At 64.1% G+C, this 57671-nt stretch carries 51 protein-coding genes and 1 pseudogene (2 of these 52 only partly in view); 29 read left to right on the forward strand and 23 right to left on the reverse strand.

What is annotated here, in order from left to right; genetic code table 11:
* From IG197_RS20350 to IG197_RS20360, 3 genes are all read left to right on the forward strand, one after another.
* A protein-coding gene (locus tag IG197_RS20350) for an acetate--CoA ligase family protein (protein ID WP_192314596.1) crosses the window boundary here: on the forward strand, window positions 1–1621 show its 3' portion. It extends 509 nt beyond the left edge of the window; 1621 of the gene's 2130 nt are visible here — the last part of the coding sequence; its start codon lies beyond the left edge, outside the window; its stop codon occupies window positions 1619–1621.
* Window positions 1622–1634: 13 nt separating this feature from the next.
* Window positions 1635–2417 (forward strand): carnitinyl-CoA dehydratase, encoded by a 783-nt coding sequence (locus IG197_RS20355; protein WP_067958005.1) that lies wholly within the window; start codon window positions 1635–1637, stop codon window positions 2415–2417.
* A gap of 76 nt (window positions 2418–2493) precedes the next feature.
* On the forward strand, window positions 2494–3435 hold the full coding sequence (locus IG197_RS20360) for an alpha/beta hydrolase (protein WP_192314598.1): 942 nt from the start codon (window positions 2494–2496) through the stop codon (window positions 3433–3435).
* A 147-nt stretch (window positions 3436–3582) separates the two neighbouring features.
* Here IG197_RS20360 and IG197_RS20365 read toward each other — a convergent pair whose 3' ends face one another.
* The 9 genes from IG197_RS20365 to puuE form a co-directional block, all read right to left on the reverse strand.
* Window positions 3583–5241, reverse strand: coding sequence for an ABC transporter ATP-binding protein (locus IG197_RS20365; protein WP_192314599.1), 1659 nt, complete (start codon window positions 5239–5241; stop codon window positions 3583–3585).
* Complete coding sequence (locus tag IG197_RS20370) at window positions 5234–6064, reverse strand: ABC transporter permease (RefSeq protein ID WP_067958014.1); 831 nt, start codon at window positions 6062–6064, stop codon at window positions 5234–5236. The genes IG197_RS20365 and IG197_RS20370 overlap by 8 nt, the downstream gene beginning before the upstream one ends.
* A 10-nt stretch (window positions 6065–6074) precedes the next feature.
* Window positions 6075–7034, reverse strand: coding sequence for an ABC transporter permease (locus IG197_RS20375; protein ID WP_067958016.1), 960 nt, complete (start codon window positions 7032–7034; stop codon window positions 6075–6077).
* A 15-nt stretch (window positions 7035–7049) separates the two neighbouring features.
* On the reverse strand, window positions 7050–8633 hold the full coding sequence (locus IG197_RS20380) for an ABC transporter substrate-binding protein (protein ID WP_192314601.1): 1584 nt from the start codon (window positions 8631–8633) through the stop codon (window positions 7050–7052).
* Between the two features lie 142 nt (window positions 8634–8775).
* On the reverse strand, window positions 8776–10776 hold the full coding sequence (locus tag IG197_RS20385; RefSeq protein WP_192314603.1) for a CocE/NonD family hydrolase: 2001 nt from the start codon (window positions 10774–10776) through the stop codon (window positions 8776–8778).
* Between the two features lie 191 nt (window positions 10777–10967).
* Complete coding sequence (locus IG197_RS20390; RefSeq protein WP_192314605.1) at window positions 10968–11561, reverse strand: nucleoside deaminase; 594 nt, start codon at window positions 11559–11561, stop codon at window positions 10968–10970.
* 3 nt (window positions 11562–11564) lie between these two features.
* On the reverse strand, window positions 11565–12065 hold the full coding sequence (locus tag IG197_RS20395) for an ureidoglycolate lyase (protein ID WP_192319882.1): 501 nt from the start codon (window positions 12063–12065) through the stop codon (window positions 11565–11567).
* Between the two features lie 23 nt (window positions 12066–12088).
* The gene (locus tag IG197_RS20400) at window positions 12089–12934 is read right to left on the reverse strand and encodes a bifunctional allantoicase/(S)-ureidoglycine aminohydrolase (protein WP_192314607.1); all 846 of its coding nucleotides are present in this window, start codon (window positions 12932–12934) and stop codon (window positions 12089–12091) included.
* A 17-nt stretch (window positions 12935–12951) separates the two neighbouring features.
* Complete coding sequence (puuE, locus tag IG197_RS20405) at window positions 12952–14385, reverse strand: allantoinase PuuE (RefSeq protein ID WP_192314609.1); 1434 nt, start codon at window positions 14383–14385, stop codon at window positions 12952–12954.
* A gap of 180 nt (window positions 14386–14565) precedes the next feature.
* On the opposite strand from puuE, the gene uraH reads away from it, so the two are divergent.
* Genes uraH through xdhC form a run of 4 tightly spaced genes read left to right on the forward strand, consistent with a single transcriptional unit; the run spans window position 14566 to window position 19665 of the window.
* Window positions 14566–14931, forward strand: coding sequence for a hydroxyisourate hydrolase (gene uraH / locus IG197_RS20410; RefSeq protein WP_067958031.1), 366 nt, complete (start codon window positions 14566–14568; stop codon window positions 14929–14931).
* A gap of 3 nt (window positions 14932–14934) precedes the next feature.
* Complete coding sequence (xdhA, locus tag IG197_RS20415; RefSeq protein ID WP_067958035.1) at window positions 14935–16416, forward strand: xanthine dehydrogenase small subunit; 1482 nt, start codon at window positions 14935–14937, stop codon at window positions 16414–16416.
* Between the two features lies 1 nt (window position 16417).
* Entirely contained in the window at window positions 16418–18778 is a 2361-nt protein-coding gene (gene xdhB / locus IG197_RS20420; RefSeq protein WP_154386414.1) for a xanthine dehydrogenase molybdopterin binding subunit, read from the forward strand.
* Window positions 18775–19665 carry a xanthine dehydrogenase accessory protein XdhC gene (gene xdhC, locus IG197_RS20425; protein WP_067958042.1) on the forward strand — a complete coding sequence of 297 codons (891 nt, stop codon included), beginning with the start codon at window positions 18775–18777 and terminating at the stop codon, window positions 19663–19665. The genes xdhB and xdhC overlap by 4 nt, the downstream gene beginning before the upstream one ends.
* A 27-nt stretch (window positions 19666–19692) precedes the next feature.
* Here xdhC and dps read toward each other — a convergent pair whose 3' ends face one another.
* On the reverse strand, window positions 19693–20181 hold the full coding sequence (gene dps, locus IG197_RS20430) for a DNA starvation/stationary phase protection protein Dps (protein ID WP_067958045.1): 489 nt from the start codon (window positions 20179–20181) through the stop codon (window positions 19693–19695).
* Between the two features lie 107 nt (window positions 20182–20288).
* Window positions 20289–20804 carry a helix-turn-helix domain-containing protein gene (locus IG197_RS20435; RefSeq protein WP_192314614.1) on the reverse strand — a complete coding sequence of 172 codons (516 nt, stop codon included), beginning with the start codon at window positions 20802–20804 and terminating at the stop codon, window positions 20289–20291.
* Window positions 20805–20915: 111 nt separating this feature from the next.
* On the opposite strand from IG197_RS20435, the gene IG197_RS20440 reads away from it, so the two are divergent.
* Entirely contained in the window at window positions 20916–22256 is a 1341-nt protein-coding gene (locus IG197_RS20440; RefSeq protein WP_246765203.1) for a serine hydrolase, read from the forward strand.
* Window positions 22257–22283: 27 nt separating this feature from the next.
* On the opposite strand, the gene IG197_RS20445 is transcribed toward IG197_RS20440, so the two are convergent.
* Window positions 22284–23204, reverse strand: coding sequence for a LysR family transcriptional regulator (locus tag IG197_RS20445; RefSeq protein ID WP_067958054.1), 921 nt, complete (start codon window positions 23202–23204; stop codon window positions 22284–22286).
* A gap of 147 nt (window positions 23205–23351) precedes the next feature.
* Here IG197_RS20445 and IG197_RS20450 point away from each other — a divergent pair, with 147 nt between their 5' ends.
* From IG197_RS20450 to IG197_RS20465, 4 genes are all read left to right on the forward strand, one after another.
* Window positions 23352–24572, forward strand: coding sequence for a urate hydroxylase PuuD (locus IG197_RS20450; RefSeq protein ID WP_192314617.1), 1221 nt, complete (start codon window positions 23352–23354; stop codon window positions 24570–24572).
* A 110-nt stretch (window positions 24573–24682) separates the two neighbouring features.
* A complete protein-coding gene (gene guaD / locus IG197_RS20455) occupies window positions 24683–25999 on the forward strand; it encodes a guanine deaminase (protein WP_182575211.1) in 1317 nt (438 codons plus the stop codon).
* 57 nt (window positions 26000–26056) lie between these two features.
* Window positions 26057–26563, forward strand: a complete 507-nt coding sequence (locus tag IG197_RS20460; RefSeq protein WP_192314620.1) for a heme-degrading domain-containing protein — start codon at window positions 26057–26059, stop codon at window positions 26561–26563.
* Between the two features lie 18 nt (window positions 26564–26581).
* Window positions 26582–27847 (forward strand): glycerate kinase, encoded by a 1266-nt coding sequence (locus IG197_RS20465; RefSeq protein ID WP_192314623.1) that lies wholly within the window; start codon window positions 26582–26584, stop codon window positions 27845–27847.
* A gap of 44 nt (window positions 27848–27891) precedes the next feature.
* Here IG197_RS20465 and IG197_RS20470 read toward each other — a convergent pair whose 3' ends face one another.
* The 4 genes from IG197_RS20470 to IG197_RS20485 all read right to left on the reverse strand — a co-directional run bounded on the left by IG197_RS20470 (window position 27892) and on the right by IG197_RS20485 (window position 33495).
* On the reverse strand, window positions 27892–29343 hold the full coding sequence (locus tag IG197_RS20470) for a UdgX family uracil-DNA binding protein (protein WP_192314626.1): 1452 nt from the start codon (window positions 29341–29343) through the stop codon (window positions 27892–27894).
* Window positions 29340–30578, reverse strand: a complete 1239-nt coding sequence (locus IG197_RS20475) for a putative DNA modification/repair radical SAM protein (RefSeq protein WP_192314629.1) — start codon at window positions 30576–30578, stop codon at window positions 29340–29342. The genes IG197_RS20470 and IG197_RS20475 overlap by 4 nt, the downstream gene beginning before the upstream one ends.
* Window positions 30579–30690: 112 nt before the next feature.
* Window positions 30691–32079 carry a glutamine synthetase family protein gene (locus IG197_RS20480; RefSeq protein WP_192314631.1) on the reverse strand — a complete coding sequence of 463 codons (1389 nt, stop codon included), beginning with the start codon at window positions 32077–32079 and terminating at the stop codon, window positions 30691–30693.
* Window positions 32080–32109: 30 nt separating this feature from the next.
* Entirely contained in the window at window positions 32110–33495 is a 1386-nt protein-coding gene (locus IG197_RS20485; protein ID WP_371746471.1) for an aspartate aminotransferase family protein, read from the reverse strand.
* A gap of 151 nt (window positions 33496–33646) precedes the next feature.
* Here IG197_RS20485 and IG197_RS20490 point away from each other — a divergent pair, with 151 nt between their 5' ends.
* Window positions 33647–34099: a hypothetical protein gene (locus IG197_RS20490; protein WP_131922232.1), complete on the forward strand. Its 453-nt coding sequence runs from the start codon at window positions 33647–33649 to the stop codon at window positions 34097–34099.
* 49 nt (window positions 34100–34148) lie between these two features.
* Here the strand turns inward: IG197_RS20490 and IG197_RS20495 are convergent, their stop codons facing one another.
* On the reverse strand, window positions 34149–34580 hold the full coding sequence (locus IG197_RS20495) for a MarR family winged helix-turn-helix transcriptional regulator (protein ID WP_115733676.1): 432 nt from the start codon (window positions 34578–34580) through the stop codon (window positions 34149–34151).
* Window positions 34581–34654: 74 nt separating this feature from the next.
* Here IG197_RS20495 and IG197_RS20500 point away from each other — a divergent pair, with 74 nt between their 5' ends.
* The gene (locus IG197_RS20500; protein WP_192314633.1) at window positions 34655–35107 is read left to right on the forward strand and encodes a hypothetical protein; all 453 of its coding nucleotides are present in this window, start codon (window positions 34655–34657) and stop codon (window positions 35105–35107) included.
* A 60-nt stretch (window positions 35108–35167) separates the two neighbouring features.
* Here IG197_RS20500 and IG197_RS20505 read toward each other — a convergent pair whose 3' ends face one another.
* Together IG197_RS20505 and IG197_RS20510 are read right to left on the reverse strand one after the other, a co-directional pair.
* On the reverse strand, window positions 35168–36142 hold the full coding sequence (locus IG197_RS20505; RefSeq protein ID WP_192314635.1) for a WD40 repeat domain-containing protein: 975 nt from the start codon (window positions 36140–36142) through the stop codon (window positions 35168–35170).
* 158 nt (window positions 36143–36300) lie between these two features.
* Window positions 36301–37383, reverse strand: a complete 1083-nt coding sequence (locus IG197_RS20510) for a GTP-binding protein (protein WP_067958095.1) — start codon at window positions 37381–37383, stop codon at window positions 36301–36303.
* A 245-nt stretch (window positions 37384–37628) separates the two neighbouring features.
* Here IG197_RS20510 and IG197_RS20515 point away from each other — a divergent pair, with 245 nt between their 5' ends.
* The 7 genes and pseudogenes from IG197_RS20515 (at window position 37629) to IG197_RS20545 (ending at window position 43357) form a co-directional block, all read left to right on the forward strand.
* Window positions 37629–38300: an intradiol ring-cleavage dioxygenase gene (locus tag IG197_RS20515; RefSeq protein WP_246765204.1), complete on the forward strand. Its 672-nt coding sequence runs from the start codon at window positions 37629–37631 to the stop codon at window positions 38298–38300.
* A 198-nt stretch (window positions 38301–38498) separates the two neighbouring features.
* Window positions 38499–39011, forward strand: a complete 513-nt coding sequence (locus tag IG197_RS20520; RefSeq protein WP_067966171.1) for a MarR family winged helix-turn-helix transcriptional regulator — start codon at window positions 38499–38501, stop codon at window positions 39009–39011.
* Window positions 39012–39142: 131 nt separating this feature from the next.
* Window positions 39143–40081 carry a DMT family transporter gene (locus tag IG197_RS20525; RefSeq protein WP_192314637.1) on the forward strand — a complete coding sequence of 313 codons (939 nt, stop codon included), beginning with the start codon at window positions 39143–39145 and terminating at the stop codon, window positions 40079–40081.
* Window positions 40082–40145: 64 nt separating this feature from the next.
* Complete coding sequence (locus IG197_RS20530; RefSeq protein ID WP_067958100.1) at window positions 40146–41180, forward strand: LacI family DNA-binding transcriptional regulator; 1035 nt, start codon at window positions 40146–40148, stop codon at window positions 41178–41180.
* Window positions 41177–42160 (forward strand): 2-hydroxyacid dehydrogenase, encoded by a 984-nt coding sequence (locus tag IG197_RS20535; protein WP_192314639.1) that lies wholly within the window; start codon window positions 41177–41179, stop codon window positions 42158–42160. Before IG197_RS20530 ends, IG197_RS20535 begins: the two co-directional genes overlap by 4 nt.
* Window positions 42161–42210: 50 nt before the next feature.
* A pseudogene (locus IG197_RS20540) lies at window positions 42211–42494 on the forward strand (transcriptional regulator); the annotation flags it as partial.
* A 200-nt stretch (window positions 42495–42694) separates the two neighbouring features.
* Entirely contained in the window at window positions 42695–43357 is a 663-nt protein-coding gene (locus IG197_RS20545; RefSeq protein ID WP_192314641.1) for an outer membrane protein, read from the forward strand.
* A 31-nt stretch (window positions 43358–43388) separates the two neighbouring features.
* Here IG197_RS20545 and IG197_RS20550 read toward each other — a convergent pair whose 3' ends face one another.
* Window positions 43389–44162, reverse strand: a complete 774-nt coding sequence (locus IG197_RS20550) for a gamma-glutamyl-gamma-aminobutyrate hydrolase family protein (protein WP_192314642.1) — start codon at window positions 44160–44162, stop codon at window positions 43389–43391.
* A gap of 298 nt (window positions 44163–44460) precedes the next feature.
* Here IG197_RS20550 and IG197_RS20555 point away from each other — a divergent pair, with 298 nt between their 5' ends.
* From IG197_RS20555 to IG197_RS36075, 4 genes are all read left to right on the forward strand, one after another.
* Entirely contained in the window at window positions 44461–45570 is a 1110-nt protein-coding gene (locus IG197_RS20555; RefSeq protein ID WP_067958106.1) for a TRAP transporter substrate-binding protein, read from the forward strand.
* Between the two features lie 182 nt (window positions 45571–45752).
* Entirely contained in the window at window positions 45753–46862 is a 1110-nt protein-coding gene (locus IG197_RS20560) for a TRAP transporter substrate-binding protein (RefSeq protein WP_192314645.1), read from the forward strand.
* A gap of 244 nt (window positions 46863–47106) precedes the next feature.
* Window positions 47107–47505, forward strand: a complete 399-nt coding sequence (locus tag IG197_RS36070) for a hypothetical protein (protein WP_210346877.1) — start codon at window positions 47107–47109, stop codon at window positions 47503–47505.
* 161 nt (window positions 47506–47666) lie between these two features.
* Window positions 47667–48212: a hypothetical protein gene (locus tag IG197_RS36075; RefSeq protein ID WP_210346878.1), complete on the forward strand. Its 546-nt coding sequence runs from the start codon at window positions 47667–47669 to the stop codon at window positions 48210–48212.
* Window positions 48213–48365: 153 nt separating this feature from the next.
* Here IG197_RS36075 and IG197_RS20570 read toward each other — a convergent pair whose 3' ends face one another.
* The 3 genes from IG197_RS20570 to IG197_RS20580 all read right to left on the reverse strand — a co-directional run bounded on the left by IG197_RS20570 (window position 48366) and on the right by IG197_RS20580 (window position 51822).
* The gene (locus IG197_RS20570; protein ID WP_192314648.1) at window positions 48366–50132 is read right to left on the reverse strand and encodes a TRAP transporter large permease subunit; all 1767 of its coding nucleotides are present in this window, start codon (window positions 50130–50132) and stop codon (window positions 48366–48368) included.
* Window positions 50129–50713, reverse strand: coding sequence for a TRAP transporter small permease subunit (locus IG197_RS20575; RefSeq protein WP_067958116.1), 585 nt, complete (start codon window positions 50711–50713; stop codon window positions 50129–50131). Before IG197_RS20575 ends, IG197_RS20570 begins: the two co-directional genes overlap by 4 nt.
* 200 nt (window positions 50714–50913) lie before the next feature.
* Window positions 50914–51822, reverse strand: a complete 909-nt coding sequence (locus IG197_RS20580; RefSeq protein ID WP_067958118.1) for a branched-chain amino acid ABC transporter permease — start codon at window positions 51820–51822, stop codon at window positions 50914–50916.
* A gap of 93 nt (window positions 51823–51915) precedes the next feature.
* Between IG197_RS20580 and IG197_RS20585 the strand changes: the two genes are divergently transcribed.
* The 4 genes from IG197_RS20585 to IG197_RS20600 form a co-directional block, all read left to right on the forward strand.
* Window positions 51916–52512 carry a CGNR zinc finger domain-containing protein gene (locus IG197_RS20585; protein WP_192314651.1) on the forward strand — a complete coding sequence of 199 codons (597 nt, stop codon included), beginning with the start codon at window positions 51916–51918 and terminating at the stop codon, window positions 52510–52512.
* Window positions 52513–52522: 10 nt separating this feature from the next.
* Window positions 52523–53038 carry a hypothetical protein gene (locus IG197_RS20590; RefSeq protein WP_246765205.1) on the forward strand — a complete coding sequence of 172 codons (516 nt, stop codon included), beginning with the start codon at window positions 52523–52525 and terminating at the stop codon, window positions 53036–53038.
* Between the two features lie 206 nt (window positions 53039–53244).
* A complete protein-coding gene (locus IG197_RS20595) occupies window positions 53245–56721 on the forward strand; it encodes an indolepyruvate ferredoxin oxidoreductase family protein (RefSeq protein ID WP_192314654.1) in 3477 nt (1158 codons plus the stop codon).
* 139 nt (window positions 56722–56860) lie between these two features.
* Window positions 56861–57671: the start of a bifunctional diguanylate cyclase/phosphodiesterase gene (locus IG197_RS20600; RefSeq protein ID WP_067958125.1), read on the forward strand. 1499 nt of this gene lie beyond the right edge of the window; 811 of the gene's 2310 nt are visible here — the first part of the coding sequence; the start codon lies at window positions 56861–56863; its stop codon lies beyond the right edge, outside the window.

A 57671-nucleotide genomic window follows, 5' to 3' on the forward strand; every position in this document is an offset into this window, starting at 1 on the left:
CGGCGTTGCCATCATCACGCAATCGTCCAACATCGCCTGCAACCTGACCATGCAGAAGCGCGGCCTGCCGGTTGCCTTCCTGATGACGGCCGGCAACCAGGCGCAAACCGGTCTCTCCGAGATGGCGCTGGGCCTGATCGAGGATGAGCGTGTGTCGTGCCTCGGCCTGCACATCGAAGGCTTCGACACGGTCGACGGTTTCGAGCGGCTGGCGGCGCGGGCGCGCGAACTGAACAAGCCGATCGTCGCCATGAAGGTCGGCCGCTCCGAGCAGGCGCGCAAGGCGACGATCTCGCACACGGCTTCGCTCGCCGGCTCCGACGCTGCGTCGGATGCCTTCCTCAAACGGCTGGGCATCGCCCGTGTCGAGACCATCCCGTCACTGCTCGAAACGCTGAAGCTGCTGCATGCCTTGGGACCACTGCCCGGCTTCACGCTGTCGTCGATGAGTTGTTCGGGTGGCGAGGCCTCGGTCATGGCCGACAGTGCCGAGGGCCGGCGGGTGCGTTTCCCGGCGCTTAAGCCTGACCACTATGCGCGGATAAGATCGACGCTCGGCGCTTTTGTGGCGGTCGCCAATCCGCTCGACTACCACACCTTCATCTGGAACGACGAACCGGCGATGACGGCCACCTTCACGGCGATGGCGTCAGGCGGCTTCGACCTCAACATGCTGGTGCTGGATTTCCCGCGCAACGACCGTTGCTCGGATGCCGACTGGTGGCCGACGGTGCGCGCCTTCGAGGCGGCGCTGAAAGCCAATGGCGCGTCTGGCGCGGTGGTGGCGTCGATGTCGGAGAACCTGACCGAGGAGCACGCCGCCGACCTCTTTGCGCGCGGCATCGTGCCGTTGCAGGGCATAGCGGAGGCGATGGACGCGGCAGAGGCTGCCGCGTTTGTCGGCGAGGCGTGGCGTAGGCCGGTTGCTGCGGCAGTAGGGCGTGGTGCTGATGCATCCCGCTCCGGCAAAAGGCTAGAAAGGGGCGACGCCAAGGCGATATTTGACGAAGCCGCCGCCAAGTTCCTGCTGCGCGACGCCGGCCTCGCCGTGCCGAGCGGCCGTCGCGCGGCAAGTGTTGCGGAGGCCATCGCGGCTGCGGAGTCGCTGGGCTATCCGGTTGCGCTCAAGGCGCTCGGCGTGACCCACAAGAGCGAACTCGGTGCCGTCAGGCTCAACCTGCGGACCGGCGAGGAGGTCGGCGCGGCGGCTGCAGCCCTTTTGCTGCTCGGCTCCGGCCTCTATGTCGAAAAGATGGTCTTGGGCGGTGTGGCCGAGCTGATCGTCGGTGTCACCAGCGATCCGCTGTTCGGGCCCGTCATGACCATCGGCAGCGGCGGTGTACTGGTCGAGCTGATGAAAGACAGTGCCACGCTGCTTTTGCCCGCCTCGCGCGGCGAGGTTGCAGCGGCGCTCACGGGGCTGAAGATGTACCCGTTGCTCCAAGGCTATCGCGGCCGCGCCAGGGCTGATGTCGGTGCCGCAATCGATGCGATCATGGCCATATCAGGCTTCGTGTCCCATCATGGCGATGCAATCGAGGAACTCGATATCAATCCGCTGATCGTCTGTGTTGAGGGGCAGGGCGCCTGGATTGCGGATGCGCTGCTGGTGACGGCCTAGAGGGAGAGAAAAAATGTCCGATGTCGTGAAAACCCGTCGCGAGGGTGCGATCCTCGAAGTCACGCTCGACCGGCCCAAGGCCAATGCCATCGATCTCGCGACGTCACGGCTGCTGGGCGAGACCTTCAAGACCTTTCGCGACGATGACGGCCTGCGCGTCGCCATCGTCAGGACGGCGGGGGAAAAATTCTTCTCGGCCGGGTGGGACCTGAAGGCCGCCGCCAGTGGCGATGCGGTCGACGGCGACTACGGCGTCGGCGGCTTCGGCGGGCTGCAGGAACTGCGTGACCTCAACAAGCCGGTGATTGCCTGCGTCAACGGCATGGCGGTGGGCGGCGGCTTCGAACTGGCGCTGTCCTGCGACCTGATCTACGCGTCCGAGCATTCGAGCTTCGCACTGCCCGAGATCCGTGCGGGCACGCTTGCCGACGCCGCGACCATAAAGCTGCCCAAGCGCATTCCCTACCACGTGGCGATGGACCTTCTGCTCACCGGCCGCTGGATGGACGTCGCTGAGGCGCATCGCTGGGGCCTGGTCAACGAGGTGCTACCGGCCGACAGGCTCGAGGATCGTGTCTGGGAGATCGCCCGCCTGCTCGCCGGCGGTCCGCCGCTGGTCTTCGCCGCCATCAAGGAGGTGGCGCGCGCGGCCGAGGGCACTTGCTTCCAGGAAACGATGAACCGCATCACCAAGCGGCAATTCCGAACGGTCGACGAACTCTACGCCTCGGAGGACAATCTCGAAGGCTTCAAGGCGTTTGCAGAGAAGCGCGATCCGGTGTGGAAGGGGAAGTAGGGAAGCCCAACGTCATGGTCGAGTCCCGTCATGCCCCCACGAGGCGCGCGCAGGAGTGCTACCGGAGCCTGCGCCAATGACCGATTACAGCAAACTCATCGATGCCGAGACCTGGGCCTTCATCGAGCGCACCAACGCCTGTTATCCGCCTGACACCATCGACTACACCATTGTCCAGCAGCGTGAGATCTACGATCGCATGTGCCGGGAATTCTTCGCCGGCTATCCCGAGGGCGTGTCGGCCGAGACGACGGCAATCACGGCGCCAGCTCACGACGTGCCTATCCGCATCTACCGCCTGGCCGGCAAGGCGCCGGAAGCGGTGGTGCTCTATTTCCATGGCGGCGGCTTCATCCTCGGTGGGCTCGACAGCCATGACGATGTCTGTGCCGAGCTGTGTGGCCGCACCGGCTACGAGGTCGTGTCGGTCGACTACCGGCTGGCGCCCGAGCACCGGCATCCGGCTGCTTTCGATGACGCCATGGCAGCCTTCGAATGGGCTACGGCCAAATACAGCCAGCCAATCGTGCTCGCCGGCGACAGCGCCGGCGGCAACATTGCCGCCGCCGTCAGCCACGCGACGCGCGGCCACAAGCGTCGTCCGGTCGGGCAAGTGTTGGTCTACCCGGGCCTTGGCGGCGATCGCGCACGCGGTTCCTACGTCGTTCACGCCGAGGCGCCGATGCTGACCATGCGCGACCTCGAATTCTATAAGGACATCCGCACCGGTGGCGAGGACCGCACCGGCGACATCACCCTGTCGCCGCTGGCCGACGCCGACTTCGCCAATTTGCCGCCGACAGTCGTCGTCACGGCCGAATGCGACCCGCTGTCGTCTGATGGTGAGGCCTATGGCGAACGCATTGTTGCCGCTGGCGGCAAGGCCTTCTGGCACGAGGAGCCGGGGTTGGTGCACGGCTATCTGCGCGCTCGCCACACCGTCGGCCGCGCCCGGGCAAGTTTCACGCGCATCGTCGATGCTGTGGCGGCGCTGGGGCGCGGTGAGTGGGTATGGTGATTGGCTTCCTTCTCCCCGTTCACGGGGAGAAGGTGCCGGCAGGCGGATGAGGGGCGGCGCCACTTCCTGAAACGTAGAGCTGCCCTTCACCCAACCGCTGCGCGGCCACCCTCTCCCCGTGAATGGGGAGAGGGAAGGGCTTCCGCTTCAATTCCCAGCGCTTGCCATCCTGCGCCCGCCGATCGCCTTTTCCAGCCAGCCGATCTCCATCTCCGGCACCGACGACAGCAGCAGGTCGGTGTAGGCGTCGAAGGGCGGCTTCAGCACTTCGGATTTCGGCCCGTAGCGGACCACTTCGCCGCGATACATGACGGCGATGGAGTCGGCGATCGACTTCACCGTCGCCAGATCGTGGGTGATGAACAGATAGGCGACGCCTTCCTCGGCCTGTAGCCCGAGCAGCAGCTTGAGGATGCCGTTGGCGACCAGCGGGTCGAGGGCGCTCGTCACCTCGTCGCAGATGATCAGTCTCGGTTTGGCGGCAAGCGCACGGGCGATACAGACGCGTTGTTTCTGGCCGCCGGAGAGCTCAGCCGGATAGCGATCGATGAAACCGCGCCCCATCTCGATCTTGTCGAGCAGTTCGGCGACCTTGGCATCACGCTCCTTGCCGCCCATGCCGAAATAGAACTCCAGCGGACGGCCGATGATGGTGCCCACGGTTTGGCGTGGGTTCATCGCCACGTCGGCCATCTGGTAGATCATCTGCAACTCGCGCAGGTCGTCGCGGCTGCGGTCGGCGAGACGGTTGCCGAGCGTGCGCCCGGCAAAGGTGATGCTGCCTTGCTCGGGCGGCAAAAGGCCTGTTATGGCGCGGGCCAGCGTCGACTTGCCCGAACCGGACTCGCCGACGACGGCCAGCGTCTGGCCGGGCAGGATGTCGACCGAGACGTTCTTCAGCACCTTGATCTTGCCGCCGCCATAGGCGGCCGTCACGTTCCTGACCGACAGGAAGGGGGAAGCGCCCGGCTTCTTTTCCTCGTGCGCGATCTCGTGCACCGAGACCAGCGCCGAGGTGTATTCCTGGCGCGGCTCCTTGATGATCTGCTGCGTGCCGCCCCATTCGACCAGCTTGCCGTGGCGCAGCACCATGATCTCGTCCGAGACCTGGGCGACGACGGCAAGGTCGTGGCTGATGTAGAGAGCGGCGACACCGGTGTCGCGGATCGCCTCCTTGATGGCGGCAAGCACGTCGATCTGGGTGGTGACGTCGAGCGCCGTCGTCGGCTCGTCGAAGACGATCAGGTCAGGCTCAGAGCACAGCGCCATGGCGGTCATGACGCGCTGCAACTGGCCGCCCGAGACCTGGTGGGGGAAGCGCTTGCCGATGTTTTCCGGATCGGGAAGGCTGAGCTTCTTGAACAGCGCAACCGCGCGCCGCTCGGCCTCTGCTCGGCTCGACACGCCGTGCAGGATCGAGGCTTCGACCACCTGGTCCATCAGGCGATGCGCCGGGTTGAAGGCCGCCGCCGCCGACTGCGCGACATAACAGACCTCGCGCCCGCGCAAAGCGCGGATGCCTTGCGTGCCGCCCTTTCGGATGTCGCGGCCGTTGAGGATGATCTCGCCGCCGGTGATCTTCACGCCGCCGCGGCCATAAGCCATTGACGACAAGCCGATCGTCGACTTGCCGGCGCCGGATTCGCCGATCAGGCCGAGCACCTTGCCCTTTTCGAGCGTCAGCGACACGTCGTGCACCAGCGTGATGGTGCGTGGCGCTTCGCCAGGCGGATAGACCTTGGCCTCGATCCTGAGGTCGCGGATGTCGAGCAGCGGGCCAGAGCCGTTCGCAGGTGCCTTAGCCATTGCCGCGTCCTCCCTTGAGATCGGTGGTGCGGTTGAGCACCCAGTCGGCGACGAGATTGACCGAGATGGCAAGCGCTGCGATCGCGGCGGCCGGTATCAGGGCTGCCGGGATGCCAAAGACGATGCCGTCCTTGTTTTCCTTGACCATGCCACCCCAGTCGGCATCCGGCGGCTGCACGCCGAGGCCGAGGAAGGACAGTGCCGACAGGAACAACACGGCATAGATGAAGCGCAGGCCGAGTTCGGAAATCAGCGGTGACAGCGCGTTGGGCAATATCTCGCGGAAAATGATCCAGCCCTTGCCTTCGCCGCGCAGCTTGGCTGCCTCGACGAAATCCATGACGTTGATGTCGACGGCCACCGCCCGCGACAGGCGGTAGACACGGGTGGCGTCGAGGATGCCCATGACCAGGATCAGCGTCACCAATGTCGATGGCAGCACCGACAGCACGACGAGCGCGAAGATCAGCGTCGGAATTGCCATCAACAGATCGACGAAGCGCGACATGCCCGTGTCGAACCAGCCGCCGACGACGGCCGCGGTGAAGCCGAGGATCGCGCCCAGCGAAAACGACAACGCCGTCGCCATCACGGCGATGAAGATCGTCGTGCGCGCGCCGAAGATCATGCGCGAGAGCAGGTCGCGGCCAAGATTGTCGGTGCCGAGCAGGAACTGCGACGACATCGGGGCCCAGACGTCGCCGACGATCTCGCCCAGGCCGTAAGGTGCGATCAGTGGCGCGAAGATCGCCGCAATCAGGAACAGTGCGGTCAGCACCAGCCCGATCGCGGCGCCAAGGGGAATACGTTTCAGGTCAAGCATGGTGCGCGCCTCACTTCGGATGCCTGAGGCGCGGATTGGCCACGATGGCGGCAATGTCGGCGATGATGTTGAGGCCGATATAGACGGCAGCGAAGATCAGCCCGACTGCCTGCACCACCGGCACGTCGCGCTTGGCGACATGGTCGACCAGGTATTGCCCCATGCCGGGATAGACGAAGATCACCTCGATGACGACGACGCCGACGATGAGGAAGGCGAGGTTGAGCATCACGACGTTGATGACCGGCGCAATCGCATTGGGGAAGGCGTGCTTGCGGATGATCTCGAAGGGCGACAGGCCCTTGAGCTCGGCGGTCTCGATATAAGCCGACTGCATGACGTTGAGGATAGCCGCCCGCGTCATGCGCATCATGTGGGCGAGCACCACCAGCGTGAGTGCGGTCGCCGGCAGGGCGATGGCCTTCATGCGCTCAAGGAACGGCATGCCGTCATAGACGGTGGAGATGCCGGGGAAGATCTGCCACTTCACGGCGAAGAAGTAGACGAGCAGGTAGCCGACGAAAAACTCCGGCAACGAGGTCGAGGCCAGCGCCAGGCCGGAAATGGTCTTGTCGATCCAGCCGTTGCGGTAGCGCACGGCAAGCAGGCCGAGGATGATGGCCAGCGGGATCGACACGATCGCCGCCCAGAAGGCGAGGAACAGCGTATTCCACAGCCGGCCGCCAATGGCGGTGGCAATGTCCTGCCGGCTCGAGAGGGCGGTGCCGAGGTCTCCGGTCAAGACGCCGCCGAGCCAGCGGAAATACCTGACATAGGCGGGCGCGTTGAGGCCGAGTTCCTCGCGCAGATTGGCGAGTGCCTGCGGTGTGGCCGACTGGCCGAGAATGGATTGGGCGACGTCGCCGGGCAGGATCTGGGTGCCGGCGAAGATCAGGACCGAAACGGCCAGAAGCAAGAGAAGGCCCAGCGCAATGCGCTGGGCGATCAGTTTCAGGATCGGATTGGACATGCGCTCAATGCCCTATCAGGCGTTGAGCCAGCACTTGGACAGTGCGTAGCCGCCCATCATCTCCTGGTTGCCGTCATCGACCCAGCCGCCGACTTTGGCGCTGGTGGCGTCGATGAAGTCATTGAACATCGGCGTGATGACGCCGCCTTCGTCGCGCACGATCTGGCCCATGTCGGCATAGATCTTCTTGCGCTTCTCCGGATCGAGTTCCGAACGCGCGGCAAACAGCATCTTGTCGAAGTCCTCGCGCTGGAAGCGCGTGTCGTTCCACTCGGCCTTCGAATAATAGGCGGTCGAGTACATCTGATCCTGCGTCGGGCGTCCGCCCCAGTAGGAGGCCGAGAAGGGCTGCTTGTTCCAGACTTCCGACCAGTAGCCGTCGCCGGGCTCGCGCTTGACCTCGAGCGTGATGCCGGCCTTGGCGGCGCTCTGCTGGTAGAGTTGGGCGGCGTCGACAGCACCTGGGAAGGCGACGTCGGAGGTGCGCAGCAGCACCGAGCCGGAATGGCCCGACTTCTTGTAGTGGAAGGCGGCCTTGTCGGGATCGAACTTGCGCTGCTCCATTTCGGTGAACAGCGGATAGGCCTTGTTGATCGGCGTGTCGTTGCCGACCGAGCCGTAGCCCATCAGGATCTTCTGCAGCATCTCCTCGCGGTCGAGCGCGTATTTCAGCGCCAGCCGGAGGTCGTTGTTGTCGAAGGGCGCGGTGTTGCAATGAGCGATGAAGACGTAGTGGCCACGGCCGGCGACATTGCGGATGACAACGCCCGGTACGCGCTTGATCAGCTCGACGATCTTCGGCTCGACGCGGTTGATGATGTCGACCTGGCCACCCTGCAATGCAGAGGTGCGAGCCGTGGCGTCGTTGATGACGATGATCTCGATCTGGTCGGCAAAGCCGCGGTCGTCGCGCCAGTAGTTGGCGAACTTCTCGCCGCCGAGGCGTACGCCGGCCTCGTTGACGGTGATCTTGTAGGGGCCGGTGCCGATGCCGGCGTCGGGCTTGTCCTTGCCGCCATTGGGCTGGATCATCAAATGGTAGTCGTCGAGCAGGAAGGGCAGGTCGGCGTTGGCGTCCTTCAGTTCGAAGATGACGTTCTGGCCGTCGGCCTTGACCGAGGCGATACCGCCCATCAGGCCGAGCGCGCCGGACTTCGCCTTCTCGTCGGAGTGGCGTTCAATGGTGGCGACGACGTCAGCCGGCGTCATCTCCTGGCCGTTGTGGAACTGCACACCCTTGCGGATCTTGAAGGTCCAGGTCTTGGCGTCGTCGGACGCGCCCCATTCCTCGGCCAGCGCCGGCTTGGGCTCGCCCTCGGGCGAGATCTGCACCAGCTGCTCGCCCCACTGGCGGCCGAAGAAATAAGGCACCTGGCTCGACCAGGATGCCGGGTCGAGGCTGTCGGTGGCCGCACCACCCTGCATGCCGGCGCGCAGGATGCCGCCCTTCACAGGACCTTCGGCCTTGGCGGCGCTGGCCAGCAACGAGTTGGCGAAGGTTGCCGCGACGCCCAAGGCCGCGGCGCGGCCCAGGAAATCGCGACGGTTCAATTTGCCCGCAGCGACTCGGCGGCTCAGATATTCCAGTTCATTTGACATTGGAAAGGCTCCTCACTCTGGCGGTCGTTATTGCTCGACTTCTGGTGGCAATATTGACCGTAACGTAAGGGCATCGGCAAGGCCGAATGCGACATCGAGTGGCGCATTCGCCATGTCGCATTCGGAACAGTCGTTCTGAACGTCAGATGTGGTCGCGAGCGACGATCTCGCTGAAGTTGCGCTCGAAAACCAGAATCTCGCCTTCATAGGCCTCGATGCGGCCGGTGAGATGGAAATTCTCACCGTCCGAACGCATGGTGGTGAAGGTTTCGGTCCTGACCGACCAATTGTCGCGTTTCAGCGTCTGGGTCCAATGGGTCTCGCCATGGGCCGCGAGAGGGTCGGCAGGATCGATGCTCCAGGACTCGCGGGCGACCTCGCCGACCGCCAGTCCATGGTCGAGATCGCGGGTCTCGCCGAAGTCGTCGACGATGCGAAGAGTGACCTTGCCGTCCGCGCGTTCGACCTTGCGGAGGTGGCTGTCCTCGCGCAGTGTTTCGATCTGCCAGGGGGTGGCGCCCTCCGGTTCCTGGAACGTCCATTCGTCGCCTTTGCCCGAGGCCCGCACCGGCAGTTCGATCGCGCCACCTTGGATCGTCAGTGTCACCTCTTCCGGCGATGGCCAGACCAGCGGCCAGTAGGTCGAGGATATGGAGACGCGCAGCCGGTTACCTGCAGCGACGCGGTAGGCGATGTCGTCGAGCTTGAATGCGATCTCCATCGTCTCGCCTGACACCACGTCCTCGGGGAACTCATGGCTGTTGCGCTGGCAGAGGTTGAGCACGCCATAGGTGATACGCGTCGAGGCACCGTCGGGCTGGACGTCGCACAGGCGCACCGCCACCATCGCACGCCGGCGGTCGGCGGCTAGCCTCAGCCGGATGACCGGGCTGCCGACGATGTCGAGCGGTGCCTCGAGTGCGGCACCGTCGAAGCAGGCCGACTTGGCGTCGTCGGCGCGCTGGTCTCCCGGCAGTTCCGGCCCGAGCCAGATGGCGCAGTATTCGCCGCCATCCATGCCGCAATCCTGCGGCGAGTTGATCGACACCGGCGCCTCCAGCTTGACGCCCTCGGCCAACATGCCGTTGGTGCCGAGCGCCAGGGTCCTGGTCGCGATCTCTGGCGAAGGCCATTGCCGCTCGGCGATCCAGCGGCCCTGGCGCTCCAGATACCACTCGCGCGGTGGCTCGGACTCCATGACGTAGAGCCGCATCGCCGGATCGTCTTCGACGCCGGTCTCCCTGCCCTTCAACCAGTGGTCCCACCAGCGCAAAGCCTCTTGCAGGAAGCCGATGGCCGGCTTCGGCACGGCGAAATGCGGATATTTGTGCACCCATGGCCCGACGATGCCCTTGACCGGCGCCTTGAGGTTGCTGACCAGGCGCGAGACGGTGTTCTTGTAGGAGTCGCCCCAGCCGCCGATGGCGAGCACGGCGGCCTTGATGGCCGAGTAGTCCTCGTTGACCGAGCCGCGCTTCCAGTAGGCGTCGCGACGTTGGTGGTTCAGCCAGTGTGCGGGCAGGAAGGGCTCATGCTCCAGCCGGTCTAGCCACATATCGCGCCACTTTTCACCGACCAGCGCCGGATCCGGCGGCCTGGAGGAGTAGGACAGCATGGTTGCGCCCCAGCCCATGTTCTCGTTCAACAGCAGGCCGCCCTTGTAGTGGATGTCGTCGGCGTAGCGATCGTCGGTCGAGCACAGCGTGATGATCGCCTTCAGCGCCTTGGGCTGGAGGGCCGCCACCTGCAGGCCGTTGAAGCCGCCCCAGGAGATGCCCATCATCCCGACCTTGCCGTTGCACCAGGGCTGGCTTGCTGCCCAGGCGATGACGTCGCAGGCGTCCTGCCACTCCTGGTCGGAGTATTCGTCGTCCATCAAGCCTTCGGAATCGCCGTTGCCGCGCATGTCGACGCGGATCGAGGCATAGCCGTGGCCGGCGAAATAGGGATGGGTCAGGCAATCGCGCGTCGTCGTGCCGTCGCGCTTGCGGTAGGGCAGGTGCTCGAGGATGGCGGGCACCGGGTCCTGGTCGGCATCGGCCGGCATCCACACCCGCGCCGACAACCTGACACCGTCGGGCATGACGATGCCCATGTCGGGAAACTCGACGATGTCGCGCGGAAATTCGGTGATGGTTTTCATGCTTGGCTCCCTGCGACGTCGCTACGGCGCCGCGCGTTCTGCGACGCGCAAAGGAACGCTGTAGCGCTTAAGTCTGTGCATGATCCTTGGCCGAAAATCGACCTCGATTTTCAGGGTCATGCACTTGGCAGGGTGCCAAACGCAAGGGGTGTTGCATGAGCCAGAGAGCGGATGTCTCTGGCCTGTCCGCGTCAGTTCAGCGGGATGTCGTTGTCGGCCTTGCTCTCTTGGTAGGTCTCCGACATCTCGTCGTAGCGCTTGGAGATTGTTGCAACGCGCTCCTCCAGCCGCTTGCGGTCGGCCTCGGGTAGCTCGCGCACCAGCTTGCGCAGCGAAAAGCTCTTCCAGTAGGCGTTTTCGGCGTTGTAGCCGCCTGGTTCCAGGGTGAAGACCTCTTTCAGGATCTTGAGGTCATGCGGGATGGCGAAGCTGTCGCGCGAATCCTCGTGGCTGAAGAGATAATAGAAATTGTCGAAGCCGGCCCAGGTGATGGCCGACAGGCACAGCGAGCAGGGTTCGTGCGTCGACAGGAAGATCAGGTCCTTGGTGTCGGCGCGGGTCGCCTTGGGCATCTCGTAGAAGCGCTTCAGGCAATGCATCTCGCCGTGCCAAAGCGGGTTTTCGAGCTCGTTGTTGGTCTCGGCCAGCACCAGCGAGCGATCGTCCTTGGCGAGCAGGGCAGCGCCGAACAGCTTGTTGCCCTTCGTCACGCCTTCGGCGGTCTTGGGCACGATGTCGTGTTCGATGACGTCGAAGAGGCGTTCAATGAGCGACAGTTCGGCCATGAGTCAGAAGCCTTCAGGAAGGGTGATTTCGTAAGGGTGCGAGAAATGGAACTCTTCGAGATTGGGACCGGTGCCGCCGCGGTCGACGACGACGAAGTCCTGGCTTTCACCGATCGGCGTCAGCACGCCGTGCCAGAGATTGCTGGGATAGTTGACGCCCTGGCCGGGTGCGGTGATGAAGGCGTGCGGCTCACCCGGGCCGTCGCCGACGTCGTGGCAGACGACGACGAGGTAGGGGCGCGGGGTGAGCGGGATGAACGCCTGGCTGCCGAACGGGTGGCGCTCGACCATGGAAAGCTTCAAGGGAAATGCGTAGGGCGTTCCCTTGAAGATGTTGATGATGACGTGGCCGTCCGGGCCGGACGCCTCGGCGCGGGCGAGCGCATGGTAGCGCTCGCATTTGCCTGAATTGATCGGGTAGTGTGTGTCGCAGTTGGTGTCGATCACCTCGCCGAACTCGGCGAAGTTCTCCCGCGTCAGCGGCTTGGCGACGATCCGCTTCATCTCACCCGACATGGCTTTGGTCCTTAGCGGCGGCGCGTGGCGTTAAATGCGCCGAGCTGCATGTGGCGGTTGACGTCCTTGTAGAGCAGGTAGCGGAACTTGCCAGGGCCACCGGCATAACAGGCTTGCGGGCAGAAGGCGCGCAGCCACATGAAGTCGCCAGCCTCGACCTCGACCCAGTCGTTGTTCAGCCGGTAGACCGCCTTGCCCTCGAGCACGTAGAGGCCGTGCTCCATGACATGGGTTTCGGGGAAGGGAATGATGCCGCCCGGCTCGAAGGTGACCACAGTGACATGCATGTCGTGACGCAGGTCGTTGGGGTCGACGAAGCGTGTGGTCGCCCAGGCGCCGTTGGTGTCGGGCATCGGGTTGGGCGCGATGTCGTTTTCGTTGAGGAACAGTGGATCGGGCGTATCGAGGCCGTCGACATACTCATAGGCTTTGCGGATCCAGTGGAACCGCGTGGTTTCCGAACCGGTGTTACGCATCGTCCACCCGCTCGCCGGCGGCAAATAGGCATAGCCGCCCGGCGTCAACAAATGGCTCTTGCCCGCAATCGTGACCGTCACTTCGCCTTCGACGACGAAGAACACGCCCTCGGCGCCCGCGTCCGGCTCCGGCCTATCGCTGCCGCCACCAGGCTGCACTTCCATGATGTATTGCGAGAAGGTCTCGGCGAAGCCCGACAGCGGGCGGGCGATCACCCACGCGCGCGCCTTGTCCCAGTGCGGCAGGAAGCTGGTGACGATGTCCGAAAACTCGCGCTTCGGGATCACTGCATAGGCTTCGGTGAAGACGGCGCGATCGGTGATCAGATCCGTCTGGGGAGGCAGGCCGCCTTTCGGCGCGTAGTAGGAGCGTTTTGTCATGGTTTCTGACGGGGGTCTCAGCGGGGAAGGAGGTCGTGAAGTCGATACCAGGCGATACGTTCCACCTGCTTGCAGGCAGTCAGGAATTCCTGGTCGCGGTTGTTGGCGATGCGGGTCTCGAATGCCTTGAGGATGCTTGCCTTGTCATTGTCGCGCACGGCGATGATGAAGGGGAAGCCGAACTTCTCGACATAGGTGGTGTTGAGCTCGGTGAAGCGGGCGCGCTCGGCGTCGGTCAGCGCGTCGAGACCGGCGGAGGCCTGCTCCTTCGTCGACTCCTCGGTCAGGCGCTTGGCCTGGGCCAACTTGCCGGCAAGGTCGGGGTGGGCGGTCAAAACACCGAGCCGCTCCGACTCGCTCGCCGAGCGGAAGGCGCGGGAGAGTGCGTTGTGCAGGCCGCCGGCGCTGTCGTGCGCCGGACCGAGCTCGAATTCGAAAGCGCGTTCGGCGATCCAGGGCGAATGCTCGAAGATCGAGCCGAAGCGCTGGACGAACTCGTCGCGGCCCATGCGCGAGGGGCGCAGCGCCTGCGGCTGGTAGGGGTGGGTGTCGCGCCAGTGCTGGGCGATGTCCTGGCGGCGGGCCAGCCAGACCTTGTCATGACCCTGCACATATTCGATGAACCGGCGCAGCGCTTCGGCCCGGCCGGGACGGCCGACCAGGCGGCAGTGCAGGCCGATGCTCATCATGCGTGGCCGGCCGGCGGCACCCTCGCGATAGAGCGTGTCGAAGCTGTCCTTGAGATAGGCGTAGAACTGGTCGCCCGAATTGAAGCCTTGGGCTGTGGCAAAACGCATGTCGTTGGCGTCGAGCGTGTAGGGGATCACCAGTTGCGGCGCGATCGCGTTGCCATGGCCGTCATGATCGAGCCAGTAGGGCAGCTCGTCGTCATAGGTGTCGGAAATCCACTCGAAGCCGCCCTCGGCAGCGGCAAGGCGCACCGAATAGACCGAGGTGCGGCCGAGATAGAGGCCCTTGGGGCGTTCGCCGACCACTTCGGTGTGCAGGCGGATGGCTTCGATCAGGTCGGCGCGCTCGTCGGCCTCGGCGTGATCGCGGTAGTCGATCCAGCGCAGACCGTGCGAGGCGATTTCCCAGTCGGCATCCTGCATCGCCGCGACATGGTCGGGCGAACGTGCAAGGGCTGTCGCCACGCCATAGACGGTGACAGGCACATTGGCTTCGGTGAACATGCGGTGGAGCCGCCAGAAGCCGGCGCGGGCACCGTATTCGTAGATCGATTCCATGTTCCAGTGGCGCTTGCCCGGCCATTGTGCCGCGCCGACCACCTCCGACAGGAACGCTTCCGAAGCGGCGTCGCCATGCAGGATGTTGTTTTCGCCGCCCTCTTCGTAGTTGACCACGAACTGCACGCAAACATTCGCGTCGCCAGGCCATTGCGGGTGGGGTGGGTTTGCGCCGTAGCCGCGCATATCTCTTACGTAACGCATGTTCCCTCAAAACCGGATTCTTGCCGGGCACTTGAGCAGAATAACGAAAGGTGCGTCAGACATTCCCTCGAAAAATTTTGAAAGTCTTTTTGTAGTGCTCTGCTCGACCGCACCTTATGCAATGGCCTTAAATGGCGCAAAATCCATGACGATGGCGTTCAGCGCCAATAGGGAGAGCGAATGACAAAGGCCGAAGGCGGACGCCTCACAACCCATGTCCTTGATACTGCGACCGGAAAGCCTGCCGAAGGCCTGGTGGTTTCGCTGTTCCGGATCGACGGCGACGCACGCACGCTGCTGAAGACGGTCGCGACCAATTCCGACGGACGCTGCGATGCGCCGCTTCTGGCCGGCGACGAGTTCCGGGCCGGGGAGTACGAGTTGATCTTCGCTGCCGGCGATTATCTCCGTGGCCTGGGCACCGAGCTGCCGAAGCCGGCTTTCCTCGACATCGTGCCGATCCGCTTTGGCATGGCCGAGCCGACGCATTATCATGTGCCGCTGCTGATTTCCCCCTTCGGCTATTCCACCTATCGGGGCAGTTGAGCCATGACGATGGTCAAGACACGCAATCACATCCGCTTCATCCTCAATGGCGAGGACATCAAGCTTTCCGACGTCGCTCCAGACGCTACACTGCTCGACTATCTCCGCCTGCAGCGTTCGCTGCGCGGCACCAAGGAGGGTTGCGCCGAAGGCGACTGCGGCGCCTGCACAGTGCTGGTCGGCCGGCTCTCCGGCGGCAAGCTCACCTATGAAAGCGTCAATGCCTGCATTCGCTTCATGGGCTCGCTCGACGGCTGCCATGTCGTGACTGTCGAACATCTCGCCGGCGGCGGCGACCGGCTGCACCCCGTTCAGCAGGCGATGGTCGATTTCCACGGCTCGCAATGCGGGTTCTGCACGCCTGGCTTCGTCATGTCGCTCTATGGCCTGTGGATGAAATCGCCGGAGCCTTCCGACGCCGAGATCGAGAAGTCGCTGCAGGGCAATCTCTGCCGCTGCACCGGCTACGAGGCGATCATGCGCGCAGCACGCGCCATTTCCGACTATGGCAAGGTCGCCAAGGATCCGCTGCTGGTCGAGCGCAAGGCGATCACCGCACGGCTCGAAGCCTTCCGCGACGGCGTCCGCGTCGAGGTCGGGGAAGGCAAGGACCGCTTCGTCATCCCGGCAACTGTCGACGATCTCGCCGCCGTGCTCGAAGCAGAGCCGACAGCGACCGTGGTCGCCGGCTCGACCGATGTCGGCCTCTGGGTCACCAAGCATATGCGCAAGATCGCGCCAGTCGTCTTCATCGCCAACATCGAGGGCCTGCAGGGCCTGTCACATGACAGGGGCGTTATCACGATCGGCGCCGGCGTCACCTATACCGAAGCCTTCGAGACGCTGTCGAAGCACATTCCGGCGCTTGGCCCGCTGATCGACCGCATCGGCGGCGAGCAGGTGCGCAACATGGGCACCATTGGCGGCAACATCGCCAATGGCTCGCCGATCGGCGACACGCCGCCGCCCTTGATCGCGTTGGGTGCGACGCTCACGCTGCGCAAGGGCAAGACACGGCGGACGATTTCGCTGCAGGACTTCTTCATCGCCTATGGCAAGCAGGACCGCGCGCCGGGCGAGTTCGTCGAGGCCGTGCATGTGCCGGTGCCGTCGAAGGGCGTCCATTTCGCCGTCCACAAGATCACCAAGCGCCGGGACGAGGACATCACCGCAACACTCGGCGCCTTCTGGCTGAGCCTTGCCAAGGATGGCACCGTCGCCGAAGCCCGCATCGCCTATGGCGGCATGGCGGCGACCCCGAAGCGCGCCAGCGCGGTCGAAGCGGCCCTGGTCGGCCAGCCCTGGACCGAAGCAACGGTGGAGGCAGCTATGGCCAAATACGCCGAGGACTTCACGCCGCTGACCGACATGCGCGCCACCGCCGAATACCGCGCGCTGGCGGCGAGGAACCTGCTGTTGCGTTTCTACATGGAGACGACAGACACCAAGGCGCCGTTGACGGTGTCGAGATACGAGGCTGCGTGACATGACCCAGCATCAACCGAACCTCAAGGCCGCCAAGATCTCCGGCGGCGTCCACACCGACCAGCGCCACGACTCCGCCCACAAGCACGTCGCCGGCGAGGCGATCTACATCGACGACATGCCGGAACCGGCAGGCACGCTTCATGTCGGCCTCGGCCTGTCCAATGTCGCCCATGGCACGCTGAAGTCGGTCGACCTCGCGGCTGTTCGCGCGGCCCCCGGTGTCGTTGACGTGCTGACCTATGCCGACGTGCCCGGCGAGAACGACGTGTCGCCGAGTGGCATGCATGACGACCCGGTCCTGGCCGAGGGCAAAGTCCAGTTCCATGGCCAGCCGATCTTCGCCGTCGTCGCCACGACCCGCGAGCAGGCCCGCCAGGCGGCGCGCCTTGCCAAGATCGAGTATGAAGAGTTGCCGGCGATCCTTGGTATCTGGGACCTCGACCCCGAGAACGACAAGCAGGTGACGACGCCGCTGACGCTCAATCGCGGCGACGCAGCAGCGGCGATAGCCGCTGCTCCGCGCCGGGTGAAGGGGCGGATGAAGCTCGGCGGCCAGGACCATTTCTATCTCGAAGGTCAGGTCTCGCTCGCCGTGCCCGGCGAGGACGACGAGGTAACTGTCTATTGCTCGACGCAGGGACCGAGCGAGACCCAGCATCTCGTTTCCCATGTGCTCGGCGTTCCGAGCCATGCAGTCCAGGTGGAAGTGCGGCGCATGGGCGGCGGCTTCGGCGGCAAGGAAACCCAGGCCAACCAGTGTGCTGCGATCGCCGCGATCGCCGCCAAGAAGCACAAGCGCGCCGTCAAGGTCCGTCTCGACCGTGACGAGGACATGACCGCCACCGGCAAACGCCACGACTTCGCCATCGACTACGAGGTCGGCTTCGACGATGAGGGCCGCATCCTCGGCGTCGACTACATGTTCGCGCTCAATGCCGGCTTCTCGGCCGATCTGTCGGGTCCGGTGGGCGACCGTGCGCTGTTTCACTGCGACAACGCCTATTTCTATCCCAACGTGCATGCCAAGTCGGCGCCGCTCTACACCAATACGGTGTCGAATACGGCGTTTCGCGGCTTCGGCGGCCCGCAGGGCATGGTCGGTGCCGAGCGCGTCATCGACGAGGTCGCCTTTGCCGTCGGCAAGGACTCGCTCGAAATCCGCAAGCTGAATTTCTACGATCCGATGGGCACGCCGGGCGAGCGCAACCTCACGCCCTACCACCAGAAGGTCGAGGACTGCATCATCCAGCGCATCGTGGCCGAGCTCGAGGACAGCGCGCAATATGCCCGCCGCCGCCGCGAGATCGCAGCCTTCAACGCCAACAGCCGCTTCGTCAAGCGCGGTCTGGCGATGACGCCGGTCAAGTTCGGCATCTCGTTTACCAAAACCGAGTCAAACCAGGCCGGTGCCCTGGTGCATGTCTATTCCGACGGCTCGGTGCACATGAACCATGGCGGTACCGAGATGGGGCAGGGCCTGCATCTCAAGGTGGCGCAGGTGGTGGCGGAAGAGTTCCAGATCGACCTCGACCGGGTGAAGATCACCGCGACCACCACGGCCAAGGTGCCCAACACCGCACCCACGGCAGCATCGTCGGGCGCGGACCTCAACGGCATGGCGGCCCAGGATGCGGCGCGGCAGATCCGCAAGCGGCTGACCGACTTCGCCGCCGAGAAGTACCAGGTGCCGGCCGACCAGGTGGTGTTCCTACCCAACCGCGTGCGCGTCGGCAATCAGGAGATTGCCTTCAACGACCTGGTCAAGCAGGCCTATCTCAACCGCATCCAGCTGTCGGCCGCCGGCCACTACAAGACGCCGAAGATCCATTGGGACCGCAGCAAGGGCAGGGGTCATGCCTTCTACTACTACGCCTATGGCGCGGCCTGCGCCGAGGTATCGGTCGACGTTTTGACCGGCGAATATGTTGTCGAGCGCGCCGACATCCTGCATGACACCGGTCGTTCGCTGAACCGGGCCATCGATATCGGCCAGGTCGAGGGCGGCTTCATCCAGGGCATGGGCTGGTTGACCACCGAAGAGTTGTGGTGGGATGGCAAGGGTCGGCTGCGCACGCATGCGCCGTCGACCTACAAGATTCCGCTCGCTTCCGACCGGCCCAAAGTCTTCAACGTCGCGCTGACGGACTGGTCCGAGGCTTATGAGCCGACGATCCATCGTTCGAAGGCCGTCGGCGAGCCGCCGCTGCCGCATGGCATGGCAGTGCTGCATGCGCTGTCGGATGCGGTGGCAAGTGTCGCCGACCACAAGATCTGTCCGCGCCTCGACGCTCCGGCGACGCCCGAGCGCGTGCTGATGGCGATCGAACGCCTCCGGGCCGAGGCGGCCCAGGCCAAGTGACCGCGACCGCCAAGAGCCTCCGGGCCTTCCTTGACGCAGCGCCTTCGGTGGCACTGGTCGAGGTGGCCGAGGCCAGGGGCTCGACCCCGCGCGAAAAAGGCGCGTGGATGCTGGTGTCGCCGCAGCGCATCTTCGGCACCATCGGCGGCGGTCAGCTGGAATTCATGGCGATCGACACCGCGCGTGCCATGCTGGCCGGTTCGTCCAAGCGCAGCACGGTCATGGAGCACGTCACCGGCGATCCCGTCCCGGCGCGCTATCTCGACCATACCAGTGAAACCAAGGACAGCCTCACGCTCGACATTCCGCTCGGGCCGGAGATCGGCCAGTGCTGCGGCGGCCGCGTCGAGGTTGCCGTCAGGAACGTCGACGAAGCGATGCGCGCCGATCTGCTGGCCGGCGCCGAGGCATCCGACGCGGGACGTCCGCATGTCTATGTCTTCGGCGGCGGCCATGTCGGGCAGGCATTGGCATCTGCCTTCGCGCTCCTGCCGCTCAACGTCGTCGTCGTCGAGACCCGCGCCGACGCGCTCGAAGGCATGCCCGACAATGTCGTCACGCGGCTGACGCCGATGCCGGAAGAGATGGTTCGCGAAGCCCCCTCAGGCTCGGCCTTCGTCGTTCTGACCCACGACCACGCGCTCGACTTCCTGATCGTCGCCGAGGCATTGAAGCGCGATGACACCTGTTATGTCGGCATGATCGGCTCCAAGACCAAGAAGGCGACGTTCAGGAGCTGGTTTCTCAAGACCGCAGGTGGCAGCGACGAACAGTTCGCGGGGCTGATCTGTCCGATCGGCGGTGACGCGGTGAAAGACAAGCGTCCCGCCGTCATTGCGGCGCTCGCCGCAGCCGAGATCATGACCGCGCTTGTCAGGGCGAACTGACCGGCGTGGCGGCAACCAGACTGGCGGCTATTCGCTTTCCTGGATGTGGGCTTCGAGGAACCACAGCGACTTGTCGAGTGTGCGCGAATAGGCAGTGAAGATATCGGCGGTATCGGCGTCGCCGGCCTCTCCAGTCTCGTCGATGGCCGTGCGCACGCTTTTCGCGGCGTCGGCATAGCGGTCGATCAGAGCTGCGATATGATCCTTGGTCTTGGAGATGTCGGTCGGATAGGGCTTCAGCTTGCTGGCCTCGACGACGACCTGCGAGGTGCCTAGGGCGGCACCGCCGAGCTGGGCGACGCGTTCGGCGATGGTGTCGACGTGTTCATCCAAATCCTTGCGGAAGCCGTCCAGCATCTCGTGGATGGCGATGAAGTGCGGCCCCTTGACGTTCCAGTGCGCCTGCTTGGTGATCAGCGCCAGGTCGATCGCATCGGCGAGCCGGGCGTTGAGAAGCTCGATCGAAACCTTCTTGGCGTTGGATTTGAGATCGTTGCGCGTCGGATGGGAAATCACGTGCCTGCTCCTTGATGGCTGGTCGCGCCGCCCGGCGACTGGCAGGCGGCTCACGCAGGCTACAACAGCCATATGACAGTTCGGTTCCGGGCTGGCCCAGTGGAAAATCAAGCTGATCCGGCGTTACGGGCGACGACTTCGAGATAGGCCGCCTGCAGTTCCAGGCGCACGGGAAGCCGTTGTTGTCCTGCCTCCGACAGCGGCTCGCCGAGATGGTCGGTGCGCAGCTCCTCCATGAAGCGCTCCCACATCTCAGGCCCACCCTTTTCCAGCAGTTCGGCGCGGATGCTGAGCTCTTCGCTGACCGGCAGCCATTTGCGGCCCCAGGCGGCGATCTGGGCGAAGACCGGCAGCAACTCTATCGCCATCTCGGTCAGGGAGTAGATCGCCTTCTGCTTGTGGCTGGGATCGTCGGCCTTGCTGATCAGCCCGTCGTCGAGCAGCCGACGCAGCCGGTCGGCGAGTATGTTGGAGGCGATGCCTTCCTCAGACTGCGTCAGCAACTCGCGAAAGTGCCGTCGATTGCCGAACATCATGTCACGCAGGACGATGAGGCTCCATTTGTCGCCGACCACCTCGAGGGTGAGGTTGATCGGACAGCCCGACCGATGCTGCTGGTTCATGCAAAGTGTCTCCAAAAAACCAGTTGCAATATAAAATCAGTCTGCCTATTTTGCAACCAGTTAGTAAATGCAATCAGTTTTGAATGGCCGCTTTGGGCCGACGAGGACAAGATGAACGGCATTTCGGCAATGGACCGCCGCGCGCTGATGAAAGGCGCAGCCCTTTCCACGCTGCTGATGTCGGCACCGGTGTCGGGGCAGCAGGCACAATCAGCCGCCGCAAATGCGACGACAGAATCAGGGAGCACGACGATGACGACAGCCCAATTTGCACACGACCGCCTCGAGCGGATGCGCAAGGTCATGGCCGGCCACGTTGAAAGCGGCGATGTGCCTGGTCTCGTCTGGGCGGTCAGCCGGGGCGGGGAGATCCATGTCGAGGCAGCGGGGGCGCTGGCGCTCGGCGATACTGCGCCGATGCGGCGCGACAGCATCTTCCGCGTCGCCTCGCTGACCAAGCCGGTCACCGCAGTCGCGGCGATGATCCTGGTCGAGGAATCCAGGCTGCGCCTCGACGACCCGGTCGACAGATGGCTGCCCGAGCTTGCCGCCCGCAAGGTGCTCAAAGCCATCGACGGCCAGCTCACCGACACCGTTCCGGCCAGCCGGCCGATCACGCTGCGCGACCTGCTCACCCTGCGCTTCGGCGTCGGCGCGATCATGGTCTATCCCTTCGCCTATCCGGTGCAGCATGCGATGGCCGAAGCCGGCATTGCGCCAAGTGCCGACCTGTACCGCGGCTCGCCCGATGCCTTCATGAAGGCCGTCGGTTCCCTGCCGCTCGCGCATCAGCCGGGTAAGGGTTGGCTCTACCACACCGGCCTCGACGTGGCCGGCGTGCTTGTTGCGCGCGCGGCTGGTCAGCCGCTGTCCGCCTTCATGCAGGAGCGCATCTTCGGCCCGCTCGGCATGAAGGACACCGGCTTCCATGTGCCGGCCGAGAAGGTCGACAGGCTTGCTACTGCCTATTCCAGGGATTTCCAGAGCGGCAAGCTCGGCGTCTATGACGAGGCCAAGGGCGGGCTGTTCGCCAGGCCGGCCATTTTCGAATCCGGTGGCGGCGGGCTTGTCTCTACGGCTGACGACTATCTCGCCTTCCAACGCATGATGCTCGGCAAGGGCAAGCTTGGCAGCCAGCGCATCCTGTCGCGCGCCTCGGTCGAGCTGATGACGTCAGACCAGCTCACCGACGAGCAGAAGGCGAGCGCTGCGATGTTCTTCAACGGCAATTCCGGCTGGGGGCTCGGCATGTCGGTCGCGCTCAAGCGCGACAATCTCTTTACGACGCCGGGAAGGTTCGGCTGGGACGGCGGCTATGGCACCTCTGCCTATGCCGACCCGGCCAATGACTTTGCCGGCATCCTGCTGTCCCAGAAGCTGATGGACTCGCCCGAGGCGCCCAAGCACTATGTCGACTTCTGGACCTCGGCCTACCAGGCGATCGAGGGATGAGGTGCCGGCCTAACGTCTTCGCCCGCCTCACTTGCCAGCAAGGATATCCTTGATCAGCTTGTGGCAGCGCTCCGCCATGAAGTCGAGCAGCAGCCGGACCTTCGGGTCCTGCAGCTTCTTGTGCGGATAGACGGCGGCAAACTGCACCGGCGTCGGCGGCGTTTGCGGCAGGATGATCTTCAGCCGCTGGTCGCGGATGAAGGGCTCTACCTCGAAGCGCGGCTTGTTGATGATGCCACGCCCGGCCAGCGCCCAGCCGGTCAGCACGTCGCCGTCGTCGGAATCGAACGGGCCGTGGACCTCGAACTTGGTCGGCCCGTTGGGCGTCTCCAACGTCCAGAAATATTCGCGTGAGCCGGGATAACGCAGCATCAGGCAGTCATGCTTCTTGCCGATCAGCTCATTGGCGCTTTCCGGTTCGCCGCGCTTTTCCAGATATTTGGGTGCTGCGACCAGCACCCGCTCGCATTCCATGATGCCGCGCATCCTGAGGCTGGAATCCTCGATCACGCCGAGCCGGAAGGCAACGTCGAGACCTTCCTTGAGGATATCGACATTGTGGTCCGAAAGCCTGAGCCTGACTTCGATGTCGGGATACTTGTCGTGGAATTCGGGAATGCCCGAGGCGACAAGCCGACGGCCCAGACCGAGCGGGGCGGTGACGCGGATGGTGCCGCGCGGCTGGCCGGAAAGCGCCGAGACGGCGGCTTCGGCCTCGGTGATCGCTTCCAGCACCTGCTTGGCGCCGGAATAGAACACGTTGCCGTGCTCGGTCGGCATCAACTGGCGCGTCGTGCGGTTGAACAGGCGCACGCCGAGGTGCTTCTCCAGCTCCTTGATGCGGTTGGAGGCGACCGCCGGCGAAATGCGCATGTCGCGGCCCGCGGCGGAGAGATTGCCGAGTTCCACGACGCGAACGAAGACCGCGATATTGTCGAGATATGCCATGCGAGACCGATGGTTCCATAGCCGGCTTGTGCCGTGCAGCGCTACGCTAGTATTTTCCAGATTTTTTTGAAAGTCATCGCGAATCCTTTCACTTCCCCAATGCATCGGGCATCGTAAGATCGGCACGCTGCGAAAAAGGGACGGCGGATGTACGACTTGGCGTTTTTCATGGACTGGGCGAGCTTCGCCGTGCGGTGGCTGCATGTCATCACCGCCATGGCCTGGATCGGCTCGTCGTTCTACTTCATCGCGCTCGATCTCGGGCTGCGCAAGCATGACGGCCTGCCGGTCGGCGCCCATGGCGAGGAATGGCAGGTTCATGGCGGCGGCTTCTACCACATCCAGAAATACCTGGTGGCGCCGGCCCAGATGCCGGAGCACCTGACCTGGTTCAAGTGGGAATCCTACGCCACCTGGCTGTCGGGCTTCACGCTGCTCTGCCTGGTCTATTACGGCGGCGCCGAGCTGTTCCTTGTCGACCGCAACGTGCTCGACGTGTCGGCGCCTGTCGCCATCGCCATTTCGCTCGCCTCGATCGGTCTCGGCTGGATCGTCTATGACCTGCTCTGCAAGTCGAAGCTCGGCGACCACGACACGCTTCTGATGATCATCCTCTATGTCGTCGTCGTGTTCATGAGCTGGGGCTATACGCAGCTGTTCACCGGCCGCGCCGCCTTCCTGCATCTTGGTGCCTTCACCGCGACGATCATGTCGGCCAACGTCTTCATGGTCATCATCCCGAACCAGAAGATCGTCGTGGCCGACCTCATCGCCGGCCGCAAGCCTGACCCGAAATACGGCAAGATCGCCAAGACCCGCTCGACGCACAACAACTACCTGACCCTGCCGGTCGTATTCCTGATGCTGTCGAACCACTACCCGCTGGCCTTCGGTACCGAGTTCAACTGGATCATCGCCGCGCTCATCTTCATCATCGGCGTCTTGATCCGCCACTACTTCAACACGGTGCACAAGCGTGAAGGCAACCCGCACTGGACCTGGCTCGCCGCTGCCCTGTTGTTCGTCGTCATCATGTGGCTGTCGACCGTGCCCAAGGTTTTGACCGGCGAGGACAAGAACGCCTCCGTCCTCACCGAGCCCTATATTGCCGCAGCCCAGTTCCCCAAGGTTCGTGATACGGTTCTCGGCCGCTGCGCCATGTGCCACGCCAACGAGCCGTCCTACGAAGGCGTCTACCATGCGCCGAAGGGCGTGGTGCTGGAGACCGACAACGCAATCGCCTTGCATGCGCGTGAGATTTACCTGCAGGCTGGCCGCAGCCATGCCATGCCGCCGGCCAACGTGACCCAGATCACACCCGAGGAGCGGGCGTTGCTGGTCGCCTGGTATGAACAGGCGCGCAAGTAGCGCCTGCGACCTACGGATTGAAAGTTCGAGGCGCGCTCGTCGCGCTCACCTTGACGCGCGGCAAAACGGGCCGCGATGTGGCCACGCCAGAAAGCCTGTAGAGTTCGATCATGACCACCACACTCCTTCGCGGCCGTACCTTGTCCTTCCTGCGCTGGCCCGATAGCGCGGACGACCATGCGTCCTATGCCTATGAGGAAGATGGTGCGGTGCTGATGCGCGACGGCAAGATCGCGGCCGTCGGCGCCTATTCGGAGATCGCGGCCCAGGCCGGTGACGCCAAGGTCGTCGACCATCGCCCGCATCTGATCCTGCCCGGCTTCATCGATGGGCATGTCCATATCCCGCAGATGCAGATCATTGCGTCCTATGGCGCCGAGCTGCTGGAATGGCTGAACAAGTACACTTTCCCCGAGGAAACGCGCTTCATCGACACCCAGCATGGCCGCCGCATCGCGCGCCTGTTCCTCGACGAGATGGTGCGCCACGGCACGACGACCGTTGCCGCCTATTGCTCGGTGCACAAGCAGTCGGCCGAGGCGTTCTTCGCGGAATCGCATGAGCGCAACATGCTCAACATCGCCGGCAAGGTGATGATGGACCGCAATGCCCCCGACGGTCTGCTCGATACGCCGCAGGCGAGCTATGACGACACCAAGGCGCTGATCAAGGAATGGCACGGCAAGGGCCGCCAGCACTATGCCATCACGCCGCGCTTCGCCATCACCTCGACCCCCGAGCAGATGGAAATGGCCGGCCAACTGGCCCGTGAGCATCCCGACCTGCACATCCAGACGCATCTGTCGGAAAACCACGCCGAGATCGCCTTCACCCAGGAGCTCTACCCCTGGTCGCGCGACTATACCGACGTCTACGAACACTACGGCCTGCTCGGCAAACGCACGCTGCTCGGCCACTGCATCCATCTCGGCGAGCGTGAATCCGACGCGATCTCCGAGCATGGCTCGATCGCCGTGTTCTGCCCGACCTCCAACCTGTTCCTTGGCTCGGGCCTGTTCGACTACCAGCGCTACCGCAAGCGCGACAGGCCGCTCCGGATCGCCACCGCCACCGACGTCGGCGGCGGCACCAACTATTCGATGCTGCGCACCATGGACGAGGCCTACAAGGTCATTGCGCTCAACGGCGAGAAGCTGAACCCGCTGGCTTCCTACTGGCAGCTGACGCGCGGCAATGCCGAGGCGCTGTCGATCGCAGACAAGGTCGGCACGCTCGACGTCGGCACCGACGCCGACCTCGTGGTGCTCAACGCCCGCGCCACGCCTGGCATGCGGCTCAGGATGGAGCGCTGCGGCACGCTGGCCGAGGAACTGTTCCTGCTGCAGACGCTCGGCGACGACCGCGCCGTGGTGGAAGTTTATGTCGCAGGCAAAGCCGCCAAGACGACGATGGATCAGGCTGCCTGACCTTGCGTCATTGCCTCGCGTCTGCCATGTGAGCCGTGTCTGACGGAGGAACGGACGATGGCAGCAGCCGAGGACCTGAAAAAGATCGCCGAGCAGGAGGACCGACTGGTCTTTGAGCGCTTCGACGAGGCGGTTGCCTTCGATATCGGCTCGGCCATCCGCGCCCGTGGGGTGACCGAGAAATTTCCCATCATCGTCGACATCCGCCTGTGGGATCGGGCGCTGTTCTACTGCGCGCTGCCAGGCTCGACGGTCCACAACACCGAATGGGCGCGGCGCAAGATCAACGTCGTCAGGACCTTCCACCGCAGCAGCTACCGCATGGTGCTGCACAAGGCACGGACCGACCGCACATTCGCTGTCGGCGATGCCTTGCCGATCGACGACTATGTATTGGCCGGCGGCGGATTCCCGATCCGCGTCAAGGGCGTCGGCGTCGTCGGCGCCATTGCCGTTTCAGGCCTGCCGGAGAGGCAGGATCATGAGGTGGTGGTCGCGGCGATCTGCGAGCACCTGGGCATTCCCAGCCACGACCTCGCCTTGCCCCCCGTTGCGAACAGCTGAGAGAGTTTGAACGTCCCGATGGCCATGACCGACCCGAAGCATTTTCTGACCAGCGTTTTCGAAGCCGCCGTGGCGGCCGCCGATCCCGAGCTCACCATCCGCCGCCACCTGCCGGCAAAGCCCAAGGGACGGACGATTGTCATTGGCGCCGGCAAGGGCTCGGCCCAGATGGCAGCTGCCTTCGAAAAAGCCTGGGACGGACCGCTGGAGGGCGTGGTGGTCACCCGCTACGGCTTTGCCGCCCCTTGCGAGCGCATCAGGATCGTCGAGGCCTCGCACCCGGTGCCCGACGCCAACGGCCTCGAAGCGGCGAAGCTTCTGCTCCAGACGGTCTCCGGCCTGACCGAGGACGACCTCGTCGTCGCTTTGATCTCGGGCGGCGGCTCGGCGCTGCTGCCGTCGCCGGCGGGGAACCTGACCCTTGCCGATGAGATCGCCGTCAATGAGGCGCTGCTCGCTTCCGGCGCGCCGATCTCGGCGATGAACACCATTCGCAAGCACATTTCGGGCATCAAGGGCGGCCGGCTGGCTGCAGCGGCGCATCCCGCCCGCGTCGTCTCGCTCGTCGTGTCCGACATTCCCGGCGACAATCCGGCTTTGGTCGCCTCGGGTCCGACAGTGCCTGATGAGGCGTCGCGCGCCGATGCGCTGCGCCTGATCGAAACCTACCGCATCGCGCTGCCCGCTAATGTCATCGCCCACATCAACTCGGCTGCCGCCGACGCGCCGCAGCCGACCGACCCGCGCTTCACCCGCAACGAGGTGCATGTCATCGCCTCTGCCGCCGTGTCGCTCGACGCTGCCGCCGAAGCCGCGCGCAAGCAGGGCGTTAAGACCGTTATCCTCTCCGACGCCATCGAGGGCGAGGCACGCGAGGTCGGTGGCGTGCATGCGGCCATCGCCCGCGAAGTCGCGACCCGCAACCGGCCGTTCAACAAGCCGGTGCTGATCCTGTCCGGCGGCGAGACCACGGTGACCCTTAGGGCCAAGGGCAAGGGCGGCCGCAACAGCGAGTTCCTGCTTGCCTTCGCCATCGGCATCGACGGCCTCCAGGGCATCGACGCGCTGGCCGCCGATACCGACGGCATCGACGGTTCCGAGGACAATGCCGGCGCCTTTGCCGACGGCTCCACTGTTTCGCGCATGCATGCTGCCAGCGTCGACGCCAAGGCGATGCTGGCCGGCAACAATGCCTGGACGGCGTTCAACTCGGTGGGCGATCTTTTCGTCCCCGGGCCGACCGGCACCAACGTCAACGACCTCAGGGCGATCCTGATCCGGTAGCTGGCATACGCCTTTTGCCGGGTGGGACGGGTCTTGGCCTTGCGTTAGCCGGCCATCATCGCGCGCACCGTCCTGATGTCGGCGACGAAGCGGGCGCGCTCGGCTGCCGCCTCCTGCGGGTCGCGGATGCGCAGGATGTAGGACGGGTGGATCGTCAGGAAAACGGCGAGGCCGTCGTCGCGTTTGATGGTCTGCCCGCGCTGTTTGGTGATCGCCACCGGCGCCTCCAGCAGCGACTGGGCCGCGGTCGCGCCGAGCGCCACCATCAGCTTCGGCTTTAGCAGCGTCACCTCCTGCGCCAGCCACCAGCGGCAAGCCTGCACCTCGCCGGCATTGGGCTTGCTGTGGATGCGACGCTTGCCGCGCGGTTCGAACTTGAAGTGCTTGACGGCATTGGTGACGTAGACTGCCGTCCGCTCGATGCCGGCTTCGCCGAGCACCGCGTCGAAGATCTTGCCGGCCGGGCCGACGAATGGCCGGCCCTGCAGGTCCTCCTGGTCACCGGGCTGCTCGCCGACAAACACCAGTTCGGCATTGTCAGAACCCTCGCCGAACACCGTCTGCGTCGCCTCGCTCCACAGCGGACAGCGCCGGCACTGGCTTGCTTGCTGGCGCAGAGCGTCGATCGAATGCGCCTCTGTCTCCGGCGACGGCTCCAAAGCCGGCCAGTGTCTGGCTTGTATCGCCTGGTGATGCGCTGCGGGCATCGTCGGCATCCTCGCGATCATCTCCCGGGCAGCCGCGTCGGCGCCTGATATCAGCTCCGGAATGAGCGACGCCTCGGGAAGGTTCCGCCAATACTTCTTGGGCATCTCCGCCTGCATCGCCTTCACCTTGAGGCGGGCGGGATTGAAGATGTTGGCGAAATAGGTCCGCCACATCTCCTCCGACTGGTCGGCAGCGGGCGCATCATCCTTCGAAGCGCCGGGGCCTAGCGCCAGTCTTTCGCGGTCCCATTCAGCCGAGCCGTGTGGCGTCAGGATCGCCCAGTGCATGCGGGTAAAGCGACGCACGAAGAACGGTGCTGCCAATTCGAGGATGAAGTGGTCAGGCTCGAACCAGGCGACGAAGCGCTCTTCGTCACCGTCGCCGATCTTCCGGAAACGGACGAAGGCATGCATCTTGTGCTCGTCGCGCCTGACCGACTTTTCCATCGCCTCGAAGCGGCGCACGTCGGGGTCGGAGGCGATGCGGAGCAAATGAGGCTCGCTACGCTGCCGCCACAGCAGCCGATAGAGCAGTGCGAAACGTTCGCTGTCGGAATGGCAGGTGACGATGGCCGCGCGCTCGATGAAATCTCGGGAGACCCTGAGTTCGACGCCCGGGGTCGGCGCCGGCAGCTCGTCCCCTTCGCCACCGACATGCCATTCGATGTCCTCGGGCTTCACCTCGTTGGTGCTCAGCCTGCGTGCCGCATCGCGCCAGCCGTCGAAGTCGGTCGGGCCGGCGAGATGCACGGCGTAAGCGGCCAGTGGGAAGGCGGGTTGGCCGGTCATCGGAACAGCTCGAGCTGCCGCGGCTTCGGCGCAATCGCCTCGCGCAGCCGTGCAGCGTCGGTGGCGGCGCCCGGCGACCAGCCGTCGGCGACGATGAACGGGCGGACCTTGGTGATGGATTGGCAAAGACGGCCAACGTCCTCGAGCCGCAACCGCTTGAAGCGGCGGGTCTCCAGGATACGCTCCACTGCGCGCGTGCCGAGGCCCGGGATGCGCAGCAGCCTCTCCTTGTCGGCGCGGTTGACGTCGAGGGGAAAGGAGGCGCGGTTGCGCAGCGCCCAGGCGAGCTTGGGGTCGATCTCCAGGTCGAGCATGCCGTCAGGCGTGCCGTCGAGGATCTCGCCCTGTTCAAAGCCGTAGAAGCGCATCAGCCAATCTGCCTGGTAGAGCCGGTGTTCGCGCATCAGCGGCGGCTTCCTCAGGGGCAGGGCAGAGGAGGCGTCGGGGATCGGGCTGAAGGCCGAGTAGTAGACGCGCCGCAGCTGGTAGCTGCCGTAAAGGCGAGCGCTGGTCTTGAGGATGCCGGCATCTGAAGTGGCGTCGGCGCCGACGATCATCTGCGTCGACTGCCCGCCGGGAGCAAAGCGTTCACGCGTTTTCGTCCTCAATGTCGGCTCCGCCTTCTCCTCGATCTTCGAGCGCAACTTTGCCATCGAGACGCGGATCGTCTCAGGTCGCTTCTCCGGCGCCAGTCGTTTCACCCCCTCATCGGTCGGCAATTCGACATTGATCGACAGGCGGTCGGCATAGAGGCCGGCCTTTTCGACCAACTCGGCCGAGGCTTCCGGGATCGTCTTGAGATGGATGTAGCCGCCGAACTTTTCGTCGAGCCTCAGCCGCCTGGCCACCTCCACCATCTCGGTCATGGTCTCGTCGGGCGAGCGGATGACGCCGGACGAGAGGAACAATCCCTCGATGTAGTTGCGTTTATAGAAATCCATGGTCAACCGCACCACCTCGTCGACCGTGAAGCGGGCGCGGCGGACATTGGAGGAGGAGCGGTTGATGCAGTAGCTGCAGTCGTAGATGCAGAAATTGGTCAGCAGGATCTTGAGCAGCGAAATGCAGCGGCCGTCGGGCGCGTAAGAGTGGCAGATGCCCATGCCCTCGGTCGAACCGATGCCGCGCGACTTAAGCGAGTCGCGGCCGCCGGCACCCGAAGAGGCGCAGGAGGCGTCATATTTCGCGGCGTCGGAAAGGATCGCGAGTTTCTCGCGGGTCGAAAGAACTGTCATTCGTTCATGATATGTTCTTTTGGCTGCCAAGGCCAGAGGGTTCGCTATGATGCGGCAAATTGTGAACGACGTGTCGGCGAATGGATGGCGGTGTTAGCCGCCATCCCGGGGATCACACCTCGTGCAGATAAAGGTGGTAGTCGAGCTCGCTCACCGTGCGGGCGACGCGCAGGTATTCGCTTTCCTTGATCGCCGTAAACGTGCGGTGCAGGTCGTGGCCCAGCGCCTCGCGCAGGAACTCCGACGCTTTCGCCGCCTCGATCGCCGATCGCCAGTCCGGCGGCATCACGCTTTCGGTGCCTTCGGCCTGTTCGTAACCGTTGCCTGATGTCTCAGGACCGGGGTCCAGCTGTTCCTCCAGCCCCTTCGAGATGCCGGCGAGGATGGTCGCCGCGACGAGGTAGGGGTTGGCGTCGACGCCAGAGGGACGGTGCTCGATGCGGCGGTTCTTGGCGTCGCCCGCCGGCACGCGTAGCGCCACCGAGCGGTTGTTGACGCCCCAGGTCGGGGCCACCGGAGCGTAGGACTGGGAGACGAAGCGACGCCAGGAGTTGGCATGCGGCGCAAACACCAGCATCGATTCCGCCATCGTCTCGGCGAGGCCGCCGAGCGCGTGTAGCAGCTTGGGCTCCCAGGTGCCTTCTTCGGCTTCGGTGAAGACGTTGTTGCCGTCGCTGTCGAGCAACGAGACGTGAAAATGCATGCCCGAGCCGGCATATTTCTCGATCGGCTTGGCCATGAAGCAGGCGGTGACACCGTGGCGGCGGGCCTGGGCACGCACCAGCCGCTTCAGCATCAGCAGGTCGTCGGCGGCCTGCATGACGTCCTTACGGTAGCGCAAAGTGAGTTCGTACTGGCCCGGCGCATATTCCGAGATCACCGTCTCGGCGGGAATGCCTTGTGCCTTGGCGGCGGCATAGATGTCGGAGAACAGCGGTTCCATGCCGTGCAGGTGGTCGACCGAATAGACTTCTGTCTTGCCGGACGCGCGGCCGTCGAGCACGGCACGGGCCGGTTGGACCTTGCCGTCGCCGTCGCGCTCCTTGGCGAGCAGGAAAAATTCGAGCTCGAAGGCGCCGGCGGGGTAGAGTCCCTTTTCGGCCAGCCTGTCGACCTGCCACTTCAGCGCCAGCCGAGGGTCCGAGGTCATCGGCGCGCCGTCGAGATGGAACATCGACATCAGCACCTGGCCGCGGGCCGGGCTTGTGCCGTGCAAAGACTTCAGCGTGCCAGGGATCGGCCAGGCGCGCATGTCGCCGTCGCCAGAGTCCCAGATCAGGCCGGTTTCGTGGACGTCCTCGCCTGTGATGTCCAGGCCGAGGATGGAAATGGGCAGGTGGCGCCCGCCTTCGTAGAGCCCCATCAACTCATGGCGGCGGATGATCTTGCCGCGGCCAACGCCATTGGCGTCGGTCAAGACGATGTCGAAGGCTTCGATATCAGGGTTCGCGTCGAGAAAGGCTCTGGCCTCGTCGACGGTCGAGCCGGAAGGTGATGTCATGATGTCACTCGATTGTCCTTGTGCCTTGTCTCATGCCGCAAGACGGGCGGCAATATCGTCGAAAGCTGCGACCAGCTTGTCGACCTGCCGCGCTGTCGTCACCGGCGAGACCAGCATCATGTTGTGGAACGGCGCGATCAGCACACCGCGATTGACCAGCGCCACATGCATGGCAGCCTCCAGCCGGGAGGCATGCGCATGCTCGGCCTCGCCGCCATTGCGCAGCGGGCCGGGCGCGCAGATGAATTCGGCACGGGCGCCGACGCGCATCACGTGCCAGGGCAGTTTCCGTTTTCGGATCGCCTTGTCGAGGCCGGTTGCGAGCCGTTCGGCCAGCTTCTCCATGTGGGCGTAGTTTTCTTCGGTCATCACCTCTTCGAGCGTGGCACGCATCGCTGCGAACTGGAGGGGATTGGCCGACAGAGTCGTGCCCATGCCGGAATAGCCCGGCTCCTTGGTGGCATTGTAGGCGGCGTAGTGGGCGGCGACCTCCTCGCTCATACCCCAGACACTGGCCGGCACGCCGCCGGCGACAGGCTTGCCGAGCACGAACAGGTCGGGGTCGAGATTGTGCTCCCTGGTGTAGCCGCCCGGGCCGGTCGAGATGGTATGGGTCTCGTCGATCAAAAGCAGCGTGCCGGCCTTACGGGTTAGCGCGCGCACGCCTTCGAGAAAGCCGGGTTCCGGCAGCACCATGCAGGAGTTGGTCAGCACCGGCTCCGTGATGACGCAGGCGACATCGCCATGGCTCAGTGCCTTTTCCAGTGCTGCAAGATCGTTGAATTCGACGATGCGCGTGCGGGCGGTGAGGTCACGGAATTCCCCTGCCAGCCCGGGGCGGTTGATCGGCTTGCCGTCGGCGAGCCGCACCATCGTCTCGTCGACCGCACCGTGGTAGCAGCCGTTGAAGACGAGAATCTTGTCGCGGCCGGTGATGGCCCGCGCGACGCGCAGGGCAAAGCGGTTGGCGTCGGTGGCGGTGGTGGCGATCTGCCAATGTGGCAGGCCGAAGCGTTTTGCCAGCAATAGGCCGAGAGTGAGCGAATCTTCCGACGGCAGCATGTAGGTCAGGCCGCGGGCTGCCTGTCTGCGGATGGCGCGGGCGACAGGCGCCGGCGAATGGCCGAACATCGAGCCGGTGTCGCCGAGGCAAAAGTCGGCCAGCCTGATGCCGTCGACATCGGTGATGGTGGCGCCGTTCGCCTTGTCGACAAGAATGGGAAAGGGCGTCGGCCAGTCTTTCATCCAGTGCATCGGAACGCCGTTGAAGAACCCTGCTAGGCCGTTGCCCAACGCGGCCTCCGATTTGGGCCGGGCGCGGCGGAAGATTTCCGCCTCCGTCGCTGCAAGCTCTGCGATGCGCGACAGCGGCACGCCGCCTTCGGTGGCTTCAGGTCGTTCGATGCGATTCATCATGGCTCCCATTGGACAGACGGGCGCCACTCTAGCCAGCCGCCACTGCAAACGGCAACTGGCCGTTGCAACGGTCTCTATTGGCTCAGCGCGGCCGTCTTGACCCGGCCGTCGCAATGGCGATCATCAGACTGTGCTTTGGGGGGAGATGCCGATGCGTGCTATCATGACCGCCATGTCGATCCTGCTTGCCGCGGGCCCGGCCGGTGCCTCTGGCGGGCTCTCATGCGGTGCCAAGGATGAGGCGGTGAACCTGACCATCGAGAGTGGCGTCACTCGTGGCATGGGCAGCCCGGTGTTCAATTTCCGCGGCGAGATCGAGATTTCGGAAAAGGCGATCTCGCAGGATCTGCGCAAGATGAGCTTCGAACGCGACCATCTCGCGCAATACTGGCTCGACGGCGAGGAGTTGCGCATGGTCGTCTACCGCGAGCGCGAAGCCGACAAGCCGCATGGCTATGTCGAGATCACGGTAAGAACCAAGTCCGGCGATGAGGGCGACTATATCGGCCAGTATTCGGTCACCGTGTTCGACATGACTGACGCCACCGGCGGCGAAGGCAAGACCTACAATTTCACCGGCCGGGCCACCTGCCTGGTGGAATAGTCGAGCCGGATAGGTCGACGCTGGTTTCGCTCTTCGCGCAGGCTGGTGGTCAATCTTTATGCATGGCAGCAATGGCGCGCCGCATCAGCGCCAGAAAGGTGTCCCGTTCCTCTTCGGAAAAGCCTGCCAGCGCCGCCTCGTTCTGGGCGCGGGCGGCGGTGGTCGCCGGGTCGCGAAGCGCTTTTGCTCTCGGCGTCAGGTGGATGGCCTGCGAGCGTCCGTCGTCCGGGTTGGCGCGCCGCTCTATCAGGCCGTCGCGCTCCATCCTTGTCAGCGTGTTGGCCATCGTTGCCTGTTCGACGTCGAGGCGCCGCACCAGCTCGCGCTGGGGTAGCCCATCCTCGTCCCACAAGGCCAGCAGCGTCATGAACTGTGCCGGTGCCAGATCGAGTGGACGAATGCGCTCGTGCAGGCCCTTGGCGAACAGGCGTGCCATCTGGTTGGCGAGATATCCGGCGGAGCGTTCTTTCTGAAAAGCCATGCCGCGAGGAATAGCTGTTGAATAGCATGCTATGCAATGATATATAGCTTGCTATGTAAACTGGAGGTTCGACGATGAAAGCGAAACTTCATGCCGCTGCCGGCGGGGTTGCCTTGCTCACTGTCAGCTGTTTCTGGATTGCCACAATTGCCGCTGAACTGACCGCCAACGCCGAGATCATCGCCACGGCAAAGGCCGTAATTCTCGCCGGCATGGTGGTGCTCATCCCGGCGATGATCATTGCCGGTGGCACGGGATTCTCGCTCGGCAAGGGCTGGAGGCGCCCTGGCGTCCAGCACAAGAAGCGGCGCATGCGCATCATCGCCGCCAATGGCCTGCTGGTGCTGCTGCCGTCGGCCTATGTACTTGCCGGCTGGGCGGCGGAAGGCCGTTTCGATACGGCCTTCATCATCGTGCAGACAGTGGAGCTGGCGGCCGGAGCCGTCAACATTGCGCTTCTGTCGCTCAATATGCGCGACGGCTTGGCACTGCGGCGCAAGCCGGCGGGGGCTGTACGCGCCGGCTGAGTTTGAGCGGGACCGCATCATTCCAGGAAAAGCCGCTTCACGTCTCTCCCTGGAGTTGTGCTAGCCGGTGATGTCGATGACGCCGCAATCGCCGGCGGCGCTGCCAAAGGCGAGACGGCGTTCTTCCTTGTCCCAGGCCATCGAGGTGATGGCGCCCTTGCCGGGGCGGCGCAGCAGCACTTCCTTGGCGTCGGCAAAACGGACCGCCAGCACCATGCCGTCTTCATAGCCGATGGCGACGATGTCTTCGCTCGGATGGCAGGCAACCGAGGTCACCATGGTGTTGCCGCGCGTGCCGAGTTCCAGCGGCGCCTTGCCCATCGGGCCGTCCTTGCCTGTGAAGGGCCAGACGATCGCCGCCGGCGCGCCGGAGCTGGCCAGCCATTTGCCCTTGGCGCTCCACGACAGGCTCTTCACCTTGGCGGGATAGCCGGTCATGCGCATGTGCTTGGCATCGACGAGTTTCCAGCCGTGCAGGGCGTTTTCCTGCATGGTGGTCACCAGGAATGCGCCGTCGGGCGAAAACGTGATGCCGGTATGCGCACCGTCCCATTGCAGTTCGGTCGGCGTGCCGTCGGCGGCGGGGAAATGCAGCGTCGCGCCATTGTAGCGGGCAACGCCGATGCGCATGCCCTTCGGCGAAAAGGCCACGCCCTCGACCGAGCGCGGGTGGGCGAACTCCTTGGTCTTGCCGTCGGCGAAGCGCACCCAGGCATTGCGGCCGCTGGCGTAAGCCACGGCTCCCTGCGGGCCTGAAGCGACCGACGTCACCCACTTCTTGCCGACGCTCGCCAGTTCAGCCGTAACGCCGGCCGAGGTCAGCGTCATCACCTTGCCGTCTTCGCCGCCCGAGATCATCAGGTCGTTTTTGGCCGTCGTCGTCGCCGACAGCAGCCCGTCATGCAGCCTGACCGACTTCTGGCCATGGTCGAGCCAGTGCACCATGCCGTCGGCAAGCGCAAAGAAGGGAATGTCGTCGAGGAAGCTTGCAGTGACGCAATGTCCGTCGAGATCAAGCGGGGCGACTGTCGGCATGGGCTGTAAAACTTCCGGTGCTGATTTGTCCTCACCCCTAAGGACAGGGTGAGCAAGCGTCAACTTCGACACTGGGTCGACGCTGGCGCTCAGCTCGCATCTGAGGCGAGGCAAGTGATCGGCTCCCGATACATCGAGGGCCGTGGGTTTTCCGATGGCTAGGCTGCCTGGCAAGCCTCGAAGCTGCGCTTCAGGCGCTCGGCGTCGAGTTCGCGGCCGATGAACACCAGCCGGCTCTCGTGCTTTTCGTCGTCCTTCCAGGCACGCTGGTGGTCGCCTTCGATGATCATGTGCACACCCTGGATGACGTAGCGGTCCGGATCGTCCTTGATGGCGATGATGCCCTTGAGGCGCAGGATGTTGGGGCCTTCCATCTGGGTGATCTTCTCGATCCAGGGGAAGAACTTCTTGGAATCCATCTCGCCGCCGCGCAGCGATACCGACTGCACCGTCACGTCGTGGATCGGCGACACCGCGCCATGCTCGTGGTGGTCGTGATCATGATGGTCATGATCGTGGTGGTGATGATGGTGGTCGTGGTCGCAGTTCGGGCCGCATTCATGATCGTGGTGGTGGTCATGATCATGGGCGTCGAGGAAATGCGGGTCGTCGGCCAGCACGCGCTTCAGGTCGAAAGCGCCGCGGTCGAGCACCTGGTCGAGCGCCACGCCGGCGCGGGTGGTGCGATGGATCCTGGCGGACGGGTTGATGGCGCGCACGGCAGCCTCGACGTCGCGCAGCTCGTCTGATGTAACCAGGTCGGTCTTGTTCAGCACGACGACGTCGGCGAAGGCGATCTGGTCTTCTGCCTCGCGGCTGTCCTTGAGGCGCAGCGGCAGGTGCTTGGCATCGACGAGCGCCACGACCGCGTCGAGCTTGGTCTTGGAGCGGACGTCGTCGTCCATGAAAAAGGTCTGGGCGACCGGCACCGGGTCGGCGAGGCCGGTGGTCTCGACGACGATGGCGTCGAAACGGCCCGGGCGGCGCATCAGGCCTTCGACGACGCGGATCAGGTCGCCGCGGACGGTGCAACAGACGCAGCCATTGTTCATCTCGTAGATTTCCTCGTCGGATTCTACGATCAGGTCATTGTCGATGCCGATCTCGCCGAATTCGTTGACGATGACCGCATATCGCTTGCCATGGTTCTCGGACAGGATGCGATTGAGTAGCGTCGTCTTGCCGGAACCGAGATAGCCGGTCAGCACGGTGACGGGGATTTGGGTCTGGGTTTCGGTCATGGTCGTCCTCGGGATCGAATAGAGGCCTCATATAGGATGCCGGCCAAGCTTTTGCACGTCTCAAACGGCATCATGGCGCCACCCTTGCGTACATTACGGAAGTTTCATTGGGAGGACGGCCGGCCCGCACCTAGATTGATGGCCAGGCAAGGGCTTGCCGACCCCATTTCGCGGAGACAGCCAGCGATGCACAAGGCATCCTTTCCAGCAAACTCAACCGCCGCCGGGCGCTCGGTCTGATCGCGGTGACGGCCGGCGGCAGCGCGCTCGTACCGGTTCAGCTGTTCGCGCGGCAGGCCTCGCCGCAATCTGCATCGCTGCTTTTGCCGGAAGCCGGCGTCTGCTCGATTACACCCGAAACCACCGAAGGCCCCTATTATTTCGACCCGGAGCTCGAGCGCAGCGAGATCACCGAAGGCCGCGAAGGCGTCGGCCTCACCGTACGCCTGCAGATCGTCGATGAAGCATGCAATCCGATCGAGGGCGCGCGTGTCGACCTCTGGCACTGCGATGCCACGGGGCACTATTCCGGCTATCCCGGCCAGGGCGACAAGCGCGACGTCGATACGTCAGGCGAAAAATTCCTGCGCGGCTGGCAGCGGGCCGACACGGCCGGCATCGCGACTTTCCAGACCATCTATCCCGGCTGGTACCGCGGTCGCACCACCCACATCCACTTCAAGGCGTTTCCGGAGGAGGGCAGGGCCATGACCGGGCAGATGTTCTTTCCCGACGATCTCAGCGAGCAGATCTTCTCGACCAGGGCGCCCTACAATCAGCGTGGCGGACAACGCGACACGATGAACGCCGACGACGGCAGCCTGCGCCGCGCCGGTTCCGGCGTGCAGAGCACGGTGCGCGAAGCCGCATCCGCCTACGAGGCGCTGATGATCGTTGCCGTAAGACGGGCAGGATGACGTCTATCGACCGGAAGATTTGCCGGCGAAGCGTATCTGTCATCGAACTGTAACATGCGTCTGGCACAGAGCGCTCGTGCGGGTGGTCGGTTGCCGGCAAAACGAGCAGGCAACAATCTCCCGTGCGGTCGATTGCAAAGGGCCACGCAGCAACTATTCTCGGCCATCACGGTACGAGGCGTGGCGCAGGAGATGCGGATGTCCAAGTCCAACAAAGGCGCGGCGATGAGCCGGCTTCACCAGGTCGCCCGACTGGCGCGCACCTCGCTGGCCGCACGGCTTCTGGCGCATGGCTTTTATGCCGGCCAGGACCAGATCATGCTGTCGCTGCACGATGATGACGGCCAGACCCCCGGCCAGCTCGCTTCGCGCCTCGGCGTGCGGCCGCCGACCATCACCAAGACCATCAACCGGCTGCAGGCCCAGGGATTCCTGGAAAAGCGCGCATCGGACACCGACGCCCGCCAGGCCCACATCTTCCTCACCGAGACCGGCCGTGACGCCATCCGCGCCGTCGAAAAGTCGGTCAAGAAGACCGAAAAGCAAGCGCTCAAAGGTTTTGACAAGAAGGACGTCAAGCAGCTTTCCAAGCTCCTGCTGCGCATTGAGGCCAACCTGTCCGACCTGACCCTGATCGACGACGAGGCTGCCGCCGACGTCGAGGGCACGACCGAGGTCGAGCCCGAAGTGGAAGCCGAAGCGGCGGAGTAACCGCCACGGCAGAGACATTCCATCCCGGTTTCCGGGATGGAAAATAGCCTGGTCCACGTCTTTTGCCTTGCCGGGCAGCCGCGATAGGCGCAATAGCCAAGCATCCCTAGTCATTTGCCCGGCCTGCCAGCGTGTCTCCTCAAAAACCAGCAGAAACCGCAACGCCATCATCGGCGATCCTGCTGATATTTGCCTCGGGCCTGGTGTTTTCCTTCCTGGACACCAGCGCCAAGCATCTCGTCACATCAGGTATGGCGGCACCCTTCGTCACCTGGGTGCGTTTTGCCGTGCATGCGCTGATCGTGCTCGTGCTGTTCAAGGCTTGGGAGCGGCCGGAGCGGCTGGTGCCGCAGAGCCTGTGGCTGCAGATCCTGCGCGCCGTCTTCATGTTCGGCTCGACGATCTTCAATTTCCTCGCGCTGCAGACCCTGCAACTGGCCGAAACCGTGTCGATCAACTTCGCCAGCCCGATGGTCATCACCGCCCTTGCCGGGCCGCTGCTTGGCGAATGGGCCGGCTGGCGGCGATGGCTCGCGGTCTTCGTCGGCTTCATCGGCGTGCTCGTCATCACCCGGCCGGGCTTCGGCGGCTTCGACATGGGGCACATCTTTTCGCTCTGCGCCATGCTGAGCTCGTCGCTCTACACCATCATGACGCGCCAGATGGGCAGGCGCGAGACGGCCGAGAGCCTGATCCTCTATTCGGCAGTGGTTCCTGCGCTCTTCATGCTGCCGGCCGTGCCGCTCGCCGGTTCGCTGCCGGCACATCTTTATGACTGGCTGGTGTTGTTCGGGCTCGGCGTCTTCGGCGGCTTCGGCCACTGGCTGCTGATCAAGGCCTACCAGCGCGCCTCTGCTACGGCACTTGCGCCTTACCCCTATCTGCAGATGGTCTGGATGATCATCCTGGGCTGGCTGGTGTTCCACCAGTTGCCCGACCGCTGGACGCTTGCCGGTGCCGCGATCATCGTTGCCAGCGGCCTCTACATCATCCACCGCGAGCACACGCTGAGGGTCCGGAACCGCGCCGCGCCGAGTGCCGAAACCGAAGAGCTGGCAAAAAAGCTTTGATTTGCCGTTGAACAATGGCATACGGCTTTAAACGGTTTAAAAGACCGTCCGTTCACGCTTGCGGATGGAGGGCCCGCTGGCTCAGAAGATCAAGCTTTCGACGATAGCCGACGCGCTCGGCGTTTCGACCGCGACAGTATCGCTTGCGCTGCGCGACAGCCCTCTTGTCGCCGACGTCACCCGTGATCGCATCAAGCAGCATGCCCGCGAGATTGGCTACATCTACAACCGCCGCGCCGCCAGCTTGCGCACCTCGCGCTCGGGCATCGTGGGCGTCGTCGTCCACGACATCATGAATCCGTTCTATGCCGAGATCCTGCGCTCCATCGAGAGCGAGCTCGACCGCAGCCGCCAGACCTTCATTCTCTCCAACCACTATGACGATCTGGAGAAGCAGCGCACCTTCGTCGACACGCTTTTGCAGCTCGGCGCCGATGGCGTGATCATGTCGCCGGCCATCGGCACGCCGCCCGAGGACATCATCATGGCCGAGGAGAACGGCCTGCCGGCGGTGTTGATCGCGCGCTCTGTCGAAGGTGCAGAGGTGCCCGTTTTTCGCGGCGACGACGCCTATGGCACGGCGCTTGCCACCAACCACCTGATCTCGCTCGGCCACAAGCGCATCGCCATGATCGGCGGCACCGACCAGACCTCGACCGGCCGCCACCGCTATCAGGGTTATCTCAACGCCATGGAAGCGGCGGGCCTGGAAGTGCTGCCGACCTGGCGCATCGCCGGACCGCGCACCAAGCAGGGCGGCTTCGAGGCGGCCGGACAGTTCTTGGCGCTGAAGGACAAGCCGACCGCAGCTTGCTGCTGGAACGACCTCGTCGCCATCGGCCTGATGAACGGCATCGCGCGTGCCGGCCTCGTGCCGGGCATCGACGTTTCCGTCACCGGCTACGACGATCTCGAGGAAGCGCAGATCGCGACGCCGGCGCTGACCACTGTGTGGAACGGCCAGCGCGAGGTCGGCCGTCGAGCGGCAAGCGCGCTTCTCGACAAGCTCAACGGCCAGTCGGTGCGCCCGTCGCAGGAACTGATCAAGCCCGAGCTGCATGTCAGGCAGTCGACGGGAAAGCCCAAAGAGCGCACATGACTGTGCCAGCCATCGAGGCGCCGTCAGTCCTGATTCCCGGACTGCTGCACCCCCGCGTCACCGAGCGACTCAGGTCGGCATTTTCTCTTGTCCATCTGGCATCCAGCGATCCCGCGCTGCTGACAGAGGAGATGAAGGCAAGGGTGCGTGGCATAGCCTCGGCGGGACAGGTCGATGCGGCGTTCATCGACGCTTTGCCCAATCTCGAGATCATCGCCAATTTCGGCGTCGGCTACGATGGTGTCGACGCGCGCCATGCCGGCTTGCGCGGCATCATGGTCACCAACACGCCCGATGTCCTTACCGAAGAAGTTGCCGACGCTGCGGTCGGCCTGCTCATCAACACGGTGCGCGAACTGCCGCGGGCCGAGGCATGGCTGCGCGACGGGCGCTGGGTCAGCGAGGGCGGCTATCGGCTGACGCCGGGCACGCTGCGCGGCCGCCGCATCGGCATCTTCTGCATGGGCCGCATCGGTCGTGCCATCGCCCGCCGGCTCGAAGCTTTCGGACTGCCGATCGCCTACCACAACCGCCGCCCGGTCGAGGGCGTGGCGTACGCCTACCATCCGACGCTGAAGGAACTGGCTTTGTCTGTCGACACGCTTGTGTCGGTTGCGCCTGCCACGCCGCAGACCGCAAAGATTGTCGATGCCGGCATTTTCGAGGCGCTCGGCGCCAACGGGGTTTTCGTCAATGTCGGCCGTGGCGCCACCGTCGATGAGGCAGCGCTTGTCGATGCCCTGTCGAAAGGCACGATCCTTGCCGCCGGCCTCGACGTCTTCGCTGACGAGCCCAACGTGCCGCAGGCCCTCATCGACTTGCCGAACGCTACGTTGCTGCCCCACGTGGCCTCCGCCACAGTTCATACCCGGAAAGCGATGGCCGACCTTGCGGCCGACAACATCTTTTCGTGGTTTTCACATGCGCGCCGGGCGCTGACGCCGGTACCCGAGACCGGGCATGTGACGGCAAAAATCTAGCTGAGCCAACCTGGCTGGGATCGACCTGTCCCCCGATCAGGACGCGCTGGGCGCTGAAGGACAGGCCGGCTGCCGTCTGCTGCTGGCACGACCTCGTCGCCATCGGCCCGACGGCCTTGCGCGCGCCGGCCTCGTGCCGAGCATCGACGTCTCGGCCATCGGCTATGACCTTGCGGAAGCGCAGATCGTGACTCCGGCGCTGGAACGGCGTGCGCTAAGTCGGCCGTCGCGCCGCCCGTCGCAGGAACTGATCAAGTCCGAGCTGCATGTCAGGCAGTCCACAGGAAAGCCGAAGGAACACGCAATCGCGCCAAAGTCCGGACAAGGCTGCTGACGACCCATCGGGAACACTGGCGCCTCGATCCCGTGGGTGAGGACAGCCGAAGCGTCTCCAAGCTGTCATATTAGACCGTCGTTACATGTTGCGCTTGCGCACCATAAGGTTGTGTACGTGTACAGCTTCCCCCGTAGGGTGTCTTCCCTCTGCATCAAAAAGGATGTATCGCCATCACGATATCTACTTGGGGGTGTATCTTGAGATCGATTCTTCTCGTTTCTTCAATCCTGCTTGCCGCTGCGGGCAACGCGATGGCGGCGGATGCCACGAGCGTCGAGCCCGGATTCGAGTGGTCGGGCTTCTATGTCGGAGCCCAGGCCGGCTACGGTTGGGGCGATGTCGACAGCCACAATGTCGGCCGTGAAACCGGGGTTACAGACTGGCGGGATTCGTGGAACGCCAATGGCGGCCTGGGCGGCATCCATGTCGGCTACAATCATGCGTTCAACCAGCTGGTCGTTGGCGCAGAGGCCGATCTCGAGGTGTCCGGGGCGAAGGGGGCGGTCGAATCCGATTACGCCGGGCTGGTGGAGAACCAGATCGAGGTTCAGGGCTCGCTGCGGGCGCGCCTCGGCTATTCGATCGGTCCGGCGCTGTTTTACGCAACAGGCGGACTCGCCGTCGCCCGCATCGAAACCACCTACGATGGCGACGCCGACCGCTGGACGCACACCAAGAGTGGCTGGACCGTCGGCGGCGGCGTGGAGTACGCGCTGTCGCGCAACTGGACGACCCGGATCGACTATCGCTACACGGATTTCGGCAGCTTCACAGAAAACCCTGCCACCGACAGCGGCTTTAACCACGTCACCGAACTCAAGACCCAGGCAGTGCGGTTCGGCGTCAGCTACAAGTTCTGATCGAACCCGGTCGTCGGCGGAACGTAGTCGACTACTCCGCCGCGGCCCGTGCCGCAGTCCGGGCGATCGCATGCGCGCGCACCGCATCGCCAAATGCCTTGAAGATGCGTTGCGAGACGTCGTCGGACTTGACCCAGTATTCGGGGTGCCATTGCACGCCGACCGCGAAGGCACGCGAGTCTCGAACCGACACGGCTTCCACTGTGCCGTCAGGCGCTACGGCCTCGACCTGAAGCTTCGATCCCAGGCGCTCGACCGCCTGGCGGTGGACCGAGTTGACCAGGATGTCGCCTGGGCCGAACACGCCGGCAAGGCAGCTGCCCGGCTTGATGGTCGCCACCTGGTGGATGGCGAAGCGTTCGTCCTGGTTGTCGCTGACCTGAGCCCGGTGATCGGCAATGCCCTCGCGCTCCTGGATCTCGGTCGCGAGCGAACCGCCGAGCGCCACGTTGAGCTCCTGAATGCCGCGGCAGATGGCGAGCAGTGGCACGCCGCGTTCGATCGCCTTGCGGATCAGCGGCATGGTGGTCGAGTCACGGGCGAAGTCGTAGGGGCCATTCGCTTCGGTCGCTTCCTCGCCATAGAGGCGAGGATCGACGTTTGACTTGGAACCCGTCAGCATGACGCCGTCGACCGACGAGAGCAGCTCATCGAGGTCGAGGCGGTCGCCGAAATTGGGCACCAGCACGGGCAGCACCCCGGCGCCCGAGATCGCCGCCTCGAGATATTGCTGAGGCGCCGCATGCCAGGTGTAGTTCTCGAACTGCTTGACGTCTGACGAAACGGCGACGAGCGGCTGGTGCATGATGGGGTTCGAATCCTTGTGGAAAGCAGGCTGTTTCCTTGCCTACAAAATAGGCGATCCCGAGGCGCTTTTCCAACACAAGTTTGCACATCTCGTATGTGCCAGGCTGGGCGGGCTTAGACTATAGTTTTAGATGCTTGCGCTGCCGCAGCGTTTTGCGCGGCCAAAGCTTCTCCGCCCTCTCGGGCGTGCTTTACTCATCCCCTTCGCCGTGTATTGTCGCGGTCGGCGTGAGTGGTGGGAGGCCAAATATTTCCCCAGCGTCGCATGTCTTTCGGTCCACTATGGGAGGATTTTGATGGATCGCCGTTCATTTATCAGGAAGGCCGGTACCACCGGCGTGGGAGCGGCCGCGGCCGCTGCGACGCTCGCGGCACCGGCGATTGCCCAGTCCAATCCCAAGATTACATGGCGGCTCGCGTCGTCTTTCCCCAAGTCGCTCGACACCATCTATGGCGGTGCTGAAGTCCTGTCGAAACACCTGTCGGAAGCCACCGACGGCAACTTCACCATCCAGCCTTTCGCTGCCGGCGAAATCGTGCCCGGCCTGCAGGCGGCCGACGCCACGACCGCCGGTACGGTCGAAGCCTGCCACACGGTGGCATATTATTACTGGGGCAAGGACCCCACGTGGGCGCTGGGTGCGGCCGTGCCGTTTGCGCTCAACGCACGCGGCATGAACGCCTGGCACTACCATGGCGGCGGCATCGACCTGTTCAACGAATTCCTGGCGACCCAGGGTCTCTACGGTCTGCCCGGCGGCAACACCGGCGTGCAGATGGGCGGCTGGTTCCGCAAGGAGATCAACACGGTCGCCGACCTGCAGGGCCTGAAGATGCGCATCGGCGGCTTCGCCGGCAAGGTCGTGGAGCGGCTCGGCGTGGTGCCGCAGCAGATCGCCGGCGGTGACATCTATCCGGCGCTGGAAAAGGGCACCATCGATGCTGCCGAATGGGTTGGCCCGTATGACGACGAGAAGCTCGGCTTCCAGAAGGTCGCGCCCTACTACTACTATCCCGGCTGGTGGGAAGGCGGCCCGACGGTCCATTTCATGTTCAACAAGGCCAAGGTCGACGAACTGCCGGCAGCCTACAAGGCACTGCTGCGCACGGCTGCCCAGGCTGCGGACGCGAACATGCTGCAGAAGTACGACTTCCTCAACCCGACGGCGGTGAAGAGCCTGGTTGCCAACGGCGCGCAACTGCGTCCGTTCAGTCCGGAAATCCTCTCGGCCTGCTTCGACAAGGCCAACGAGGTCTATGCGGAGATGGAAGCCAGCAATCCGGCTTTCAAGAAGATCTGGGACTCGATCAAGGGCTTCCGCAAGGACCACTATCTGTGGGCCCAGATCGCCGAATACAACTACGACACCTTCATGATGATCCAGCAGCGCAACGGCAAGCTCTAAGCTTCCGCCTGTTTAGAAAGGGCCCCGGGGCATTGCTCCGGGGTCTTTTTGTTTCCGGACACCTGCTCTGCCAGTGGCGTTTTCTACTGCCGCGTGTAACGTGTGCGGTGGCGCCGATCATAACAATCAGGGGCCCGGCGCCGTTCCACGCACTCACTGTCAACAACAATGGGAGTTCAGGAATGGACCGCAGATCCTTTATTCGCAAGGCCGGCGTTACCGGCGCGGGCGCAGCCGCTTCCGCCGCGCTGCTTGCAGCACCGGCAATCGCGCAATCACTGCCCAAGGTTAGCTGGCGCTGCACCTCGTCGTTCCCCAAGGCGCTCGACACCATCTATGGCGCCGGCGAGACGATGGCCAGATACGTGCGCGAGGCGACCGACGGAAACTTCAACATCCAGGTGTTTGCCGCCGGCGAGATCGTTCCCGGACTGCAGGCGGCCGATGCCGCGGCGGCGGGCACCGTCGAATGCTGCCACACCGCGTCCTACTATTACTGGGGCAAGAACCCGACATTTGCGCTTGCGACGGCGGTGCCCTTCATGTTCAACGCCCGTCAGATGAACGCCTGGATCTACCACGGCGGCGGCCACGACCTGCTCAACGAGTTCTACGCCAAGCAAGGCCTGTACGGGCTCGCCTGTGGCAACACCGGGGCCCAGATGGGCGGCTGGTACCGTAAGGAGATCAACACCGTCGCCGATCTCAAGGGCCTCAAGATGCGTGTCGGCGGCTTTGCCGGCAAGGTGCTGGAAACGCTTGGACTGGTGCCGCAGCAGATTGCCGGCGGCGACATCTATCCGGCGCTGGAGAAAGGCACCATCGACGCCGCCGAGTGGGTCGGTCCCTATGATGACGAGAAGCTCGGCTTCCACAAGGTTGCGCCCTACTACTATTACCCCGGCTGGTGGGAGGGCGGGCCGACGCTGCATGCCCTGGTCAACCTTGCCAAGTGGCAGGAACTGCCCAAGCCGTACCAGGTGGCGCTCACCTCGGCATGCCAGGCCGCCAATTGCGACATGATGGCGACCTATGACTACAAGAACCCGGCGGCACTTCGCCGGCTGGTGGCCAATGGCGCCCAGTTGCGGCCGTTCAGCCAGGAGGTCATGAAGGCCTGCTTCGAGGCCTCGAACCAGAACTATGGCGAGATCTCGGCCAGCAATGCCGACTTCAAGAAGATATTCGACAGCCAGGTCGCCTTCCGCAAGGACGCCTATCTCTGGGCGCAGCTGTCGGAATACACCTTTGACACCTTCATGATGGTCCAGCAGCGCACCGAGGCGCTCTGAGCCGAGAAACGGCGTCCGTTGCGCCGAGCTGACGGCAAATGAGAGTTTGCCGCCAGCAGCCGTCCGAAACCCGGGACCTTGCACGCCCCGGGGCTTTTCCGTTGCGTTCAGGACGCCGTGACGACCGGAGATCGTGCGCCCCTTGAAGGGTTGCCTTAGACCCGTCGGTCGCGCGGCTAGTGCCATCGCGGTCCTGCCGTGTGTCCTCTCGCGATGCGGTGGGCAGGCTTCCACAGAGAGGGAAGTGACCGAACTTGCCGAACCGGCCATTTTTCGGCGACCTGATGGCTTCCGTTCTTGGGTCATAGGCAACTCAAACGATGACATCGAAATGACGCTGACGATGACTACCCTCTACGCACTTCTCGTGATCCCGATCTGGTTTGTCCTGTGGATAGGGGCACGTCGACCCGACGCGCTGGTCCGTAACGACCGAAGGCGGCCGATGTCCGCCCTGATCGCCCGTCTGGGCAGCTTCCCGCTCGCCGAGGAAGCCTTTCAGGATGCGTTGGTGTCGGCGGTTTCGCACTGGAGCCGCAACGGCGTGCCCGCATTCGCCACAAGGCTGGCGGCTCCAGGCCGCCTATCGCAAGGTGGTCGACCGCATCAGGCAGAACAGGTCGGAAGCGCGCCAGGTCGATGACGTCAAGCCGCTGGTCCGCGGCGAGGCCGCCGAGGATCCCGACGTAACCTCGACGAACGCCTGCGTCTGATCTTCACCTGCTGCCATCCTGCGCTGGAAACCAAATCGCAGGTCGCACTCACGCCGCGGACCAGCGGCGGCCTTTCGACGACGGAGATCGCGTGTCATTCTCAACGCCGAGACGAGTAGGGACAAAGGCCGTCGCGCGGCCGGGGCCTGACGAATGGGCAACACGGTTGCAGTCGGTGCTTGCCACCATCTACCTCATCTACACTTCAGGCTATGCCGTCGGCCCGGCCAACGGAGGCCATGCCCGTGTCGATGCCAACGGGGTGACGGTCGCGCTGGCCGACCAGGACCGGACCAAATGCAACCGGTCACAGATCGACGAAGGTCTCGGGCTGATCGAGATGGCGATGCAGCGCCGCGCACTCGGCCCGTACCAGATCAAGGCGGCGATTGCCGCCTGCCACGTGCAGGGAGAGGTCTCCCACTGGCCGCAGATCGTGCTGCTCTATGACAGCCTGCTGCGGCTCGAGCCGACCGCTGTCGCGCGCCTCAGGCGGCGGTCGCGCTGTCGGAAGCGGGATGGCCGGAGGCCGCGTCGCGCTCGCTCGATACGCTCGCGGCCGAACTCAAGGACTACCATCATGCGGCGCGCACCGAGCTTCTGTCGCGGACGGGGCATCTCAGCCAAGCCGCGGTAGCCTATGCGGTTGGCATCGACCTTGCCGGTTCAGAAGCCGACGCCGCCTTCCTGCGGCGACGGGGCGGGCTTCTGGTTACGCAAGCCGGGTCGGCCTGACCTGCCGGAGGGGCAAGAAAAAGGCGCCTTTCGGCACCTTTTTGCTGCTTGACGATCAGTTGAAGCTCGGTGGCTTCGTCAGATCGTTTGCCGGAGCCGCCGGTTGAACCGGGGCGGTGCCCGGTTGCGCCGGCGCTGTCCCTGGCTGGGCGGGGGCAGGCGCGCCGAGTGGAGGCAGGCCGAGGCCGCCGCCCAATCCACCGCCGAGCCCCGGCATTTCGGGCATCTTGATCTCAATCGTCGACGGATCGACCTGCTTGCCCTTGTAATGCATGACCATCTGCGGGAAGGCGATGGTCAGTCCGATCATGATGATCTGGATGCAGACGAAGGGGACGGCGCCCCAGTAGATCTGGCCCGTCGTCACCGGTTGGATGTTCTTTCCGGTGATACGGTCGAGATAAGGCACGCGCGCCGCCACCGAACGCAGGTAAAACAGCGCGAAGCCAAACGGCGGATGCATGAAGCTGGTCTGCATGTTGACGCCGAGCAGCACACCGAACCAGATCAGGTCGATGCCGAGCTTGTCGGCGGCGGGCGCCAGCAACGGCACGATGATGAAGGCCAACTCGAAGAAGTCGAGGAAGAAGGCCAGCAGGAATACCAGTACGTTGACGGCGATCAGGAAGCCGACTTCGCCGCCGGGCAGCGACACCAAGAGGTGTTCGACCCAGAGATGGCCGTTGACGCCATAGAAGGTCAGCGAGAAAACGCGGGCGCCGATCAGGATGAACAGCACGAAGGACGATAGCCGGGTCGTCGATGCCAGCGCTTGACGGACGACGTCGAACGACAGTCGTCCCTTTGCCGCGGCCATGATCAGCGCGCCGACCGCACCCATCGCACCGCCTTCGGTTGGCGTCGCAATGCCGAGGAAGATGGTGCCGAGCACAAGGAATATCAGCGCCAGCGGCGGGATCAGCACGATGATCACCTGCTGCGCCAGCCGCGACATCAAATTGATCTTCAGGCCACGGTCGGCGATGGCGACGATGTAGATGACGATGACGCCGACGCAGGCGCCGAGGATGTCGGCATTGGCGCCGTGGGTGGGCGAGAGGTAGACATGCGCGGCATAGGCGATGACGGCCGCGACGGCCAGCGCCACGAACAGCGAGGTCACGCCATGGCCGAGCGTACGGGCCTCCAGCGGTAGTGCCGGCATCGACTTCGGCCGGATGATCGACATCAGGAGGATGTAGCCCATGTAGAGACCGGTCAGCACGAGACCGGGGATCAGCGCGCCCTTGTACATGTCGCCGACCGAGCGGCCGAGCTGGTCGGCGAGAACGATGAGCACGAGCGAAGGCGGGATGATCTGCGCCAGCGTGCCTGACGCCGCGATGACGCCGGAGGCAACACGCCGGTCGTAGCCATAGCGCAGCATGATCGGCAGCGATATCAGACCCATGGCGATGACCGAGGCTGCAACCACGCCAGTGGTTGCAGCCAAAAGCGCACCGACGAAGATAACGGCATAAGCGAGACCGCCGCGGATCGGGCCGAACAGCTGGCCGATTGTGTCAAGCAGGTCTTCTGCCATGCCGGAGCGTTCGAGCACGATGCCCATGAAGGTGAAGAACGGGATCGCCAGCAGCGTCTCGTTCGACATCACCCCCCAGAAACGTTCGGGCAGGGCATAGAGCAACGGCCAGGACAGGTTGATCGAGCCATTCGAGTAGGGCGCCAGTTCGACGCCGATGAAGAAGAACAACAGGCCGTTGGCGGCGAGCGAAAATGCGACCGGGTAGCCAAGCAGCATGAACACGATCAACGAGAAGAACATGATCGGCGCCATGTTCTGGGCGATGAACTCGATCATGAGCGTACCTCGTCGGCCAGCGCCTTGCCTTCGAGTTCAGCCTGCTCGTGCGCGGAGATGAACGGGGTCGGATCCTCCATGTCGCCGCGCATGATGGCGATCTTCTTGATGATCTCGGAGATGCCCTGGAGGCCGAGCTGGATGAAGCCCATCAGCAGCAGCGCCTTTGCCGGCCACAGGATCAGGCCGCCGGCGCTCGACGACATCTCGCCGGAACGGAACGACAGGCTGACATAGGGGATGAAGTAGAAGATCATCAGGATGACGAAGGGCATCAGGAACAGCATATGACCAAGCAGGTCGATCCAATGCTGCACCCGGCGCGAGAACATGCCGTAGACGATGTCGATGCGGATGTGCTCGTTCTGCTTCAGCGTGTAGGCGGCTGCCAGCATGAAGGCGGCACCGAACAGGTACCACTGCAGTTCTAGCCAGGCGTTGGACGACATGTTGAATGCCTTGCGGATCACCGCATTGCCTGCGCTGACGAGGATGGCGAGCAGGATCGCCCACGCCACCGTCTTGCCGATCGCTTCGTTGATACGGTCAATGGCTCTGGATAGAGCGAGAAGCCCTGCCATACATTCCTCCCAGGTTGTGTGGGGCAGCCGTTGTTCCCCGACGTTCTTTTTTCGGCACTCCCGATGCCATGGGTATGCCGGTCATGGGGCCGGCGTCAACATAACGAGCGGTACTCGTCAATTGCTGCGAAGGTGGCAAAACGAGGAAAAGGCCCACAGGCCGCGCGGCATGCGACCAAAGTCGAAGACGATTTTCGCGGTCAGGCAGCCGGGCTTGGCGCGTCCTTGCGGTCGCCGGTCAACACCAGCATCGCCGCGAGCAGGCCATACATCCAGGCGTCGCGCCATTCGATCGGGAAATAGCCGGCCCATAGCGACTCGGCGATGCCGAAGGCGGCAGCACCGAGTGCTGCCTTTCCCGGTGCGTAGTAGCCGCCGACCGCGGTGATGAACAGGATCTTCAGGCCGTAGACCAGGCCGGCGCCGAAGCCGAGATTGCCGTAGTAAAGTGCTGCCAGCACACCTGCCAGGCCGGCGCATATGCCGCCGAACAGCAAGGCGCGGTGAAACACCCTTGTCGTGTCGATGCCGCAGAGTTTTGCGGCGAAAGGATCGTCGGCGACGGCCCGCCAGTTCCGGCCGAAACTTGAGTGCGACAGCTTGGCGGCGCCCCCGATGATGACGGTTGCTGCCGTCGCCGTATTGATCAGCTGGATCACTGTCATCGTCGCGACGAAATTGCCGCCAGAGGCAAAGACCACCGGCGTCGCCAGCATCGGCGGCAGCCAGTAGTCGTGTGTGTCGGCGGCAATGCGGCTGAGTTCCATCAAGGCGATCATCACGCCGAGCGTGGCGGCGACGATCGCGTTGGGTGACCGGCCGGCGAGCGGGGCAAAGACTGAGTGCGACAGCACACGGCTCACCAGCGTGGCGTAGGCGAGCGCCACGACAATGCCGAAGGCGATTGTCGAAGGCAGCGTCAGCCACAATGCCTGGTAGCCGTAGACGGCGGCCAGGATCATCGTCTGGCCCGAGAAGGCGAAGATGCCGCCATAAGCGAGGTTGGTGCGCTGGAGCAGGCCGTTGCCCAGCGCATAGCCGAAGGCCAGCAGGCCGTAGATCGCGGCCGAATGCACGCCGTTGAGAAGCTGTTGCAGGAAATAGAGCATGCGTTGTCCGGCGGCGCAGGGAGCTGTCCCGTGCCGCAAGATTGCGCTCGTGATTCTAACTTGTCAAATTGCGTTTACCAGTTAGATTGAGGTATGGCAGTTTCCTGGACCCGGCATCGTTTCTCCGGCGGCGTGCTTGCGCTCGACACCGCCAACACGGTGGTGCTGCGCGGCGACGCGGAGCGCAGCTTCGACCGTTTCGACGACCCCTCGGAGATCGCCCGCTTCGCCGCGGCAGCCAGTGTCTTTCGCGCCGACGAGCTCAAGGGCAGGGTGCTTACCGCCCCCGACCCACAGGCGATTGCCGGCAAGGTGATTTCCATTCGTGAAACAACCGACCGCCTGATGCGCCGCAGTGTTGTCGATGGCGCTCTGGCCACGGCAGACATGCCCGGTTTCCTCAACGCCTGTGCCAACGGACTCACTGGGGCGCGCGAAAGCCTGAGCGCCGATGCGCCCTTCGGTGCTGCGCCGGAACCGCTGGCCTTCGAGGCGGCACTCGCCGTGTCGGCGTTGTCGCTGTTGTCAGCCGGCACCATGTCCCGGCTCCGGATCTGCCCCAACTGCAACTGGCTGTTCGTTGACCGCAGCCGCAACGGCAGCCGGCTCTGGTGCGACATGGCCGTCTGCGGCAACCGCCAGAAGGCGCGGCGCCATTACAGCAGGCGCAAGGAGGTGCAAATTGCCTGAAGGTGGATTCTTGCGTGCTACCTTTGCCCTTTCGGCGCTTGTGTCGCTGGCATTGGCTGGCTGCCGCGAAAGCGGCGGCGAGGGGGAACATTTCGAGCTGTCCGGCCGGCTGTTCGTATTCAACTACCGGGTCGCGACAGTGCAATATCTGGTGACGCTTAAGCCGCTCAAGCCGGTCGGCGAGGGCGAGGTCGCAATCACGACATTCGAAAACCCCGCGGGCGGCGCGGCCATCGTCGTGCGCCAGAAGATATGGCCGCTAAACGACAAGGTCACGATCAACAGCCCGCCCCTCGAATGCGTGGTCAAGGACAGGCCCTACAAGGTGTCGATCCGCATCGAGAATGCCAAGGGCGAACTGATGCAGGCGCTGGAGACGACCATGGCCTCGTCGCAGGACCAGTCGGTGCTGCCCGACAAGCCGCTGGTCGTCGGCCCGTTCTACGATCCCAATCCGGAACTTGAGGGGCATCCCGACGGTCACCTGCCCGGAGGCCGCGGCGTGACCTGTCCTCCCGCGGCCTGAGCTTCGCTCCGACGGAAATTTTCATTCGCCTGGACGGCTTCCGCTTGCGTATTCCTGCGCGGTCGACGCCGATCGGCACCTTCGATTGTTCTTTTTCCCAGGCAAAGAATTTCGTTTGACGCGACAGCCGCGCCCGGAAAAGCTATCGCTAAGCTACCCAAGGTCAACCGCCCGAATCGAGGGTGGTTGGGGCACAGGAAATGCTGATGACGCTTCACAACGTCGCTCTCGACGACAAGTTCGATCTGGGCAAGGAGCGGATTTTTCTATCCGGCGCGCAAGCCGTCATCCGCATGCTGCTGATGCAGCGCGAGCGCGACAGGCTCGCGGGCCTCGATACGGCGGGCTTCGTCTCGGGCTATCGCGGCTCGCCGCTTGGCGGCCTCGACCTGCAGCTATGGAAAGCCAAGACGCAGCTGGCGCAGTCCAACATCGTCTTCCAGCCCGGTCTCAACGAAGAACTCGCCGCCACGGCCTGCTGGGGCTCGCAGCAGGCTGAGCTTATGGGCGAAGGCAAGCACGACGGCGTCTTTTCCGTCTGGTACGGCAAGGGTCCCGGCGTCGATCGCTCGGGCGATGTCTTCCGTCATGCCAATCTCGCCGGCTCTTCGAAGAAGGGCGGCGTTCTGGCGCTGATGGGCGACGACCATACCGCCGAATCCTCGACCAACGCACACGCCACCGAGTTCCTGTTCGTCGACACGATGATCCCGATCCTCAATCCGGGCGGGGTGCAGGAGCTGATCGACTACGGACTCTACGGCTTTGCCCTGTCGCGCTTCGCCGGCACCTGGGCGGCAATCAAATGCGTGAAGGACAACATCGAATCGACGGCCTCCGTTGATGCCTCGCTCGGTCGGCTCAACATCGTCATCCCCGAATTCGACATGCCCTCAGGCGGGCTCAACATCCGCCACGAGCTCGACCAGCTCGGTCAGGAAGCGCGGCTGCACGAATACAAGCGGGCGGCTGCGTCCGCGTTCATCCGCGCCAACAACATCAACCGCATCGTCTATTCCGGCGGCCGCAAACCCAAGATCGGCATCATCACCGTCGGCAAGAGCTTTCTCGACGTGCGCCAGGCGCTCGACGATCTCGGCATCGACGAGAGTCGCGCCAACCAGCTCGGCATCCGCCTGTTCAAGGTCGGTTGCCCGTGGCCGCTCGACATCGAGCACATCAGGGAGTTTGCCCGTGACCTCGAGATGATCGTCGTCGTCGAGGAAAAGCGTTCGTTGCTAGAGGTTCAGGTGCGCGAGGAGCTCTACGGCACCTCGATGCAGCCCAAGGTCGTCGGCAAGCGGGACGAGCGCGGCGACTGGCTGTTTCCGGCCAAGGGCGCGCTCGACCCCAACGACATCGCCATTGCCATCGGCGAGCGCGTGCTCAAGGTCATCGGCCCGTCGGAAGAGATCGCCGCCCGCGTCAGCCGCTTGCGCCAGTATCAGGCGATGCTGGCCGACACCAAGGACGTGGCGTCGCGCACGCCGTTCTTCTGTTCCGGCTGCCCGCACAATTCCTCGACCAAGGTGCCTGAGGGCTCGATCGCCGGCGCCGGTATCGGCTGCCACTTCATGTCATTGTGGATGGACCGCAGCACCGTCGGCTTCACCGCCATGGGCGGCGAGGGCGCGCAATGGGTCGGCCAGGCGCCGTTCACCAAGCGCGAGCACATCTTCCAGAATCTCGGCGACGGCACCTACAACCACTCCGGCACGCTGGCGCTCCGCTTCGCGCTCGCCTCGGATGCCAACATCACCTACAAGATCCTCTACAATGACGCGGTTGCGATGACCGGCGGCCAGCCGCATGAAGGCAGCCTGACCGTGGACATGATTGCCCGCCAGGTCCGTGCCGAGGGCGTCGAGCGCATCGCCGTGGTCACCGACGAGCCGGACAAATATGGCGGCCGTTCGCAGTTTCCTGCCGGTACAACCTTCCATCACCGCGACGATCTCGACCTCGTTCAGCGCGAGCTGCGCGACATCAAGGGCGTCACCGTCCTGCTCTATGACCAGACCTGCGCTGCCGAGAAGCGCCGTCGCCGCAAGCGCGGCACCTTTCCCGATCCGGACAAGCGCGTCTTCATCAACGAGCTCGTCTGCGAGGGCTGCGGCGACTGCGGCGTCAAGTCCAACTGTGTCTCGATCCAGCCTGTCGAAACCGAGTTCGGTCGCAAGCGCAAGATCGACCAGTCGAGCTGCAACAAGGACTTTTCCTGCGTCAACGGCTTCTGCCCGTCCTTCGTGACGGTGCATGGTGCCAAGATCCGCAAGGCCGAAGGCATCGCCGGAACCAGTGACGCGTTGCAGGGTGTGCCGGAGCCGAAGCCTTTTGCGCTCGACCGCGACGGCTGGGCAGCGATCATCGACGGCGTCGGTGGCACTGGTGTCGTCACCGTCGGCGCGATCCTCGGCATGGCCGCCCACCTCGAAGGCAAAGGCTGCGGCATGATCGACATGGCCGGCCTCGCCCAGAAGGGCGGTTCGGTGTTCACCCATGTCCGCATCGCCCGTTCGCCGGACGACATCAACGCCATCCGCGTCTCGGCCGGCAAGGCCGACCTGATCCTCGGCTGCGACCTCGTCGTGTCGGGCGCCAAGAAGGTGCTGGCGGCGGTTCGCGAAAACCACACCATCTTCGTCGCCAACACCGCAGAGATCATGCCCGGCGAGTTCACGCGCTCGGCCGACTTTTCGCTGCCGACGGAGCGGCTGAAGAAGACGATCCGCGATGCGGCGGGCGAGGCGAACGCGCATTTCTTCGACGCCACCCACACCGCATCTGCGCTGTTCGGCAATTCGCTCGGTGCCAACATGTTCATGCTCGGCTTTGCATTCCAGCATGGCGGCCTGCCACTGTCGACTGAAGCGGTCGAAAAGGCGATCGCTCTCAATGGCGAAGCGGTGGCGATGAATGTCGCGGCGTTCCGCTGGGGCCGCCGCGCCGCCCATGATCCGGAGTTCGTCCGCGCCATGATCGGCCGGACCACCCGCGGCGATGAGCCTGTCGTCGCCCAGACACTCGATGAGATGATCGCGCGCCGCGCCGCGTTCCTGAAAGCCTATCAGAACGCTGCCTATGCCGAGCGCTACACCGGCCGCATCGCCGCGCTCCGCGCCGCCGAGCAGAAGGCTAAGCCGGGCTCGACAATCGTCACCGATGCGGCGGCGCGCTCGCTGTTCAAGCTGATGGCGATCAAGGACGAATACGAGGTTGCGCGGCTCTATTCCGACGGCTCGTTCCAACGCGAGCTGGCCAAGCAATTCCAAGGCTACGACCGGCTTGAGTTCCATCTTGCGCCGCCGATCCTCGGCCGCAAGGGTGCTGACGGGGTGCCGCGCAAATCGAGCTTCGGTCCATGGATGATGAAGGGCTTCAGGCTGCTTTCGGCGATGAAGGGCCTGCGGGGTGGTGCCCTCGACATCTTCGGCTACACCGCCGAGCGACGTATGGAGCGTGCATTGCTCGACCGCTACGAGGCCGATCTCGAGCTGATCCGGGGCGCACTTACGAGCGACAATCTTGACGCTGCGGCCGCATTGGCATCGGTGCCGCAGCTGATCCGCGGCTATGGTCACGTAAAGCATGCCAGCGTCGACAAGGCATCGGGGGAACGGGAACGGCTGGTCAAGAGGTTGGCTGCCGCGCCGGTAAGCCCCACGCTCCAGGCTGCCGAATAGGCGATACGACTTGTTTACCTGAACCTAAATTAGAAGTTTTGGCACGCGATTGAGTGGCGTTACTGGCGTATAAGTGCGCGCTTTCTAAGCCTTTCTTAAGGTGGATGTGGCAGTCCTTGGCCTCCCAGGCAGGCCTCGGATGCGCAGAAGAAACAACGAGATACCGGTCGACGTCTACATACCCTTCGTGGAAACGCTTTTCCGCGATGGCGCGACGCTGGCTGTTGGTATGGTTGCGCAGACGGTCCTGATCGGCGTCGTCTGGTGGAAAACCGCTCACCCGCTCTATCTTGTCGTTGCGCTGTTCATGGTGCTCGTCGCCACGTTGCGCATGCGAAACTTCCGCAAATACAACAGCTTACCGGCTGCCACGACGTGGGAAGAAGCGCACAAGCGCGAAAACGACTACATCCTCTATGGCACTCTGCATGGCCTGGCGCTGGGCTCGTTCTGCCTCGCCGGCATTTATTTCGCCTATGATCCTTTCGCCGAAATCGCCTCGGTCTGCGTGACGCTTGCATCGGCCACCTCGATTGCCGGCCGCAATTACGGCTCGCCGCGCATGGTGATGATCTTCACCGTGACAATGACCTGGGCGATCTCGCTCGGCTTTCTGCTGCGTGGCGATTTTTACCACGTCTTCCTGGGCCTGCTGTCGGCGCCGTTCCTCTACGCCATCCGCAAATTCGCCGATACGGTGCGCGACGTGCTGTTCACCGCAGTGTCGGAGGAGAAGAAGGCCAACCGCATCGCCCAGCGCTTCAATCGTGCCCTCAACACCATGTCGCACGGCCTGGTCATGCTCGGCCCCGACGGTCGCGTGGCTGTGGCCAACGCGGAAGCTGCGCATCTGATGTCGGTCAAATCGCCCGAGGCGCTGCTCGGCCGCTCGATCCATGGCCTGCTGATGCGCGGCGTCGCCGGCGGCCAACTCGCGCTCAAGGATTGCC

Source organism: Aminobacter sp. SR38 (assembly GCF_014843375.1).
GTDB lineage: Bacteria > Pseudomonadota > Alphaproteobacteria > Rhizobiales > Rhizobiaceae > Aminobacter > Aminobacter ciceronei.

Coding starts and splice junctions, on each gene's coding strand:
- IG197_RS20355 (WP_067958005.1), top strand. CDS start 1,635: ATGTCCGATGTCGTGAAAACCCGTCGCGAGGGTGCGATCCTCGAAGTC.
- IG197_RS20360 (WP_192314598.1), top strand. CDS start 2,494: ATGACCGATTACAGCAAACTCATCGATGCCGAGACCTGGGCCTTCATC.
- IG197_RS20365 (WP_192314599.1), bottom strand. CDS start 5,241: ATGGCTAAGGCACCTGCGAACGGCTCTGGCCCGCTGCTCGACATCCGC.
- IG197_RS20370 (WP_067958014.1), bottom strand. CDS start 6,064: ATGCTTGACCTGAAACGTATTCCCCTTGGCGCCGCGATCGGGCTGGTG.
- IG197_RS20375 (WP_067958016.1), bottom strand. CDS start 7,034: ATGTCCAATCCGATCCTGAAACTGATCGCCCAGCGCATTGCGCTGGGC.
- IG197_RS20380 (WP_192314601.1), bottom strand. CDS start 8,633: ATGTCAAATGAACTGGAATATCTGAGCCGCCGAGTCGCTGCGGGCAAA.
- IG197_RS20385 (WP_192314603.1), bottom strand. CDS start 10,776: ATGAAAACCATCACCGAATTTCCGCGCGACATCGTCGAGTTTCCCGAC.
- IG197_RS20390 (WP_192314605.1), bottom strand. CDS start 11,561: ATGGCCGAACTGTCGCTCATTGAACGCCTCTTCGACGTCATCGAACAC.
- IG197_RS20395 (WP_192319882.1), bottom strand. CDS start 12,065: ATGAAGCGGATCGTCGCCAAGCCGCTGACGCGGGAGAACTTCGCCGAG.
- IG197_RS20400 (WP_192314607.1), bottom strand. CDS start 12,934: ATGACAAAACGCTCCTACTACGCGCCGAAAGGCGGCCTGCCTCCCCAG.
- puuE (WP_192314609.1), bottom strand. CDS start 14,385: ATGCGTTACGTAAGAGATATGCGCGGCTACGGCGCAAACCCACCCCAC.
- uraH (WP_067958031.1), top strand. CDS start 14,566: ATGACAAAGGCCGAAGGCGGACGCCTCACAACCCATGTCCTTGATACT.
- xdhA (WP_067958035.1), top strand. CDS start 14,935: ATGACGATGGTCAAGACACGCAATCACATCCGCTTCATCCTCAATGGC.
- xdhB (WP_154386414.1), top strand. CDS start 16,418: ATGACCCAGCATCAACCGAACCTCAAGGCCGCCAAGATCTCCGGCGGC.
- IG197_RS20435 (WP_192314614.1), bottom strand. CDS start 20,804: ATGAACCAGCAGCATCGGTCGGGCTGTCCGATCAACCTCACCCTCGAG.
- IG197_RS20440 (WP_246765203.1), top strand. CDS start 20,916: ATGAACGGCATTTCGGCAATGGACCGCCGCGCGCTGATGAAAGGCGCA.
- IG197_RS20445 (WP_067958054.1), bottom strand. CDS start 23,204: ATGGCATATCTCGACAATATCGCGGTCTTCGTTCGCGTCGTGGAACTC.
- IG197_RS20450 (WP_192314617.1), top strand. CDS start 23,352: ATGTACGACTTGGCGTTTTTCATGGACTGGGCGAGCTTCGCCGTGCGG.
- guaD (WP_182575211.1), top strand. CDS start 24,683: ATGACCACCACACTCCTTCGCGGCCGTACCTTGTCCTTCCTGCGCTGG.
- IG197_RS20460 (WP_192314620.1), top strand. CDS start 26,057: ATGGCAGCAGCCGAGGACCTGAAAAAGATCGCCGAGCAGGAGGACCGA.
- IG197_RS20465 (WP_192314623.1), top strand. CDS start 26,582: ATGGCCATGACCGACCCGAAGCATTTTCTGACCAGCGTTTTCGAAGCC.
- IG197_RS20470 (WP_192314626.1), bottom strand. CDS start 29,343: ATGACCGGCCAACCCGCCTTCCCACTGGCCGCTTACGCCGTGCATCTC.
- IG197_RS20475 (WP_192314629.1), bottom strand. CDS start 30,578: ATGACAGTTCTTTCGACCCGCGAGAAACTCGCGATCCTTTCCGACGCC.
- IG197_RS20480 (WP_192314631.1), bottom strand. CDS start 32,079: ATGACATCACCTTCCGGCTCGACCGTCGACGAGGCCAGAGCCTTTCTC.
- IG197_RS20485 (WP_371746471.1), bottom strand. CDS start 33,495: ATGATGAATCGCATCGAACGACCTGAAGCCACCGAAGGCGGCGTGCCG.
- IG197_RS20490 (WP_131922232.1), top strand. CDS start 33,647: ATGCGTGCTATCATGACCGCCATGTCGATCCTGCTTGCCGCGGGCCCG.
- IG197_RS20495 (WP_115733676.1), bottom strand. CDS start 34,580: ATGGCTTTTCAGAAAGAACGCTCCGCCGGATATCTCGCCAACCAGATG.
- IG197_RS20500 (WP_192314633.1), top strand. CDS start 34,655: ATGAAAGCGAAACTTCATGCCGCTGCCGGCGGGGTTGCCTTGCTCACT.
- IG197_RS20505 (WP_192314635.1), bottom strand. CDS start 36,142: ATGCCGACAGTCGCCCCGCTTGATCTCGACGGACATTGCGTCACTGCA.
- IG197_RS20510 (WP_067958095.1), bottom strand. CDS start 37,383: ATGACCGAAACCCAGACCCAAATCCCCGTCACCGTGCTGACCGGCTAT.
- IG197_RS20520 (WP_067966171.1), top strand. CDS start 38,499: ATGTCCAAGTCCAACAAAGGCGCGGCGATGAGCCGGCTTCACCAGGTC.
- IG197_RS20530 (WP_067958100.1), top strand. CDS start 40,146: ATGGAGGGCCCGCTGGCTCAGAAGATCAAGCTTTCGACGATAGCCGAC.
- IG197_RS20535 (WP_192314639.1), top strand. CDS start 41,177: ATGACTGTGCCAGCCATCGAGGCGCCGTCAGTCCTGATTCCCGGACTG.
- IG197_RS20550 (WP_192314642.1), bottom strand. CDS start 44,162: ATGCACCAGCCGCTCGTCGCCGTTTCGTCAGACGTCAAGCAGTTCGAG.
- IG197_RS20555 (WP_067958106.1), top strand. CDS start 44,461: ATGGATCGCCGTTCATTTATCAGGAAGGCCGGTACCACCGGCGTGGGA.
- IG197_RS20560 (WP_192314645.1), top strand. CDS start 45,753: ATGGACCGCAGATCCTTTATTCGCAAGGCCGGCGTTACCGGCGCGGGC.
- IG197_RS20570 (WP_192314648.1), bottom strand. CDS start 50,132: ATGATCGAGTTCATCGCCCAGAACATGGCGCCGATCATGTTCTTCTCG.
- IG197_RS20575 (WP_067958116.1), bottom strand. CDS start 50,713: ATGGCAGGGCTTCTCGCTCTATCCAGAGCCATTGACCGTATCAACGAA.
- IG197_RS20580 (WP_067958118.1), bottom strand. CDS start 51,822: ATGCTCTATTTCCTGCAACAGCTTCTCAACGGCGTGCATTCGGCCGCG.
- IG197_RS20585 (WP_192314651.1), top strand. CDS start 51,916: ATGGCAGTTTCCTGGACCCGGCATCGTTTCTCCGGCGGCGTGCTTGCG.
- IG197_RS20595 (WP_192314654.1), top strand. CDS start 53,245: ATGACGCTTCACAACGTCGCTCTCGACGACAAGTTCGATCTGGGCAAG.